General features: G+C 73.6%; 58 protein-coding genes, 1 pseudogene and 1 riboswitch (2 of these 60 running past the window's edge). Of the genes and pseudogenes, 28 read left to right on the top strand and 31 right to left on the bottom strand.

All coding sequences use genetic code 11. The features are described from left to right. The 4 genes in view from AB0C04_RS19230 to AB0C04_RS19215 are tightly spaced (at most 18 nt apart) and all read left to right on the top strand, a layout consistent with a single transcriptional unit that may run on beyond the window. On the top strand, positions 1-99 hold the end of the coding sequence (locus tag AB0C04_RS19230; protein ID WP_357056138.1) for an ABC transporter permease. 636 nt of this gene lie to the left of the window's left edge; 99 of the gene's 735 nt are visible here — the last part of the coding sequence; its start codon lies off the left edge, out of view; it ends in the stop codon at positions 97-99. A gap of 10 nt (positions 100-109) precedes the next feature. Beyond that, positions 110-1,381, top strand: coding sequence for a sensor histidine kinase (locus AB0C04_RS19225; protein WP_357056135.1), 1,272 nt, complete (start codon positions 110-112; stop codon positions 1,379-1,381). Then, on the top strand, positions 1,378-2,019 hold the full coding sequence (locus AB0C04_RS19220; protein ID WP_357056132.1) for a response regulator transcription factor: 642 nt from the start codon (positions 1,378-1,380) through the stop codon (positions 2,017-2,019). The genes AB0C04_RS19225 and AB0C04_RS19220 overlap by 4 nt, the downstream gene beginning before the upstream one ends. Positions 2,020-2,037: 18 nt before the next feature. Beyond that, positions 2,038-3,045 carry a YafY family protein gene (locus AB0C04_RS19215; RefSeq protein ID WP_357056129.1) on the top strand — a complete coding sequence of 336 codons (1,008 nt, stop codon included), beginning with the start codon at positions 2,038-2,040 and terminating at the stop codon, positions 3,043-3,045. On the opposite strand, the gene AB0C04_RS19210 is transcribed toward AB0C04_RS19215, so the two are convergent. After that, entirely contained in the window at positions 3,036-3,950 is a 915-nt protein-coding gene (locus AB0C04_RS19210; protein ID WP_357056126.1) for an SDR family oxidoreductase, read from the bottom strand. The two genes, AB0C04_RS19215 and AB0C04_RS19210, sit on opposite strands and share 10 nt — an antisense overlap. A gap of 77 nt (positions 3,951-4,027) precedes the next feature. Here AB0C04_RS19210 and AB0C04_RS19205 point away from each other — a divergent pair, with 77 nt between their 5' ends. After that, positions 4,028-4,723 (top strand): nucleotidyltransferase domain-containing protein, encoded by a 696-nt coding sequence (locus AB0C04_RS19205; protein WP_357056553.1) that lies wholly within the window; start codon positions 4,028-4,030, stop codon positions 4,721-4,723. Positions 4,724-4,775: 52 nt separating this feature from the next. Here AB0C04_RS19205 and AB0C04_RS19200 read toward each other — a convergent pair whose 3' ends face one another. From AB0C04_RS19200 to AB0C04_RS19180, 5 genes are all read right to left on the bottom strand, one after another. Further along, entirely contained in the window at positions 4,776-5,513 is a 738-nt protein-coding gene (locus AB0C04_RS19200; RefSeq protein ID WP_357056123.1) for an alanyl-tRNA editing protein, read from the bottom strand. 11 nt (positions 5,514-5,524) lie between these two features. Next, positions 5,525-6,412 (bottom strand): alpha/beta hydrolase, encoded by an 888-nt coding sequence (locus tag AB0C04_RS19195; protein ID WP_357056119.1) that lies wholly within the window; start codon positions 6,410-6,412, stop codon positions 5,525-5,527. Beyond that, on the bottom strand, positions 6,409-6,723 hold the full coding sequence (locus tag AB0C04_RS19190; protein WP_350875768.1) for a DUF2516 family protein: 315 nt from the start codon (positions 6,721-6,723) through the stop codon (positions 6,409-6,411). The genes AB0C04_RS19195 and AB0C04_RS19190 overlap by 4 nt, the downstream gene beginning before the upstream one ends. Positions 6,724-6,793: 70 nt before the next feature. Then, on the bottom strand, positions 6,794-7,474 hold the full coding sequence (locus tag AB0C04_RS19185) for a hypothetical protein (protein WP_357056114.1): 681 nt from the start codon (positions 7,472-7,474) through the stop codon (positions 6,794-6,796). After that, complete coding sequence (locus AB0C04_RS19180; RefSeq protein ID WP_357056111.1) at positions 7,471-8,028, bottom strand: helix-turn-helix transcriptional regulator; 558 nt, start codon at positions 8,026-8,028, stop codon at positions 7,471-7,473. The genes AB0C04_RS19185 and AB0C04_RS19180 overlap by 4 nt, the downstream gene beginning before the upstream one ends. A gap of 111 nt (positions 8,029-8,139) precedes the next feature. Here AB0C04_RS19180 and AB0C04_RS19175 point away from each other — a divergent pair, with 111 nt between their 5' ends. Beyond that, entirely contained in the window at positions 8,140-8,937 is a 798-nt protein-coding gene (locus tag AB0C04_RS19175) for an alpha/beta hydrolase (protein WP_357056108.1), read from the top strand. 118 nt (positions 8,938-9,055) lie between these two features. Here the strand turns inward: AB0C04_RS19175 and AB0C04_RS19170 are convergent, their stop codons facing one another. The 4 genes from AB0C04_RS19170 to AB0C04_RS19155 form a co-directional block, all read right to left on the bottom strand. Then, complete coding sequence (locus AB0C04_RS19170) at positions 9,056-10,015, bottom strand: asparaginase (RefSeq protein ID WP_357056105.1); 960 nt, start codon at positions 10,013-10,015, stop codon at positions 9,056-9,058. Between the two features lie 93 nt (positions 10,016-10,108). Further along, positions 10,109-10,936, bottom strand: coding sequence for a 3-keto-5-aminohexanoate cleavage protein (locus AB0C04_RS19165; RefSeq protein ID WP_357056102.1), 828 nt, complete (start codon positions 10,934-10,936; stop codon positions 10,109-10,111). Positions 10,937-10,958: 22 nt separating this feature from the next. Beyond that, complete coding sequence (locus tag AB0C04_RS19160) at positions 10,959-12,071, bottom strand: folate-binding protein (RefSeq protein ID WP_357056099.1); 1,113 nt, start codon at positions 12,069-12,071, stop codon at positions 10,959-10,961. Continuing rightward, positions 12,068-12,496 carry a Fur family transcriptional regulator gene (locus AB0C04_RS19155; protein ID WP_357056095.1) on the bottom strand — a complete coding sequence of 143 codons (429 nt, stop codon included), beginning with the start codon at positions 12,494-12,496 and terminating at the stop codon, positions 12,068-12,070. The genes AB0C04_RS19160 and AB0C04_RS19155 overlap by 4 nt, the downstream gene beginning before the upstream one ends. Positions 12,497-12,563: 67 nt before the next feature. Between AB0C04_RS19155 and AB0C04_RS19150 the strand changes: the two genes are divergently transcribed. After that, a complete protein-coding gene (locus AB0C04_RS19150) occupies positions 12,564-13,427 on the top strand; it encodes an aminotransferase class IV (protein ID WP_357056092.1) in 864 nt (287 codons plus the stop codon). 91 nt (positions 13,428-13,518) lie between these two features. Here AB0C04_RS19150 and AB0C04_RS19145 read toward each other — a convergent pair whose 3' ends face one another. Both AB0C04_RS19145 and mtfM read right to left on the bottom strand, forming a co-directional pair. Then, positions 13,519-14,124, bottom strand: coding sequence for an FABP family protein (locus tag AB0C04_RS19145; RefSeq protein ID WP_357056088.1), 606 nt, complete (start codon positions 14,122-14,124; stop codon positions 13,519-13,521). Positions 14,125-14,238: 114 nt separating this feature from the next. Beyond that, positions 14,239-14,343 (bottom strand): small membrane protein MtfM, encoded by a 105-nt coding sequence (gene mtfM, locus AB0C04_RS19140; RefSeq protein ID WP_067315095.1) that lies wholly within the window; start codon positions 14,341-14,343, stop codon positions 14,239-14,241. Between the two features lie 12 nt (positions 14,344-14,355). Between mtfM and AB0C04_RS19135 the strand changes: the two genes are divergently transcribed. The 3 genes from AB0C04_RS19135 (at position 14,356) to AB0C04_RS19125 (ending at position 17,250) form a co-directional block, all read left to right on the top strand. Then, entirely contained in the window at positions 14,356-14,730 is a 375-nt protein-coding gene (locus tag AB0C04_RS19135; protein WP_357056085.1) for a DsrE family protein, read from the top strand. Positions 14,731-14,821: 91 nt separating this feature from the next. After that, positions 14,822-15,202 carry an SCP2 sterol-binding domain-containing protein gene (locus AB0C04_RS19130; RefSeq protein ID WP_357056082.1) on the top strand — a complete coding sequence of 127 codons (381 nt, stop codon included), beginning with the start codon at positions 14,822-14,824 and terminating at the stop codon, positions 15,200-15,202. Continuing rightward, positions 15,199-17,250: a glycogen debranching N-terminal domain-containing protein gene (locus tag AB0C04_RS19125; protein WP_357056079.1), complete on the top strand. Its 2,052-nt coding sequence runs from the start codon at positions 15,199-15,201 to the stop codon at positions 17,248-17,250. The genes AB0C04_RS19130 and AB0C04_RS19125 overlap by 4 nt, the downstream gene beginning before the upstream one ends. A gap of 126 nt (positions 17,251-17,376) precedes the next feature. On the opposite strand, the gene AB0C04_RS19120 is transcribed toward AB0C04_RS19125, so the two are convergent. From AB0C04_RS19120 to AB0C04_RS19090, 7 genes are all read right to left on the bottom strand, one after another. Further along, positions 17,377-18,240 (bottom strand): hypothetical protein, encoded by an 864-nt coding sequence (locus AB0C04_RS19120; protein ID WP_357056076.1) that lies wholly within the window; start codon positions 18,238-18,240, stop codon positions 17,377-17,379. A 79-nt stretch (positions 18,241-18,319) separates the two neighbouring features. After that, positions 18,320-18,874, bottom strand: coding sequence for a winged helix-turn-helix domain-containing protein (locus AB0C04_RS19115; RefSeq protein WP_357056073.1), 555 nt, complete (start codon positions 18,872-18,874; stop codon positions 18,320-18,322). Between the two features lie 204 nt (positions 18,875-19,078). Beyond that, complete coding sequence (locus AB0C04_RS19110; RefSeq protein WP_357056070.1) at positions 19,079-19,411, bottom strand: DUF1416 domain-containing protein; 333 nt, start codon at positions 19,409-19,411, stop codon at positions 19,079-19,081. Between the two features lie 3 nt (positions 19,412-19,414). Continuing rightward, positions 19,415-20,263, bottom strand: coding sequence for a sulfurtransferase (locus AB0C04_RS19105; protein ID WP_357056067.1), 849 nt, complete (start codon positions 20,261-20,263; stop codon positions 19,415-19,417). Between the two features lie 204 nt (positions 20,264-20,467). After that, complete coding sequence (locus AB0C04_RS19100; protein WP_311202345.1) at positions 20,468-20,545, bottom strand: Ms5788A family Cys-rich leader peptide; 78 nt, start codon at positions 20,543-20,545, stop codon at positions 20,468-20,470. A gap of 88 nt (positions 20,546-20,633) precedes the next feature. Then, positions 20,634-21,422 carry a DUF2993 domain-containing protein gene (locus tag AB0C04_RS19095; protein WP_357056064.1) on the bottom strand — a complete coding sequence of 263 codons (789 nt, stop codon included), beginning with the start codon at positions 21,420-21,422 and terminating at the stop codon, positions 20,634-20,636. Positions 21,423-21,526: 104 nt separating this feature from the next. Then, positions 21,527-22,576, bottom strand: coding sequence for a hypothetical protein (locus tag AB0C04_RS19090; protein ID WP_357056061.1), 1,050 nt, complete (start codon positions 22,574-22,576; stop codon positions 21,527-21,529). A 246-nt stretch (positions 22,577-22,822) separates the two neighbouring features. On the opposite strand from AB0C04_RS19090, the gene AB0C04_RS19085 reads away from it, so the two are divergent. From AB0C04_RS19085 to pstB, 7 genes are all read left to right on the top strand, one after another. After that, positions 22,823-23,542, top strand: coding sequence for a response regulator transcription factor (locus tag AB0C04_RS19085; RefSeq protein ID WP_350875807.1), 720 nt, complete (start codon positions 22,823-22,825; stop codon positions 23,540-23,542). 105 nt (positions 23,543-23,647) lie between these two features. Next, positions 23,648-24,562: a polysaccharide deacetylase family protein gene (locus AB0C04_RS19080; RefSeq protein WP_357056058.1), complete on the top strand. Its 915-nt coding sequence runs from the start codon at positions 23,648-23,650 to the stop codon at positions 24,560-24,562. 67 nt (positions 24,563-24,629) lie between these two features. Beyond that, entirely contained in the window at positions 24,630-25,556 is a 927-nt protein-coding gene (mshD, locus tag AB0C04_RS19075; protein WP_357056055.1) for a mycothiol synthase, read from the top strand. Between the two features lie 344 nt (positions 25,557-25,900). After that, the gene (pstS, locus tag AB0C04_RS19070) at positions 25,901-27,007 is read left to right on the top strand and encodes a phosphate ABC transporter substrate-binding protein PstS (protein WP_357056052.1); all 1,107 of its coding nucleotides are present in this window, start codon (positions 25,901-25,903) and stop codon (positions 27,005-27,007) included. 38 nt (positions 27,008-27,045) lie between these two features. Then, positions 27,046-28,137: a phosphate ABC transporter permease subunit PstC gene (pstC, locus tag AB0C04_RS19065; RefSeq protein WP_350873393.1), complete on the top strand. Its 1,092-nt coding sequence runs from the start codon at positions 27,046-27,048 to the stop codon at positions 28,135-28,137. Next, entirely contained in the window at positions 28,134-29,222 is a 1,089-nt protein-coding gene (gene pstA / locus AB0C04_RS19060; RefSeq protein ID WP_357056047.1) for a phosphate ABC transporter permease PstA, read from the top strand. The genes pstC and pstA overlap by 4 nt, the downstream gene beginning before the upstream one ends. A gap of 20 nt (positions 29,223-29,242) precedes the next feature. Next, positions 29,243-30,019: a phosphate ABC transporter ATP-binding protein PstB gene (gene pstB / locus AB0C04_RS19055; protein ID WP_350873395.1), complete on the top strand. Its 777-nt coding sequence runs from the start codon at positions 29,243-29,245 to the stop codon at positions 30,017-30,019. A 137-nt stretch (positions 30,020-30,156) separates the two neighbouring features. Here the strand turns inward: pstB and AB0C04_RS19050 are convergent, their stop codons facing one another. After that, entirely contained in the window at positions 30,157-30,990 is an 834-nt protein-coding gene (locus AB0C04_RS19050) for an NUDIX hydrolase (protein WP_357056044.1), read from the bottom strand. 69 nt (positions 30,991-31,059) lie between these two features. On the opposite strand from AB0C04_RS19050, the gene AB0C04_RS19045 reads away from it, so the two are divergent. Next, positions 31,060-32,028, top strand: a complete 969-nt coding sequence (locus AB0C04_RS19045) for a Gfo/Idh/MocA family oxidoreductase (protein ID WP_357056041.1) — start codon at positions 31,060-31,062, stop codon at positions 32,026-32,028. Positions 32,029-32,123: 95 nt separating this feature from the next. Here the strand turns inward: AB0C04_RS19045 and AB0C04_RS19040 are convergent, their stop codons facing one another. From AB0C04_RS19040 to AB0C04_RS19030, 3 genes are all read right to left on the bottom strand, one after another. Then, positions 32,124-33,131, bottom strand: a complete 1,008-nt coding sequence (locus AB0C04_RS19040; RefSeq protein WP_357056038.1) for an inorganic phosphate transporter — start codon at positions 33,129-33,131, stop codon at positions 32,124-32,126. A 4-nt stretch (positions 33,132-33,135) separates the two neighbouring features. Beyond that, a complete protein-coding gene (locus AB0C04_RS19035) occupies positions 33,136-33,762 on the bottom strand; it encodes a DUF47 family protein (RefSeq protein WP_357056035.1) in 627 nt (208 codons plus the stop codon). A 129-nt stretch (positions 33,763-33,891) separates the two neighbouring features. Next, a complete protein-coding gene (locus AB0C04_RS19030; protein WP_357056032.1) occupies positions 33,892-34,851 on the bottom strand; it encodes a PPK2 family polyphosphate kinase in 960 nt (319 codons plus the stop codon). A gap of 179 nt (positions 34,852-35,030) precedes the next feature. On the opposite strand from AB0C04_RS19030, the gene sigJ reads away from it, so the two are divergent. Then, on the top strand, positions 35,031-36,002 hold the full coding sequence (sigJ, locus tag AB0C04_RS19025) for an RNA polymerase sigma factor SigJ (protein WP_357056550.1): 972 nt from the start codon (positions 35,031-35,033) through the stop codon (positions 36,000-36,002). A gap of 13 nt (positions 36,003-36,015) precedes the next feature. Here sigJ and AB0C04_RS19020 read toward each other — a convergent pair whose 3' ends face one another. After that, positions 36,016-36,522, bottom strand: a complete 507-nt coding sequence (locus AB0C04_RS19020) for a DUF402 domain-containing protein (protein ID WP_357056029.1) — start codon at positions 36,520-36,522, stop codon at positions 36,016-36,018. A gap of 138 nt (positions 36,523-36,660) precedes the next feature. Here AB0C04_RS19020 and AB0C04_RS19015 point away from each other — a divergent pair, with 138 nt between their 5' ends. Next, positions 36,661-38,841, top strand: coding sequence for an ATP-dependent DNA helicase (locus AB0C04_RS19015; RefSeq protein WP_357056026.1), 2,181 nt, complete (start codon positions 36,661-36,663; stop codon positions 38,839-38,841). Positions 38,842-38,890: 49 nt separating this feature from the next. Here the strand turns inward: AB0C04_RS19015 and AB0C04_RS19010 are convergent, their stop codons facing one another. Continuing rightward, positions 38,891-40,243, bottom strand: coding sequence for an AI-2E family transporter (locus tag AB0C04_RS19010; RefSeq protein ID WP_357056023.1), 1,353 nt, complete (start codon positions 40,241-40,243; stop codon positions 38,891-38,893). A gap of 106 nt (positions 40,244-40,349) precedes the next feature. Here AB0C04_RS19010 and AB0C04_RS19005 point away from each other — a divergent pair, with 106 nt between their 5' ends. Together AB0C04_RS19005 and AB0C04_RS19000 are read left to right on the top strand one after the other, a co-directional pair. After that, positions 40,350-40,688, top strand: coding sequence for a co-chaperone GroES (locus tag AB0C04_RS19005; protein WP_357056020.1), 339 nt, complete (start codon positions 40,350-40,352; stop codon positions 40,686-40,688). Positions 40,689-40,808: 120 nt separating this feature from the next. After that, positions 40,809-40,976 carry a hypothetical protein gene (locus AB0C04_RS19000; RefSeq protein WP_350873406.1) on the top strand — a complete coding sequence of 56 codons (168 nt, stop codon included), beginning with the start codon at positions 40,809-40,811 and terminating at the stop codon, positions 40,974-40,976. 151 nt (positions 40,977-41,127) lie between these two features. Here the strand turns inward: AB0C04_RS19000 and AB0C04_RS18995 are convergent, their stop codons facing one another. Then, positions 41,128-42,606 carry a PrsW family intramembrane metalloprotease gene (locus tag AB0C04_RS18995; RefSeq protein ID WP_357056016.1) on the bottom strand — a complete coding sequence of 493 codons (1,479 nt, stop codon included), beginning with the start codon at positions 42,604-42,606 and terminating at the stop codon, positions 41,128-41,130. A 23-nt stretch (positions 42,607-42,629) separates the two neighbouring features. Beyond that, positions 42,630-42,751: riboswitch (SAM riboswitch) on the top strand. A 44-nt stretch (positions 42,752-42,795) separates the two neighbouring features. On the opposite strand from AB0C04_RS18995, the gene AB0C04_RS18990 reads away from it, so the two are divergent. Beyond that, the gene (locus AB0C04_RS18990) at positions 42,796-44,061 is read left to right on the top strand and encodes an aminotransferase class V-fold PLP-dependent enzyme (RefSeq protein ID WP_357056013.1); all 1,266 of its coding nucleotides are present in this window, start codon (positions 42,796-42,798) and stop codon (positions 44,059-44,061) included. Between the two features lie 25 nt (positions 44,062-44,086). Here AB0C04_RS18990 and AB0C04_RS18985 read toward each other — a convergent pair whose 3' ends face one another. Then, positions 44,087-45,361 (bottom strand): FUSC family protein, encoded by a 1,275-nt coding sequence (locus tag AB0C04_RS18985; RefSeq protein ID WP_357056010.1) that lies wholly within the window; start codon positions 45,359-45,361, stop codon positions 44,087-44,089. A 73-nt stretch (positions 45,362-45,434) separates the two neighbouring features. Between AB0C04_RS18985 and AB0C04_RS18980 the strand changes: the two genes are divergently transcribed. After that, entirely contained in the window at positions 45,435-46,103 is a 669-nt protein-coding gene (locus AB0C04_RS18980) for a metal-dependent phosphohydrolase (protein WP_357056007.1), read from the top strand. Positions 46,104-46,212: 109 nt separating this feature from the next. Here the strand turns inward: AB0C04_RS18980 and AB0C04_RS18975 are convergent. Continuing rightward, positions 46,213-46,380, bottom strand: a pseudogene (locus AB0C04_RS18975) (DUF4031 domain-containing protein); the annotation flags it as partial. A gap of 71 nt (positions 46,381-46,451) precedes the next feature. Between AB0C04_RS18975 and AB0C04_RS18970 the strand changes: the two are divergent. Beyond that, on the top strand, positions 46,452-47,852 hold the full coding sequence (locus AB0C04_RS18970; protein ID WP_357056004.1) for an FAD-linked oxidase C-terminal domain-containing protein: 1,401 nt from the start codon (positions 46,452-46,454) through the stop codon (positions 47,850-47,852). A gap of 54 nt (positions 47,853-47,906) precedes the next feature. Here the strand turns inward: AB0C04_RS18970 and AB0C04_RS18965 are convergent, their stop codons facing one another. Then, on the bottom strand, positions 47,907-48,395 hold the full coding sequence (locus tag AB0C04_RS18965) for a hypothetical protein (RefSeq protein WP_357056001.1): 489 nt from the start codon (positions 48,393-48,395) through the stop codon (positions 47,907-47,909). 165 nt (positions 48,396-48,560) lie between these two features. After that, positions 48,561-50,372, bottom strand: a complete 1,812-nt coding sequence (locus AB0C04_RS18960; RefSeq protein WP_357056547.1) for a glycerol-3-phosphate dehydrogenase/oxidase — start codon at positions 50,370-50,372, stop codon at positions 48,561-48,563. Positions 50,373-50,506: 134 nt separating this feature from the next. Between AB0C04_RS18960 and AB0C04_RS18955 the strand changes: the two genes are divergently transcribed. The 3 genes from AB0C04_RS18955 (at position 50,507) to AB0C04_RS18945 (ending at position 54,289) form a co-directional block, all read left to right on the top strand. After that, a complete protein-coding gene (locus AB0C04_RS18955; RefSeq protein WP_357055998.1) occupies positions 50,507-52,969 on the top strand; it encodes a S8 family serine peptidase in 2,463 nt (820 codons plus the stop codon). 52 nt (positions 52,970-53,021) lie between these two features. Continuing rightward, complete coding sequence (locus AB0C04_RS18950) at positions 53,022-53,954, top strand: GNAT family N-acetyltransferase (protein WP_357055995.1); 933 nt, start codon at positions 53,022-53,024, stop codon at positions 53,952-53,954. A gap of 89 nt (positions 53,955-54,043) precedes the next feature. Next, positions 54,044-54,289 (top strand): hypothetical protein, encoded by a 246-nt coding sequence (locus AB0C04_RS18945; protein WP_357055992.1) that lies wholly within the window; start codon positions 54,044-54,046, stop codon positions 54,287-54,289. An 83-nt stretch (positions 54,290-54,372) separates the two neighbouring features. On the opposite strand, the gene groL is transcribed toward AB0C04_RS18945, so the two are convergent. Then, positions 54,373-55,084 carry the 3' end of a chaperonin GroEL gene (gene groL, locus AB0C04_RS18940; RefSeq protein WP_357055989.1) on the bottom strand. 911 nt of this gene lie beyond the right edge of the window, so 712 of the gene's 1,623 nt are visible here — the last part of the coding sequence; the start codon falls outside the window, past its right edge — the gene reads right to left on this strand; its stop codon occupies positions 54,373-54,375.

Raw genomic sequence — 55,084 nt, 5'->3', positions numbered from 1 at the left:
TGGACCGGCACCCCGCCGCGCCCGCTGCACCTGGCGATAATGGCGGTGGTCGCGGTGGTCGCCGGTGGGACCGCCGCGAAACTCTTCCGCTGGGAGTGAGCGAAGACCGATGACGAGCACCGCGGAACAGGTCGACCGGCTGGCCGTGTGGGAGGCGCGCGAGGCGAGCCTCTACCGGGTCGTGCCCTACCTCGGGTTGCTCGTCGGGACGGTGCTGGCACGCTTCGCGCCGGCCCCGGGCAGCCTGCCGTTCCCGCCGACCCTGGCCGTAGCCGTGGCGGCCGGCTGCTGGGTCGCCTGGTTCATCACCCTGCACCCGCAGTGGATCCACCGGCAGGCGCTGATGGCGGTCTACTACGTCGGACTGCTCATCTCCAGCGCCGTGCTGGTGGTGGCCAGCCCGTGGTACGGCTTCTTCGCCTGGGTCGGATTCGTGCACGCGTTCCTCCTGCTCCCCGGCCGGTGGCGGTTCGCCGGAGTGGCCGTGACCGGCGTGCTGGTCGCCACCGCGCAGAGCGCGGGTCCACCCACCTCGGCGTCGCACTGGCTGCTCTGGTCGGTGCTGGTGTTGTTCAACGCCGGGGCGGCCGGCGCGGTGAGCTGGTTCGGCACGGTCACCGAGCGGCAGAACGCCAACCGCAAGCTGCTGGTGGAGGAGTTGGCCGAGGCGAACCGGAGGCTCGCCGACACGGCCCGGGAGAACGTGGGGCTGCACGCCCAGCTGCTCACCCAGGCCCGGGAGGCGGGCGTGCTGGACGAGCGGCAGCGGATGGCGCGGGAGATCCACGACACCCTGGCCCAGGGCCTGACCGGCATCATCACCCAGCTCGAGGCGGCCGAGCAGACCCGGGACCGCTCGGACGACTGGCGTCGGCACATGGACAACGCGCTGGCCCTGGCCCGGGAGAGCCTCACCGAGGCCCGCCGTTCGGTACGGGCGGTCCGCCCGGAATCGCTGGAGACCGCCCGGCTGCCGGACGCCCTCGCCGAGCTGGGCGGACGCTGGTCGGCCCTGCACCAGGTGCCCGCCGAGGTCAGCACCACCGGCACGCCCCGCCCACTGCATCCGGAGGTCGAGGTCACCCTGCTGCGGGCCGCCCAGGAGGCGCTGGCCAACGTGGCCCGGCACGCCAAGGCCTCCCGGGTCGGGCTGACCCTGTCGTACATGACGGACGTGGTCACCCTCGACGTCCGCGACGACGGGACGGGCTTCGACGTCATCGACCGACCGACGTCCCGGGAACCGGACGGCGGCTACGGGCTGACCGCGATGCGGCAGCGGGTGACCCGGGTCGGCGGCGAGTTGGCCGTCGAGTCCGAGCCGGGTGGCGGCACCGCCGTCTCGGCGACCGTCCCCGCGCTCCCCGGAGGTGCCGGTTGACCGACCCCGTACGGCTGCTGATCGTCGACGACCATCCGGTGGTCCGGGACGGGCTGCGCGGCATGTTCACCGGCGACCCCGGGTTCGAGGTGGTCGGCGAGGCCGCGGACGGGGCCGAGGCGCTGGCCCTCGCCGCCACGCTGCGCCCGGACGTGGTGCTGATGGACCTGCGGATGCCCGGGATGGACGGGGTGACCGCCATCGGCCGGCTGGCCCGCTCCGGCAGCACCTCCCGGGTGCTGGTGCTGACCACCTACGACACCGACGCCGACGTGCTGCCGGCGATCGAGGCCGGCGCCACCGGTTACCTGCTCAAGGACGCGCCCCGCGAGGAGCTGGTCCGGGCGGTGCGGGCCGCCGCCCGGGGCGAGTCGGTGCTCTCGCCGAGCGTGGCCGGCCGGCTGATGGGGCGGCTGCGTTCACCGGCCGAGGAGCCGCTCAGCCAGCGCGAACTGGAGGTACTCACCCTGGTGGCCCGCGGCTCGTCGAACCGGGAGACCGCCGCCCGGCTCTTCATCAGCGAGGCCACCGTCAAGACGCACCTGCTGCACGTGTACGCCAAGCTCGGGGTCAACGACCGGGCCGCGGCGGTGGCCGCCGCGTACGACCGGGGCCTGCTCACCCCCGGCGGGCGGTGACCGGGGCAGGATGGACCGGTGCGGGCGTCCCGGTTGATCTCGTTGGTGCTGCTCCTTCAGTCTCGGGAGACGATGACCGCGGCCGAGCTGGCCCGGGAGCTGGAGGTCTCCGAGCGGACCGTCTACCGGGACGTGCTCGCGCTCTCCGCCGCCGGGGTGCCGGTCTACGCCGACCGGGGTCGGGCCGGCGGCTACCGGCTGCTCGGCGGCTACCGGACCCGGCTGACCGGGCTGACCAGGGACGAGGCGGAGGCGCTCTTCCTCGCCGGGCTGCCCGGGCCGGCCGGCGACATGGGGCTGACCGACGCGCTCGCCGCCGCCGAGCTGAAGGTGCTGGCCGCCCTGCCGCCCGCGCTGCGGGACGCACCGGCCCGCGCCGGTCAGCGGTTCCACCTGGACGTGCCGGGGTGGTTCCGGGAGGCCGGCCCCCCGCCGTGGCTCAGCGAGCTGGCCGGCGCGGTCTGGCGGGACCGGGTGGTCGAGCTGCGCTACCGGCGGGGCGACCGCGAGGTCGACCGCACGGTCCGGCCGTACGGGCTCGTGCTCAAGAGCGGGGTCTGGTATCTGGTCGGCCGGGTCGGCGCCGAGGCGCGCACCTACCGGGTGGACCGGGTGACCGGGGTCGAGGTGAGCACCGAGGGCTTCGACCGGGACGAGGGCTTCGACCTGGCCCGGTACTGGCGGGAGCAGGCCGGGGCGTTCCTGCGCACCATGCTGCGCGACCAGGTCACCGTCCGGCTCGGCCCCACCGGCCTGCGCCAGCTCCGGCACCTGGTGGACGCCCCCTTCGTGTACGAGGAGGCGGTGGCCGCCGCCGCGGGGCCCGACGGACAGGGCCGGCTGGTGCTGCGCCTGCCCGTCGAGTCCGTGCAGGTGGCGTACCACCAACTGCTCACGCTCGGACCGGAGGTGGAGGTGCTCGACCCGCCCGAGCTGCGGGAGCTGATGGCCGGGGCCGCCGAGCGGATGGGCCGGCTCTACGCCGACCCGGGCCCGGCCGACCCCGGCCCTCCGGATCAGCGGTAGCCGGTGTCGTCCGCCGCCTTACCGACCGCGACCACCTCGTCGTGATAGCGCGCCCACTCGGGTCGGGTGCCGTCGAGGTCGGTGAAGCCGTACACCCGGGACAGCCCGCCGCTGTCCACGGACTGGCCGTGCCAACGGGCCCGGTCCGGATCGGCGGCGAGGGCCGCGACCGCGCGACCGACGAAGGCCGGCGTCTCGGACATGACGAAGTGCGGTTCCTTCGCCGCGCCGGCACGCCAGTTCTCCTCGGTGACCCCGAAGTGCTCGAGCATCGCCTCGGATCGCAGCCAGCCAGGGGTGAGCGCGACCGACGTGCCACCGTGCGGCGCCAGCTCGTGAGCCCAGATGAACCCGAGCCGGTTGACCGAGACCTTGGCCAGGTCGTAGAAGACCGAGAGCCGGTAGGTCTGGTCGTTGTACGCCTTCGTGCCGTCGCCGATCTCCACCACCAGACCTCCGGGGCGGCGGATCAGCAGCGGCAGCGCGAAGTGGCTGGTGATGATGTGCGTGTCGATGGCCAGCCGCAGGGTCCGGAAGCCGGCATCCAGCGGTTGCTCCCAGACCGGCTTCTCCCAGGTGACCAGCGGATCGCCGCCCCAGATGTCGTTCACCAGCACGTCGAGGCGGCCCTGCTCGGCGTCGATCCGGGCGACCAGGTCCCGGACCTGCTCGGTGACCAGATGGTCGACCACGACGGCGATGCCCGTACCGCCGGCCGCGGTGACCAGCTCGGCGGTCTCCTCGATGGTCTCCGGCCGGTCCATCTCCGAGCGGCCGGCCCGGCTGCTGCGGCCGGTGGCGTAGACGGTGGCCCCGGCCGCGCCGAGCTGGACGGCGATCTGCCGGCCCGCGCCCCGGGTCGCCCCGGCGACCAGCGCGACCTTTCCTGTCAGCGGTTTCGTCATGGGTCCGAGGCTGTCACCGATACCTGACAGCCGAAGTCCAGTTTTCGGATCGGGTGTCGTCCGTCATGCTCGCCGGCATGCACCTGCTGCTCTCCGGCGTCGTCGGCTCGGTCGCGTACGGTCTGGCCGGCCCGGGCTCGGACACCGACCGGATCGGCGTCTTCGCCGTGCCGACGGTCGCCCTGCACGGCCTGCACCCACCCCGCGAATCGGTGGTCACCACCGACCCGGACGTGACGCTGCACGAGGCCGCGAAGTGGTGCCGCCTGGCGCTGAGCGGCAACCCGACCGCCACCGAGCTGGCCTGGCTGCCCGACGACTGCTACGACACCCGCACCGAGTTCGGCGAACGGCTGATCGGCATCCGGTCGGCCTTCCTCAGCGCGCCCCGGGTCCGCGACGCCTACCTCGGGTACGCGGCACAGCAGTTCCGCAAGCTGGAGTCGCGCGCCGACGGGAGCTTCTCCGCCGACACCCGACGGCGTACCGCGAAACACGCCCGACACCTGGCCCGACTGGTGCACCAGGGTCGGCTCCTCTACGCCACCGGCGTGCTGGAGATCCGGCTCGCCGAGCCGGAGTGGTTCCGGGGGTTCGGCGACCGGGTCGCCGGCGGCGAACTGGCCGAGGCGCGGGCCCTGCTGGCCGAGGCCGAGCAGGACTTCGACCGGATCCGCACTCCGCTGCCGGACCGACCGGACGAGGCGACGGTGGAGCGTTGGTTGCTCGCCGTCCGCGCCGCTCATCTCCCCACCGAGCTGACCCCCCGCTGACCTGCCCCATCCGGCGTCGCCGAGCCCGTGCTCAGCCTCGGCGAGGGTCGAATCAGTCCAGCAGTCGGACGCGGACCCGGCGGTTGGCCCGGCCCTTGCTCTCCACCTTGACCACCTGCACCTTGCCGATCTGGGCGGTGGAGGCGACGTGGGTGCCACCGTCGGCCTGCACGTCCAGCCCCACGATGTCGACGATCCGCACCTCCTGCTCCTCCGGTGGGATCAGGTTGGACTGGGTACGGATGATGTCCGGCAGCGCCAGCGCCTCCGACCGGGGCAGCACCCGGACCGCGACCGCCCGGTCGGCGGCCACCTCGACGTTGACCAGCTCTTCGATCCGGGTCTTGAAGTCGGGCGGCACCTCGGGAAGGTTGAAGTCCATCCGGGCCTCGCCGGGCTCCATGTTGCCGCCGGTGACCAGCGCGCCGAAGTCGCGGAACACCACGCCGCAGAGCACGTGCAGCCCGGAGTGGGTGCGCATCAACCGGGTACGGCGTTCGTCCTCGACCGCGCCGGTCACCGCGGTGCCGGCCGGTGGCACCGGGTCGCCCTCGGCGGGGATCAGCCAGAGGTCGTCGCCCTTGCGGGTGCCGACGATGCGGGTCTGCACGCCCTGCCAGAGCAGCACCCCGTGGTCGGGTGGCTGCCCGCCACCACCGGGGTAGAAGGCCGAGCGGTCCAGCACGATGCCCTGCTCCGGGTCGGCGTGCAGCACCGTGCACTCCCACTCGCGCAGGCTCGGATCGGCGAGGTCCAGCCGGTGCGTCCGGCCGTGGTGTGTGACGCCCATGTCAGGGCACGTTACTCGTTGAGGAAGCCGGATATCCGCGCCCGCAGATCGGCGCGTTCCGACCAGAGCACGCCGGGCCGGTCGTACACGTGCAGGGTGGCCGCCGGCAACGCGGCGGCGAGCTGCTCGGCGACCTCGACCGGGTGCAGGTCGTCGCCGGCGCAGCCGATCACCAGAGCCGGGGCGGTGACCGCGCCCAGCACGCCGACGTCCGGCAGCGCGACCTGCTCCGGCAGGCCGGCGAGCCCGGGGGCGAGCCCGTCGCGGAGCAACTGGTCCAGGCGCTGCCGCAGGTAGGCCCAGCCGGCCGGGGTGTTACGCACGGCGGCCGGCAGCTCGACGGAGACGACCTCCGCGACCGCCGACGCGTCGCCGCTCTCGACCGCCTCCAGCAACGTTGTCAACCGCTGCCGGGCCACCTCGCCACGCGGTCGGTCGAGCACCGCGGGCAGGAAGAAGACCATCCGCTCGAAGCGGTCCGGGCTCTCCGCCAGCAGCCGGCAGAGCGCGCCGGCGCCGAGGCTGGCGCCGAACGCCCGGGTGGCACCGCCCAGGTCGGCGATCGCCCGCAGGTCGCGGGCCAGGTCGGGGTAGCTCCACGGCCCGGGTGGCGCGTCGGAGCGGCCGTGCCCGCGGAACTGGAAGAAGAGCTTTCGACCGGCTACTCCGCCGCCGAACGGCCGGGTCGTGGCGATGCCGTTGCCCAGCCCGTGCGCGAAGACGGTGACCGGGTCACCGGCGCCGGTGACCAGCCGCTCCAGGCGTACCCCGTGCGGCGTGGTGACCAGCTCGGTCTCCGGTTCGGGCAGCGCCGGCCGGCCGGTGCGCGGCCCGCCCGGGCCGGGGCCCCAGGTGCGCGGCCCGCCGTCCGGCGGAGGCGGCCAGCGAAAACCTCTCACCAGAAGCCTTTGCCGTCGCTCAGGTCGCGCAGCCCGACCCGGACGTCGAGCAGGTAGATGAGAGCGGCGGCGATACCGATCAGTCCGAAGAGGCTGATCGGGCCGAAGCCGAGCAGGGTCAGCACCAGGCAGACCGCCAGGATGGCGATCCAGCCGCCCTTGGGCAGGGTGCCGATGGCGGCGAAGGCGTCGGATCGCTGGGTGATGGCGTGCACCAGCGCGACGCCTTGGATGATCAGCGCGAAGACGAGCAGAACCAGCTCGATCACGTAGCGGACTTCGAAGGCGAAGATCGGCGCGGCGTTGGCCATGACGGCAAGCTTATGTCGGCGACCCCGGATACGTCCGACAGGACGCCTCCGGGGTCGCCAGTGGAACTGTTTACTCGGCGGCCGGGCGGGTCCGCTTGGTGGCCCGGGGCAGCTTCGCCGACGGGGTGGCGGCCGGCTTGGTGGCCTTGACGGTCCGGGTGGTCTTCTTCGCGGCGGCCGGCTTGGCCTGCACCACCTCGGCAACCTCGGCCGGGGTCGGCACCTCGGCCTCGGCGGTCGGGGCCGGGGCCGGCTTCGCGACCGGGTCGGCCTCGGTCGCCTCGATGTCGGCGTTCACGGTGTCGGCGGCCTCCAGAACGCCGGCGCCGACGACCCGCTCTCCTCGGGCGACGAGCGCGCCGTACGCGGCCAGTGCCCGCTCCTGAGCGACCTGGGCACCGGCGAACACCACGGCGGCGTTGCGGGTGGCCGCGGCGCGCAGCCGGTCGAGGTCGGCGGCCTCGCGGAGCTTGGCCAGGTCGGCCGCCTCGCGGAGCTTGGCCAGGTCGGTCGGGACACCGCGCTCCCGCAGGCTGTCGGCCGTCTCGTTGGCGGTACGCAGCGTCGCGGTGGCCTTCTCGCGCAGCTCGACACCGGTGACCACGGCCTTGCCGCCGAGCTCGGCGACGACCCTGGTGCCGAGGTCGCTGACCACGGTGGGCAGCTTGCGCAGCTGCTGGAACGCCAGCTCGCCGGCGCCGGCGGCGGCGTAGATGGGGGCCGGGATGCGGTTGGTCTTCGGCTGGGTCATGACGTCTCCTCCTCGGCCGCGTCGGCGGCCTTCGGGGCCGCCGGACCGGCGGCCTTCTTCACGGGGGTGGTGGTGCTCGGCGGGGCGGGCGCCGGACCGGCCTCGGTGACGGCGACCGATTCGAGGACCGCCTCGGTCGGCGTGCCGTCCGGTGTGGTCGGTCCGGTGGCGGCCGGGTTCACCAGGCCTGCCGACTCGTCCGGGGTGTCGAGCCGGGCGTTCTCCCGGCGGAAGGTCTCGTAGATCTGGCTCAGGGACTGCTTCTGCGCCATGGTCAGGTCGGGGTCCACGGCGATCGCCGCGAGCACCCCCTGACCCTCCTTGTCGTCCAGCAGCCCGGCCCGCAGGTACATGGCCGGCGTGGAGACCCGCAGCGCGCTGGCGAGCTGTTGGAGCACCTCGGCGCTCGGCTTGCGCAGGCCGCGCTCGATCTGGCTGAGGTACGGGTTGCTGACCCCGGCCTGCTCGGCGAGCTGGCGCAGCGAAATCTTCGCGCTCCGCCGCAGGTCGCGAATGAACCCGCCGATGTCGGGAAGGTCCTTACCAGTGGCCATGCGACCGACGGTAGCCCGCCCTGCTAGCTGTTGCAAGCGTTTTGCTAGCCAGAGTTAGCAACGTCTCATCCAAGCGCTTGCATGAGCATCGCCCGCTGGTACCTTCCTCCGATGACCAAGATCGAGGTGAACGGCGCGGTGCTGGCGTACGACGAGGTCGGCGAGGGTAGCCCGGTGGTGCTGCTGCACGCCGGCATCGCCGACCGGCGGATGTGGCGGGAACAGGTCGACGCGTTGGCCACCCGGCACCGCGTGATCGTTCCCGACCTGCGCGGCTACGGCGAATCGGAGCTGCCGCCGGCCCCGTTCACCCACCATGACGACGTGGTCGGGCTGCTGGACGCACTCGACCTGCCCCGGGCCGCCCTGGTCGGCTGCTCCTTCGGTGGCCGGGTCGCGGTGGACACCGCGCTGGCTCACCCGGAGCGGGTCTCCGCGCTCGCCCTCATCGGCGCGGCGATCTCCGGCCACGAGTGGTCCGAGGAGACCGAGCAGCTCTGGGACAACCTGGTCGGCGAGGTCGATCCGGAGGACTTCGTGGCCAGCGCCGCCGGCGAGGTGCGGTTCTGGGTGGTGGGCACGTCCCGGCAGCCGGCGGACGTCGACCCGGAGCTGATCCGCTTCGCCGAGGAGATGGACCAGCGCGCGCTCGCCGCCGAGTTGGCGCTCAGCGCCGTCGAGATCGGCGAACTCGACCCGCCGGCGATCGAGCGGCTCGGCGAACTGAGGATGCCGGTACTGGTCGGGGCCGGCGCCGACGACCTCGCGGACATCCGCCGCCTCGCCGACCGCATCGCGGCCGAGGCGCCTCAGGCGGTGCGCCTACCGGACGTACCCGACGCCGCCCACCTGGCGCCTCTGGAGCAGCCCCACCCGATCAACGCCGCCCTGCTCGACTTCCTCCCCTGACCCCCGCCCCTCACCCCCGCCCTCGACCCCGTTGATCAAGAGGTTCGCGTCAGTCCGGAGATCGAACCTGACGGGAACCTCTTGATCAACGCCAGTCCCGGGGCCGGCGGGTTGGGGGTTACCAGAGCGGGCGGATGGCGCCTACGGGGACGCCGCCGCCCAGGAGGGGGAGTTCGGCGTACTCGGTGAGCACCGGAGCCTCGACGCCGAGGCGGCGTAGCGCGGAGACCAGCACCGGCATCCGGGCCCGGGCGGCGCCGTCGTCGATCTTCAGGGCCACCGCGCCCACCCCGGGCAGCGCAGCGGCGATCACGCCCTCCGCGCCGACCTTGGCGAGCAGGCCCGGGATGCCGCGCATCAGGCGGGTGTCGTCGGCCTCGGTGCCGCCGACGAGCTCGGGGTACGCCCGCATGGCGTCGGCCACCGTCCGGGGCAACGAGCCGACCTCGGCCGCGACCAACTGGAGGAACGCCCCGGCCAGCCCGGTCAGCGAGACCGCGAGCACCGGCGCGCCGCAGCCGTCCACGCCCACGGCTGCCGCCTCCTCGCCGGTGAAGTCCTCGATCGCCGCCCGCAGGCGCTGTTGCAGCGGGTGCTCCGGACGCCAGTAGCCGTCCAGCGGCCAGCCGGCGGCCCGGCAGGTGAGCAGCATGCCGCTGTGCTTGCCGGAGCAGTTCATCTGCGTCCGGGTCGGCCCGCCCCCGGCCCGCAGCACCGCGGCGCGGGCCGCCTCGCCCACCGGCAGGTCCGGCGGACAGTGCAGCGCCGACTCGTCCAGCCCGGCGCGGGCGAGCAGCGCACCGACCCGGGCGAGATGGAACTCCTCACCGGCGTGGCTGGCGGAGACCAGCGCCAGGTCGGCCGGATCAGCCAGCGACAGGCCGGCGCGGAGCATCCCGATCGCCTGCATCGGCTTGCTCGCCGAGCGGGGGAAGATCGCGGATGTCACGTCGCCGGTGGCGGCCACCGTCGCCCCGGACGCGTCGAGCACCACCACCGAGCCGCGGTGCATCCCCTCCACGAACCCGGACCGGACCACTTCGGCGAGCGGCGCGCCGCCCTCGTACGTCTTTCCCACGGTGTGGACGGTACCGACGGGTGGGCGGCGGGCGACGCCCGGGTGACCAGGTCTTCCCGGAATCAGTGACAGGAGTGCCGGACGGGGCTGCCCTTACAGGCCGAGCAGCTCGCGGGCCTGCGCGGTGGTCAGCGGCGGGCGCTGCGCGAGCTGGGCGAAACCGACCGCGCGGGCGACCAGCTGCATGTTGGACTCCACCGGCCGCCCCTTGGCGTAGGTCACGGTGTCCTCCATGCCGACCCGCAGGTGCCCGCCGGCGGAGAGCGACGCCAGCAGCACCGAGATGCTGCTGCGACCGATGCCGGTGGCGGAGAAGGTGGTCCCCTCCGGCAGGTCGCGCAGCATCTGCCGGGCCGCCACCAGCGTCTCGGTGGTGCCCGGCATGCCGCCCGGCACGCCCATCACGAAGTCGACGTGCACGTGCCCGCCGTGCGGGAGGCCGTACTTGCCGAGCAGCCGCTGCAACGCGGTCAGGTGGCCGAGGTCGAAGATCTCGTACTCGGGCACGACGCCCCGCTCCTGCATCCGGGTGTGCAGGTCGACGATGAACTCCCAGCGGTTGAGGAAGACGTCGTCGCCGAAGTTGACCGTGCCCATGGTGCAGGAGGCCATGTCCGGGCCGGCGTCGAGCACCGCGAGCCGGTCGGCCTCCGGGTCGGTGACCGCCCCACCGGAGGAGAGCTGGACGATCAGGTCGGTGCTCTCCCGCAGCGCCGCCACGGTCTCGCGCAGCCGACCCTGGTCGAGGGTGGGCTTCGCCTCGTCGTCCCGGATGTGGACGTGGATCACGGCGGCGCCCAGCGCCTCGCACTCCTTCGCGGTGAGAAGCAGCTCGTCGAGGGTCACCGGCAGCGCCGGAACCTCCGCCTTGGCCGACTCCGCGCCGGTGGGGGCAACCGTGATCAACGTCCCTGTCGTCATGCCGGGATCCTAGACGCCGGGCTCAGACCGGGTCGATCGCCGCCGCGGTCTCGTTGATCAGGAGGCGGGCATCCTCCGGGACGTTCCGCTTGATCACCGCCAGCGCGATCTGGCCCAGCTCGTAGTGGTGCACCGCGGTGCCGACGAAGCCGACCGCCCGGCCGTCGAGGGTGACCGGGGTGCCGGCGACCGGCGGTTGGTCGGTGGTCACACCGTCCAGGTGCAGCAGGACGAGGCGGCGCGGCGGACGGCCCATGTTGTGCACCCGGGCCACCGTCTCCTGACCCCGGTAGCAGCCCTTCTCCAGGTGCACCGCCGGCTCGATCAGGTCCACCTCGGCGGGGATGGTCCGGTGGTCGGTGTCCACCCCGACCCGGGGCCGGCGGGCGGCCACCCGGATCGCCTCGTACGCCCAGAGACCGGCGACCGGCACCCCGGCGCCGCGCAACTCCGCGACCACCTGCTCCATCGACTCCCGGGGCACCAGCAGGTCCACGCCGAGCGGAACCCGGCGGGCCCAGCCACCGACCGGCAGCGGCTTGACCGCGTACCGCACGGACGGCCGGGGTGGCACCGCGCCCTGCCGGAACTTCGGGCCCGGCACCGCGATCGCGTCGGGAGCGGCCAGCCCGCTCACCCCGAGCGTCTCGAGCGCCGCGGTCGCCTCCGGCCCGACCAGCGAGAGCAGGGCGTGGTCGGCGGTCGCGTCGCGCGGCTCGACCTTGCTGAAGAACCGCATCTTCTCCAGGTACGTCAGCAGGCCGCCGGTCGCGCCCGGCTCGGTGTCCAGCCAGGTGGTGAGGCCGTCCTCGGCCACCATGGCGTGCTGCTCGACGTGCCCGTGCGGGGAGAGGACCAGCAGCTCGGTGCCCTCACCGGCGGTCAGGTCGGCGAGGTGCTGTGAGGTGAGCGTGTGCAGCCAACTGGCCCGCTCCTCGCCGGGCACCGCCACGACACCCCGGTGGGACCGGTCGACCAGGCCGACCGCGGTGTCGAGGACGCGTTGCTCGCGCATCGGATCGCCGTAGTGGGCGGCGACCCCGCGTACCCCGGCCGCGGCGTGCGCCGGCTCGGGCTGGTCGCGGGTGGCCTCGTCGATGCTCTCGACGGCCACCGCGCCCGCGATGTCGATCATTCCGAGTCCCCGTTCTCACAGCGGCCGCAGAGGCCGAAGAGCGACACGTGCCCGATGTCGACCCGGAACCCCCGCTGCTCGGCCAGCTGGTCGGCGAGCGGCCGGAGCAGGTCGGGATCGATCTCGTCGATCGCCCCGCACTGCCGGCAGACCAGGTGGACGTGCTGGTGCTCCCCGGCGGCGTGGTACGTCGGCGAGCCGTGGGAGAGATGGGTGTGGGTCACCAGGCCGAGCCGTTCCAGCAGCTCCAGCGTCCGGTAGATGGTGGTGATGTTCACGCCCGCGGCCACCTCACGGACGGCCGTGTGCACCTGCTCAGGGGTGGCGTGACCGAGGTCCAGCACCGCCTGGAGGACGAGCTGTCGCTGCGCCGTCAGCCGCAGGCCACGGGAGCGGAGCATTTCCGCGAGGGAGGATTCGGACACCGTCCGATCATAGTTCGGCCGCGACGGCGCTCCCGGGCCGCCGCGTCCGCCGCTACGCTCGGCGGTCATGGTGACATCGAGGATCGCCGTGCTCGGCCGCGGCGCCGTGTCCGCCGGGGAGCCGGTGTTACGCGGGGACGACCTGGGTGTGCTGCGTGGCGACGGGCTCTTCGAGACCATGCACCTGCGCGACGGGCGGCCGTGGCTGCGCGACGCCCACCTGGGCCGGCTGGCCCGGGCCGCGGCGGCCGTGGAGCTGACCCTGCCGCCCCGGGCGGTGCTGGTCGGGCTGCTCGACGCGGTCCGCGCCGGATGGCCGGCCGAGGTGGAGGGCGCGCTGCGGCTGGTCTGCACCCGGGGGCCGGAGGGCGGGGGGCCGCCGACCGTCTACGCCACCCTCGCCGAGGTCCCGGCGGCGTCCCGGCGCGCCCGGGCCACCGGGATCACCGTGGCGACCCTGCCGCTCGGCGTGCCGGCCGAATCCCGGACCGCCCTGGACTGGCTGCCCGCCGGGATCAAGTCCACGTCGTACGCGGTGAGCACCGCGGCCCGCCGCTGGGCGCAGCGGGCCGGCGTCGACGACGTGCTCTGGGTCTCCTCCGACGGGTACGCGCTGGAGGGGCCGACCGCGAACCTGGTCTGGCTGGCCGGCGGCACCCTCTGCACCGTGCCCGCGGCCAGCACCGGCATCCTGCCCGGCACCACCGCCGCCTGGCTGCTCGGGCACGCCGGCGAGCTGGGCTTCGAAGCCGCCGAACGGATGGTCACCCCGACCGAGCTGCGCGCCGCCGACGGGGTCTGGTTCAGCTCGTCGGTACGCGGCCTCACCGAGGTCACCGCGCTCGACGGCGAGGCGCTCCCCCGCTCCCCGCACACCCCACCGCTGCAGAAGCTCGTCGCCTTCCCCGTGCCGGACGTCGAACAGACGTGATCATGAGGCTGACGGCACTTTCCGCGCACGGCGGAGCCGTCAACCTCATGATCGGCGCGATTGGCAGGCGGGAAGGTTGGGGACCGCGCGGTCAGCCGGCCACGCGGGTGAGGCGGGCGGAGAGGTGCGGGCTGAGGCCGTGGCCGACCGCTGCCATCTCCTGCGCGTAGAGCAGGGCGCCCTCGACGATGCCGAAGAGCCGGTGCCCCGCGGTGACCTCCTTGGCCGTCGCCGTGCGCACCACGGCGTCGGTGACCAGCTCGACCTGGGTGCCGTTGCGCCGGCCGAGGTAGAGCTCCATCACCCCGGTCGGCGTGGTCAGCAACGCCTCCAGCTCGTTGGTGGCCCGGTCACCGTCGAACACCGGGCGCCACCAGCCGACCTCGCGGCCGGCCGGGCGTACCGGGCGGCTCTGCTCGTCGAGGATCCAGGCCCGCGACTCGTAGGAGAGGAACGGCCGTCCGTCGTGGCTGATCCGGATCTCCTGGGCGAAGTCGAAGTCCTCGATCGTGGGGAACCCGCCCCGGCCACGGCCGCGCCACACGCCGATGTACGGCAGCAGGCCGTCCAGGGCAGGGTGCAGTTTCGGGCCGACCCGCAGGTCGTGGCTCTCCTCGTAGGGGTACGGCTCGACCGGCGGCGCGTTCAGCCACGGCGGCGGCTGCAGGGGGTTGTCGTCCGACGGATTCGCGCTCACCACTTACCCTTCGTTCGCGACTGCGGGGCTCGCAAACCCGGCTCACTCCTCGCGCTCACGATTGCTCCTTCGTTCGCGACTGCGGGGCTCGCAAACCCGGCTCACTCCTCGCGCTCACCATTTACCTCTCGACAGGCGTACAGCCAGATAGACCAGGCCACCGGCGAGCGCGCCCAGGCCGGCGACCAGCAGGCTGACGAACCCGATCTCGGTGACCATCCCGACCATCCTATGCTGGGCCTCATGGCCCGCACTCTCGTCGTCAAGGCCACCGCCGGTGCGGACGCCCCGGAGCGGTGCGCCCAGGCGTTCACGGTGGCCGCGACGGCCGCCGCAGCCGGCGTGCACGTCTCTCTCTGGCTCACCGGGGAGTCCACCTGGTTCGCGTTGCCCGGGCGCGCCCAGGAGTTCGAGTTGCCGCACTCGGCCCCGCTGGCCGAGCTGCTGCACGTGGTGCTGACCAGTGGCACGGTCACGGCCTGCACCCAGTGCGCCGCCCGCCGGGAGATCGGCCCGGACGACGTGTTGCCCGGCGTACGGATCGCCGGTGCCGCGGTCTTCGTCGAAGAGGCGATGACCGAAGGCGCGCAGGCGCTGGTCTACTGATCGGCGGCCCGCGAACCCGGTCCGGTATGTCTGGTAAGGGCGGACTGCCGATACTGACCCGGTATGTCTGACCGCTGCCTACGATTCGGATGTGAGCGAGACGGCGGAGCGGTTCTTCGAATCACTGCCGGCGCGCGCCCCCGACGTCCTGCGCGGTCTGGTCAGCGGAACCCTCCAGATCGAGCTCGCCACCGATGACGAGACCGACCACTGGCTGGTCGTGATGCGCCCCGGAACGGTCGAGGTGAGCCGTCATCGCGGGCCGGCCGACGCCCTCTGGTACAGCAGCGCGGACCTCTTCGACCGGCTGGTCTGCGGCGAGGCGCAGGGCGTCGCCGCGGTCCTGCGCAACGAGAGCACGTTCAGCGGAAACGTGGTGCTCTTCCTGGCCTTCCGGAGGTTCTTCCCAGACCCACCGGGCACCCGTGACCCGCGCGAGGTGGCTCGGGAGCAGACCGGGCGGCTGGCGTGAAGGACCTGGTCAGCATCCTGGACGGCAACACCTTCCTGGTGACCGACCGGCGCGGTGACATCGAGCCCTCGTTCGACTTCCCCACCGGCCTCTTCTCCTTCGACACCCGCTTCCTCTCCACCTGGCTGCTGACCCTGGACGGGGAACGGCTGCACGCCCTCTCCATCGACGAGGCGGAGTCTTACCGCACCCGCTTCTTCCTGGCGCCCGGTGAGCCGACGCACTACCTGGACGCCCGGGTCTCGGTGATCCGCAGCCGGGCGATCGGCGGCAGCTTCGAGGAGGAGCTGACCGTGCTGAACCACTCGCGTGATCCGGTCGAGTTCACCCTGCGACTCGACATCGGCGCCGACTTCGCCGACCTCTTCGAGATCAAACACGCCCGGCAGAAGAAGGGCCGGACCACCGCCACGGTGAGCGGCAAAGAACTGCGGCTGACCTACCGCCGGGAGGCCTTCCACCGGGAGGCGGTGGTCACCACCAGCGAGCCGGCGCAGATCGACGTGTCGGGCATGACGTTCCGCATCGGCATCGACGGGCACGGCGAGTGGACCACGCGGCTGCACGTGGCGACGGTGGTCTACGGCGCCCGCGGCGAGGACATCCGCGCCACCCTGCCGTACGGCGGCAGCCGGAACGTGGCCGCCATCCAGGCCGAGCAGACCGAGCTGATCGAACGGGCGCCGAAGCTCGGCTGCGACTGCCAGCCGCTGGCCGGCGCGTACCGGAGCAGCCTGAACGACCTCGCGGCGCTGCGCTACGAGTCGATCGCCCTCGGGGTCCGGCTGCTCGCCGCCGGCCTGCCCTGGTTCATGACCCTCTTCGGCCGGGACAGCATCTTCACCTCGCTGCAGGTGCTGCCGTTCCTGCCGGAGCTGATCCCACCGACCATCCAGATCCTCGGCGGTCTCCAGGGGCACCGGGTGGACGACTTCCGGGACGAGGAACCGGGGAAGATCCTGCACGAGCTGCGGTACGGCGAGACGGCCGGCTTCGAGGAACAGCCGCACTCGCCCTACTACGGCTCGGCGGACTCCACCCCGCTCTTCGTCATCCTGCTCGACGAGTACGAGCGGTGGACCGGGGACAGCCAGCTGGTGCTCCTGCTGGAGTCGCAGATCCGGGCCGCGCTGGACTGGATCGACACCTACGGCGACCTGCTCGGCACCGGTTACATCTGGTACCAGACCCGCAACCATGAGACCGGGCTGCAGAACCAGTGCTGGAAGGACTCCTGGGACGCCATCTCCTTCGCCGACGGCCGGCTGCCCGGCTTTCCCCGAGCCACCTGCGAGCTGCAGGGGTACGCCTACGACGCGAAGATCCGCGGTGCCCGGCTGGCCCGGAAGTTCTGGAACGACCCGGCGTACGCCGACCGGCTGGAACGGGAGGCCGCCGAGCTGAAGCAGCGGTTCAACCGGGATTTCTGGATTCCGGATCGGGAGTACTACGCGCTCGCCCTGGACGCCGACGGCCGGCAGGTGGACGCGCTCGCCTCGAACATCGGCCACCTGCTCTGGAGCGGCATCGTGGACGAGTCCCGGGCCGGCCGGATCGCCGAGCACCTGCTCGGGCCACGGCTCTTCTCCGGTTGGGGCGTCCGGACCCTCGCCGACGACCAGGGTCGGTACAACCCGATCGGCTACCACGTCGGCACGGTCTGGCCGTTCGACAACTCGATCATCGCCTGGGGGCTCTGGCGGTACGGCTACCGGGAGGAGGCCGGACGGATCTGCGATGCGATCCTGGCCGCGTCCCGGTTCTTCGACGGGCGGCTGCCGGAGGCGTTCGCGGGGTACGAGCGGAACCTCACCGACTACCCGGTGCGGTATCCGACCGCGTGCAGCCCGCAGGCCTGGTCGACCGGGACGCCGTTGCTGCTGCTCCGGGTCATGCTCGGCCTGGAGCCGCAGGGCCAGCACCTGATCATCGACCCGGCCGTGCCGGAGGGCATGGGGCGCATCGAGCTGCTCGACATCCCCGGCCGGTGGGGCAAGGTCGACGCCCTGGGCCGCAGCCGCACCCCCACCGACCACTCCCAACCCTGACCCCGGCCCCCGGCCCCCGGCCCGGCGGCCGGGGCGGGCACGCGGGCCGGGCGGGCGCGGGGGCCGGGGCGGGCGCGGGGCCGGGTTGGGCGCGGGGCCGGGTTGGGCGCGGGGGCCGGGGTGGGGTCAGGGGGTGGGGCAGGGGTGGGTGGCGGTCAGGCGGGAGTGGTCGGCTCGGGCGTCGGCCAGGACGGTCACCGGGCCGGTGCGATAGGCGTACACGTCGGGGGTGTCCAGGACCGGGCCGCCGGTGGCGAGCGTGGCGAGGGCGGCGGCCGGGTCGGTCGAGCCGGCGGCAACCTCGGCGGCGCGGGCGGTCCGGGCGACGCCGCCGCCGGGGCAGGGCGCGCTCACCAGTTCGGGCGTCGCCGGGCCCGGCTGGCCGAGGGCCCGCAGCGCGTCAGCCAGGGCGACGGTCTCCGCGCCGGCCGGGCCGGTCGTCGGGGCGTAGCCGGCACCCACGAGCCGGCAACCGGTGCGGACGATGATCCGGACCCACCCGTCGTCGCCGGGGCGTCCGTCCACGGCGACGAACTCGCCGACATCGGCGCGCAGCCGCAGGCCGTCCGGCGTCGTCCGTACGCCGGCCCGCCAACCCGCCGGCAGCCGGTCCGCGATCCGCTCGAGCAGCTCCCGCTCACCGCCCTCGGGCACGGCCACGTCGACGCCCCGGGTCAGGGTCGCCCCGTCGGCGAACGGGGTGATCCGGCAGCCCCGGTCGACGCGCGCGGGGGTCAGCTCCCACACCGCCGTCCCGCCGGCGGCTGCGGCCAGCTCACCGATTGCCCGGTCCACCACCGGCCCCGCCTCACCGAGGCTGCGCTGTTCGCGCACGCTGGGCGGGTCGTCGCGAACGGAGATCCAGGCCAGCACCCCGAGCAGCAGCGCCCAGGCGACGCTGGCGGCGAGCAGCCAACGCCGACGCCGGGTGGGGGCCGGCGCGTCAGGCCCGGTCGGCGGGGCGTACCCCGCCTGCACAGCACCGCTCACCCGGTCATCGTGTCACGCGGCTGCCGCCCGGCCGGCGGCGCGTTCGGGGCCGGGGGCGGCCGGGCCGGCGCGGGAGTGGTCAGCCGCTGGTGGCTCGGGGCGCGGCGTCCAGCCGGTAGCCGACGCCCCGCACCGTACGTACCCGGGGCCCACCTGGCAGCGGACGCAGCTTGCGCCGGAGCCGTTTGACGGCCGAGTGCAGGATCGCCGCGTCGCCCAGGTAGGCACCGCCCCAGACGGCGCCGAAGAGCCGCTCGTAGCTCCAGACCGAGATCGGCGGACTGACCAGCCGGGCGAGCAGCTCCCGCTCGGTACGGGTCAGCGGAAGCGGATCGCCGCGCCAGGTCACCAGATGCCCGGCCCGGTCGACGAGCAACTCGCCCCAGCCGACCGGACGCTCCGACGCCTCACCCGTACCGTCGCCAGGCGCTCCGGAGGGCTCCGCCGGCTCGACCGGCCGCGGCGCGGGTGGGGGTGACGCCGTCGCCGTCGGCGCGAACAGCACCGCCCGCAACTCGGCGAGGTCGGCGCAGCTCACCACCGGCGCGACCCCGTCGAGGCGGCGTAACACCCGCTGGCGGACCGCGACGTCGGCGCTGACGCAGACGACGATAGGGACCTCTGCACCGGACACGCTGCCTCCTGGGCGGACGTGCTGACGTGAGAAGCTCCCACCCATCGGCAGTGACGACCACCGATGGGGCTCGGGCCAAGCCTAGCGGTAAGACTCGGGCTCGTCACTGCCCGGAACCTGATCGACGGCTCGGTGCCGTCGGTGCGCACGACCGGGGCCGGCCACCCGCGAGGGTGACCGGCCCCGGTCGATCAGAGCAGTGGGTCAGGAGGCGACGGTGACGCCCACCTCGTTGATGCCCCGGCCGGCGGTCACGGCGGTGTCGCCGTTGCCGTGCCGGGAGAGCGCCCGCAGGGTCCAGGCGCCGGGCGCGGCGAAGAACCGGAACTGGCCGGCCGCGGAGGTGACCACCTCGGCGGTGAACTCACCGGTCGAGTCGAGCAACCGGACGTAGGCGCCCGGCACGGCCTCGCCGTCGGCGGAGCGGACGACGCCGGTGATGACGGTCTCCCTCTCCAGATCCAGGCTGGCCGGCAACGGCGCGGCCTGGTCGGGAGCGGCGCAACCCGCAGCGGTGGGAGCAGCAGGAGCAGTCATGGCTCAGGCCTCCCCCGGCTCGTCGCCGAGCGCGACCGGCACGCCGACCAGCGAGCCGTACTCGGTCCAGGAACCGTCGTAGTTCTTCACGCTGCGGTGCCCGAGCAGCTCCTGCAGGACGAACCAGGTGTGCGAGGAGCGCTCGCCGATCCGGCAGTAGGCGATGGTCTCCTTGCCGTCGTCCAGCCCGGCGTCGGCGTAGATCCTGCGCAGCTCGTCGTCGGACTTGAAGGTGCCGTCCTCGTTGGCCGCCTTCGACCACGGCACGCTGATCGCGGTCGGGATGTGCCCGGCCCGCTGCGCCTGCTCCTGCGGCAGGTGCGCGGGGGCGAGCAACCGGCCGGCGAACTCGTCGGGGGAACGCACGTCGACCAGGTTCTTGTTGCCGATCGCGGCCACCACCTCGTCGCGGAAGGCCCGGATCGAGGTGTCCGGCTCCTGCGCGACGTAGCTGGTGGCCGGGCGGGCCACCGCGTCCTTGACCAGCGGCCGGGCGTCCAGCTCCCACTTCTTGCGACCGCCGTCGAGCAGCTTCACGTCGCGGTGGCCGTAGAGCTTGAAGTACCAGTAGGCGTACGCGGCGAACCAGTTGTTGTTGCCGCCGTACAGGACCACCGTGTCGTCGTTGCTGATCCCGCGCTCGGAGAGGAGCGCCTCGAACTGGGTCTTATTGACGAAGTCCCGGCGCACCGGGTCCTGCAGGTCGGTCTTCCAGTCCAGCTTGATGGCCCCGGCGATGTGGCCGGTGTCGTAGGCCGAGGTGTCCTCGTCGACCTCGACGAAGACGACGCCCGGGGCGTCGAGGTTCTTCTCGGCCCAGTCGGCCGAGACGAGTGCGGTGTCGCGACTCATCAGATCACTCCCTGGTCAGGATGGATGGTGAGCCAGCGCGCGGAGATCGAAGTGTGTAGGTGTCGCACCACGCGCGGGACCCCTTGGGAAGGACGGATCACGGGTTCGTGCGACGGCGCCGCTGCCGGGCGATGGGGGAAAGCACTGGGGTTTGCGAACCCTGCGTGCCGGTGGTCGCTCAGGCGACCGAGGACAGCCCCGCCGTCAGATGACGGGGCGACACAGGCAGGTGGCCACGCGGCACAGGTCGACCGCGCGCCGTTTGGTGAGGAGCGTCCCCATGGTCAGGGAGCCTACCAGCCACCACCGGGGGTGCCACCGGCCCGACCAGCATCCGGGACGCCGGCCGCGACCGGGGGCCGCCCTCGACTCAGCCGGCCGAGTTGATGGGTACGTCCTTCGCGTCCGCGGTGACCGTCAGCCCCTCGGGCGTCGGCCGGACCTCGCGGACGGCGAGCTGGAAGGGCAGGTCGGGCAGGGGCACGTCGACCGAGATGCCCTTGGCGTAGTTGTTCAGCAGCGTGCGGGCCAGCGGCAGGTTCGGCAGCCCCTCGGCGTCCAGGTTGTTGAAGCGCAGGCTGACCTGCCCCTGCTTGCTGACCGTCACGTCGGCCGTGCCGGTGACGGTCAGCTTCGCGCCGAGGATGTCCACCGGGGCGGTGACCGCGAGTTTGCCGCCCTGCTCGCCCAGGGTGAGGCCGGGCCGGTCGAGCAGGGCCGCCAGGCTCTGGTAGCTGATCGTGCCGGTGCCGTTGACGGTCTCGGCGACCACGTCACCCTGGCCGGAGCGGATGGTGTCGAGCGAGGCCCGGACGTTGCGGGCGTCCACGTCGAGCTCCGGAAGGCTGATCGCGTCGCCCTGCACCGAGCCGCGCACCTCCCGCAGCACAATGGAGATGCGCTCGTAGCGGCCCTCGAGCACCTGGTTCAGGAACGGGAAGCCGCCCACCTCGACCTCCGGCGGGGCGGACTGCGCGTTCTGCTTGGCCACCTCCTGGCGGACCTGGTCGGCGATGGCCCGCTCGGCCACGCCGACGGCCACCCGGTCGGCGATCACCAGGATCCCGCCAAGTACGAGCAGCAGGACGACGAGCACGACGAGCGCCTTGCGTCCGCGTCGCCGTGGACGTTCCTCGTACGCCGCTTGGGCCTGCGCCACACCGTCTCCTGTCTCCGCTCGCCGCGCTGCGGCGCATGGTCACTGCCGGTGCCGCCGGGCGGCGCACCGTTGGTACCCGGCCGGCGTCGCGCTCAACCGTACGTTCAGAGGAAGAGCATGCACATGGCGTACGCCGCCGGCGCGGCCAGGGCGAACCCGCCGAGCGGGCCCTGCATGTGCCGGGCGACCCACATGGTCGGTGGCTCGCCGGCCATCAGCCGGCCCGCCTCGGCGTAACCCACGGCGAGGTCGGCCAGCACGGCGGTGACCGCCGCCACCAGCCCGATGATGGCCGCCCGGGTCGGGGTGAACGGGGTGACCAGGTAGCTGCCCAGCGCCGCGCTGGCCAGGGTGCCGACCATCGCGCCGCCGACCACGCCGGCCGCACCTCGGGGCACCTGGGGGGCGAGCCGGGGCCACGGCGCGACCGCGTCGGTCAACCGGGCCACGGTGAGCGCGACGCCGCTGGCGGTCAGGCAGACGGTGATCGCCTGGGTGCCGGCCGGGATCCGGCTCAGCACGATCAGCGTGCCGAAGGCGACCACGCCGACCACGATCAGCAACGTGGTGCCGAGCGAGTCGGTCACCCGCACCCGGTCGACCCGGCGGACCAGCTGACCGAGCACGCCGAGGACGAAGCCGCCGGCGGCGACGTAGCCCAGCGGCGCCAGGCCGGCGATGTCCGATTGCACCGCCGCCGTGTCGGCCGCCACGGCCGCGCCCACGCTGACCAGTGCGACCAGCAGCACCGCGGGCGGGCGCATGGCCATCGTCCAGGCCAGCACGAAGAGCAGTTGGACGCCGAAGATGACGATCGCGAAGGGCAGCCGGTGCCCCGGCCCGGAGGTCTGCGCCGCGAGCACCAGGCCGACGCCGAGCAGGGCGGCGAAGCCGGCGGTGGCCACCGAGAGCGGCCGGCGTACCTCGACGGGCGGCACGACCTCCTCGTCCGGCTCGACCGCCGCGTCGTCGTCCGTACGACGGGCCGGCTCACCACCGCGCCGGGCCCGGCGGGGTCCGCTGCGCTCCCGGCGATCATCGTCGTCGGGACCCGGGCCGCTGCGCGGCGCCGGCGGTTGGCCGTGGCCAGGGCCCGGACGGGGCCCGTCGGACCATGGGTCCCGGCCGGTCTCGGGCGAGGTGGAGGGAAACACGCCCCGATCGTGCCAGACCGACCCCCCGGAGCGGAGGTCACGGGTTTCGACAACGTTAAAAGATGCCCCGCGATCAAGGGCAAAGCGAACAAAGTGGAAGTGCTCCCACGGCGCTGCCGGAGCGATCGGTTACGCTCAACCCGTTACCCCGCCCGTCAGCGACGCCGGGACCCACGCTAGTTCTCAGCGCACCCCCACCACGGAGTGCAGCTGGTCGCGTGCGGCCGAGAGGCCGCCGGGACGGAGGTGATCGTGGAGATCCTGCTGCTGGTGAGCGCACGTGCAGGCGAACCGTCCGCAGTGCTGCCGGCACTCGACCTGCTGCCCCACTCGGTTCGCACCGCGCCGCGCGACGTCCGCACGCTGGTCGCCGGCCCGAGTCCCGACGCGGTCATGGTCGACGCCCGCTCCGAGCTCAGCGAGGCCCGGGCGACCTGCCGGATGCTGCACGCCACCGGCCTGGGCGTCCCGCTGGTCGCGGTGGTCACCGAGGCCGGGCTGATCGCCCTGAACGCCGACTGGGGCGTCGACGACGTCATCCTCGCCTCGGCCGGGCCGGCCGAGGTCGAGGCCCGGCTGCGACTCGCGGTGGGCCGGCTGACCAACGCGGTCGCCGGCGCCGGCGGCTCGATCCGGGCTGGCGAGCTGACCATCGACCCGGACACCTACGCCGCCAAGCTCAAGGGCCGGCCGCTCGATCTCACCTACAAGGAGTTCGAGCTGCTGAAGTTCCTCGCCCAGCACCCGGGCCGGGTCTTCACCCGCGACCAGCTCCTGCGCGAGGTCTGGGGCTACGACTACTTCGGCGGCACCCGGACGGTGGACGTGCACGTCCGACGGCTACGGGCCAAGCTCGGCTCGGAGTACGAGTCGATGATCGGCACCGTCCGGCAGGTGGGCTACAAGTTCGTCGTGCCGCCGTCGCGGTCGCTGCCCGAGGCGGAGCACGCGCCGCTGCCGGTCTGACCCTCCCCCCTCCCGGGGAACTATTTCCCATATGCCCTTTTTGCGCCGACAGTCGGACCTATTCTGACTGCCGAGTTGTCAGCGGAAAGGGCGATGGTGCGTGCGATGACCACGGTGGGCGGCGGGAGCCGGTGGACGGACCGGCTACGAGCGCTGCTGCGGCCGGGTTCCACCGGCCGCGCGGTCGCTACCGTCACCGTGGTGGTGGCCGTGCTGCTCGGCTCGGCGTACGCCCTGGGCCGGAGCCTGGTCCCGGACCGGCCGCAACACAACGCCACCGGGGTCGCCGGCGATCTGGACCCGGACTCCGCCGACCAGCCGGCCGCACCGGAAACCTCGACCCCGCATCCGGACGGCCGCAGTGCCGGCCCGACCGAGGCGGGGCAGGACGGCTCCGCCCGGGACGCCACGGGTGACAGCCTGTTCGGCGCGCACTCCACCACCGGCAACGAGAAGGTCGCGCTGACCTTCGACGACGGACCGGATCCGCAGTACACGCCGCAGGTTCTCACGGCGCTCCGCGAGTTCGGCGTCAAAGCGACCTTCTGCGTGGTCGGGGAGAACGCGCAGAACCATCCCGACCTGATCCGGGCGATCGTTGCCGACGGGCACACCCTCTGCAACCACTCCTGGAACCACGACGTCACCCTGGGCAAGCGAGCGCCGGCCGCGATCCGGACCGACCTGCTGCGGACGAACGAGGCGATCCGGGCGGCGGTGCCCGACGCGCCGATCGTCTGGTACCGCCAGCCCGGCGGCGCGTGGACCTATCCCGTGGTCTCGACGGCGCACTCCCTGGGCATGACGCCGGTGCACTGGACGGTGGATCCGTCGGACTGGGACACACCCGGCGCGGGCCGGATCACCGCGACGGTGCTCACCGCGGTCGAACCGGGATCGGTCGTGCTGCTGCACGACGCCGGCGGCAACCGGCAGGGCACGGTGGACTCGCTGTACCGCATCCTGCCGGACCTGACCTCGCGGTTCGAGCTGGAGGCGCTGCCGACCGACCCGACGTGACCCGGCCGACGGCCCGGGACGCCGGGACGCCGGCGGCACGCCGAGGCGGTCCGGCTACGGTGACGGAATGAGCAGCGCCGAGCCCACGATCGACCAGGTGACCCGCAACGACCGACTCGCTTCCGCGGAGATCGCCGACGTGCTGGCCCTGGCCCGTTCCGCGGGCGACACGGACGGTGCGGACCCGCTCGACGAACACGTCCTGCTCCGGCTGCGCGACCCGGCGGCCGCGGCCGTGCACCTGACCGCGCGGGCCGACGACGGGACGCTGACCGGGTACGCCCACCTGGACACCACCGACCCGGCCGACGGGATCGGCGTGGAGCTGGTGGTGCACCCCGCGTACCGGCGGCGTGGCACCGGCCGGGCGCTGGCCCGCGGAGTGCTGGCCTCGGCCACCGGTCCGCTGCGGGCCTGGGCGCACGGCGACCACCCGTCGGCCGCCGCACTCGCGGTCGACCTGGGCTTCACCCGGGCCCGGGTGCTCTGGCAGCTGCGCCGGTCGCTGACCGCCCCGCTGGGCGAACCCCAGCTGCCCGACGGCGTGACGCTGCGCGCGTTCCAGCCGGGTACGGACGACGCGGCCTGGCTCGCGGTCAACGCCCGGGCCTTCGCCGACCACCCCGAGCAGGGTCGGTGGACCGCCGACGACCTGCGGGTACGGCTGGCCGAGCCGTGGTTCGACCCGGCCGGTTTCCTGCTCGCGGTGGAGGACTCCACCGGGCGGCTGCTCGGCTTCCACTGGACCAAGGTGCACGAGCGCCCAGGCTCGGCCCGGATCGGCGAGGTCTACGTGCTGGGAGTGGATCCGACGGTGCACCGCGGCGGGCTGGGCCGTGCGCTGAGCACCGCGGGGCTGGCGTACCTGCGGGACCGGCGCGGCCTGGACCGGGTGATGCTCTACGTCGACGAGACGAACGCCGGCGCGATGGCCCTCTACGAGCGGCTCGGCTTCCTGCGTTGGTCGGCGCACGTCAACTACCAGTTGGGCTGACCCCACCGGAGGAAGCGCACCCGCCCGGGATGCGCTGCGCACCCACCCGGGGTGCGCGATGACGCCGGGCGCCACCGGTCACCGGCAGATAACGGGGGCGCCTCGGCGCGGTAACACCGTACCGGAAATATACGGATACTTCCGACAGGGGCACGCGAGTTCACTTAACGGACAACCCACCCTCAGCGAGCGGTCATCACCAGGGCCGCACGTGTTCACCTTCCGTTCATTTATGACCGGCGCTCCGGCTACCTGGCCCTCCTAACTTGTGGAATCAGCCGGTCACTGCCGGTCCCCGGGCCCCGATCGGGGCGCCAGGTCAGACGTGAAGGGAAACCCCTCAGGTGAAGCTCCAGCGGCACGGCATGCTCGCCTGCCTCGCTCTTACCGCGACGCTCGCTCTCAGCGCATGCGGCTCGGACAACAACGAGCCCGCCACCGGTGCCAGCGCCTCCGGCTCGGCGTCCGCGGTCGACTGCGCCACCGGCACGCTGAACGCCCAGGGCTCGTCCGCGCAGAAGAACGCCATGGACGAGTGGATCAAGGCGTACCAGCAGGAGTGCTCCGGCGCCAAGATTAACTACGAGCCCTCCGGCTCCGGCGCCGGCATCCAGGCGTTCATCGCCGGCACCGCCGACTTCGCCGGCTCCGACTCGGCGCTCAAGCCCGAGGAGCAGCCGCAGGCTGACGCCAAGTGCCCGAGCGGCGCGGCCATCCACCTGCCGATGGTGATCGGCCCGGTGGCCATCGCCTACAACCTCGACGGCGTGGACAACCTCCAGCTCAAGCCGGCCACCCTGGCGAAGATCTTCGCCGGCAAGGTGACCAAGTGGGACGACGCGACGATCAAGGCCGACAACCCGGACGCCAAGCTGCCGTCGACCGCGATCAACGCCGTGCACCGCTCGGACTCCTCCGGCACCACGGACAACTTCACCAACTACCTGGCCGAGACCGCCGAGGCCGACTGGAGCTTCGGTAAGGCCAAGGAGTGGAAGGCCCCGGGTGGTACCGGTGCCGCCAAGTCCGACGGTGTGGCCAGCGCCATCAAGGGTCAGGCCGGCACCATCGGCTACGTCGAGTGGTCGTACGCCGAGAACGGTGGCCTGAAGATGGCCAAGGTCGCCAACGGTGCGGGTGAGTTCACCGCGCTGACCGCCGAGTCCGCCGGTAAGACCATCGCCGGTGCCAAGGTCGAGGGCCAGGGCGACGACCTGAAGATGTCGATCGACTACAACACCAAGGAGGCCGGGGCCTACCCGATCGTCCTGGTGACCTACGAGATCGTCTGCGGCAAGGGTCTCGCCGCCGACAAGCTGCCGCTGGTGAAGGGCTTCCTGACCCACGCCGCCAGCACCGAGGGCCAGGCTGCCCTGACCGAGCTGGGCTACGCCCCGCTGCCGGAGACCGTCCGCACCAAGGTCGAGGCCGCGGTCAAGAACATCTCCTGACCCGAACACACCACTCCGCAATCGAATCGAGCGAGCAGATGGGTGAAAACCCCCACCGCTCGGCCGACGCCGGCACCGGCGGGACCCGCGTGACCCAGAGTCACGAGTGGCCCGCCGGTGCCTCGGCGCGTGTGGCCGAGGCACCAGTCAGCACCCGCACCCCGGGCGGCACCGGGCTGGGCGGCGGCGGCGCGCTGCCCCGATCCCGCAAGTTCGGCGCCGAGCGAGCCTTCCGCGGTCTCACCCTGGCCGCCGGCACCGCCGTCCTGGTCATCATCGCGGCGATCGCGGTCTTCCTGATCGCCAAGGCGACACCGGCCCTGCGCGCCAACACCGAGAACTTCTGGACCTTCGAGGGGTGGTTCCCCAACGACGCCGAGCCGAAGTTCGGCATCGGCGCGCTCGCCTTCGGCACCGTGCTCACCGCGGCCCTGGCGCTGGTGGTGGCGGTGCCGGTCGCCCTGGGCATCGCGCTCTACCTCTCCCACTACGCGCCGCGGCGGGTGGGCACCACGCTCGGCTTCCTGATCGACCTGCTCGCCGCCGTGCCCAGCGTGGTCTTCGGTCTGTGGGGCCGGGAGGTCTTCCTGAAGCCGGTACAGGACCTGTCCGTCTGGTTGAACAAGTACTTCAGCTGGATCCCGATCTTCGGCGGCGACGGGCCGTTCGGGAAGTCGATCCTGCTCGGCTCCCTGGTTCTGGCGATCATGGTGCTGCCCATCATCACCTCGCTCTCCCGCGAGGTGTTCCTGCAGACCCCGACCGCCAACGAGGAGGCCGCCCTCGCCCTCGGCGCCACCCGGTGGGAGACGATCCGCACCGCGGTGCTGCCCTACGGCCGGCCCGGCATCATCGCCGCGGTCATGCTCGGCCTGGGCCGGGCGCTCGGCGAGACCATCGCGCTGGCGATGACCCTCGGCATCACCTTCGGCATCTCGTTCAACCTGATCGAGAACGGCGGCAACAGCATCGCCGCGAACATCGCCAACACGTTCGGCGAGGCGAACGAGACCGGACGGGGCGCGCTGATCGCCTCCGGCCTGGTGCTCTTCGCGATCACGCTGATCGTCAACATCACGGCGCGCGTGATCATCTACCGCCGCCGGGAGTTCACGGAGTCGGCCGCATGAGCACCAGCGTCACCACCCACCGTCCCCAACCGGCGGCCCAGCCCGCCACGCTGCGGGCGAAGCGGCTGCCCCGGTACGCCGCACCGGTCATCGCACTGGCGGCCGTGCTGGTCGCCGCCGCCGTGGTGTACGGCGCCGGCATCGGCGGCCCGGCGCTCGTCGTGGTGCTCGGCGCGCTGTTCTACCTGGCCGGGCTCTTCGCCGCGGCGAACGCGGTCGAGGGGCGCCGCTCGGCCCGTAACCGCACCTGGAGCGCGCTGATCCACTCGGCGTTCGTGCTGGCCGTGCTGCCGCTCGCCTCGGTGGTGTGGACGCTGGTCAGCAACGGCGTCGAGCGCCTCGACGGCAACTTCTTCCTCACCTCGATGAACAACATCGGGGCCCGCGACCCGAACGGCGGCGCGTACCACGCGATCGTGGGCACGCTGGAGCAGGTCGGCATCGCCGCCCTGATCACCGTCCCGCTGGGCATCCTCTGCGCCATCTACGTGGTCGAGTACGGCCGAGGCAAGTTCGCCTTCGCGATCCGGTTCTTCGTCGACGTGATGACCGGCATCCCGTCGATCGTCTCGGGTCTCTTCGTCCTGGCGTTCTGGGTGCTGATCGTGTCGCCGTGGTTCAACGACGGCCGGCCGAGCTTCTCCGGCTTCGCCGCGGCGCTCGCGCTCAGCGTGCTGATGCTGCCCACCGTGGTCCGCTCCACCGAGGAGATGCTGCGCCTCGTCCCGGCGCCGCTGCGCGAGGGCGCGTACGCCCTCGGCGTGCCGAAGTGGAAGACGATCGTGCGGATCGTGCTGCCGACCGCGCTGCCGGGCATCGTGACCGGCGTCATGCTCTCCATCGCCCGTGCCGCGGGCGAGACGGCGCCGGTGCTGCTCGTCGCCGGCGGCGGCGCCGGGATCAACTTCAACGCGTTCGAGAACAACCAGTCGTCGCTGGCGCTCTTCGTCTACCAGCAGGCCGGCGACGCCTCCCGGTACGCGCCCGCGCGGGCGTGGACCGCCGCCCTCACCCTGGTCGCCCTCGTGCTGATCCTGACGATCGCGGCGAAGCTGCTGGCCCGTCGCAACCGGCTCGGCCGATGAACCCCGGAGGTACCACCACCATGGCCAAGCGCATCGAAGCCTCGAACGTCACCGCCTACTACGGCGGCTTCAAGGCGATCGAGAACATCAGCCTGACCGTCGAGCCCAAGACGGTGACCGCCCTGATCGGCCCGTCCGGCTGCGGCAAGTCCACCTTCCTCCGCTCGATCAACCGGATGCACGAGGTGCTCCCCGGAGCCCGGGTCGAGGGCAGCCTCACCATCGACGACCAGGACATCTACGACCGGGACGTGGACGTCACCGCGGTCCGGCGCATGATCGGCATGGTCTTCCAGCGGCCGAACCCGTTCCCCACCATGAGCATCTACGAGAACGTGGTGGCCGGGCTGCGGCTCAACGGCGTACGGAAGAAGTCGATCCTGGACGAGGCCGCGGAGAAGGCGCTCCGCTCGGCGAACCTCTGGGACGAGGTCAAGGACCGGCTCGGCAAGCCCGGCGCCGGCCTCTCCGGCGGTCAGCAGCAGCGGCTCTGCATCGCCCGGACGATCGCGGTCGAGCCGCAGGTCGTGCTCATGGACGAGCCCTGCTCGGCGCTCGACCCGATCTCCACGCTGGCCATCGAGGACCTGATGTTCCAGCTCAAGGACAAGTTCACGATCATCATCGTCACGCACAACATGCAGCAGGCCGCCCGCGTCTCGGACCGCACGGCGTTCTTCTCGATCGAGAAGACCGGCGACCCGGGTCGGCTGATCGAGTACGACAACACCCAGCGGATCTTCAGCAACCCGAGCGTGAAGAAGACCGAGGACTACATCACCGGCCGCTTCGGCTGAGCCGTCCCCGGTACGCGTTCCACGGCAGAGTGGCCATTCAAAGGGGGATGGCCACTCTCTCCGTTCCCGGGCACGGCGGCCGCCGGGCCGCGCTGACCAGCGGGTCCGGTCGGCCGGCCGGCGACGGGGCGACGGGGTCAGGGCAGCAGGAAGCGCGGCTCGCCGTCCGGGGACAGCTCCAGGCGTGGGGTGACCGGGGTGGCCGCGTCCCGGGTCGCCGCCGCGCGCACCACGCCGGCCAGGTCACCGGCGGCCGCCACCTGGGCCAGGGTGACCAGGGTCGGTGGCAGCATCGTCAGCTCGCCCGCCTCGGCCCGGTCCCGGGCCTGCGCCGGGCGGATCCAGAGCGCGTGGTCGGCCTCGCCGGAGACGTTGCGGGTCCGCTGCCCCTCGGGCAGCAGAGCGACGAAGAAGTACGTGTCGAACCGGCGGGGCTCGAACTCCGGGGTGATCCACCGGCTCCACGGCAGCAGCAGGTCGGAGCGGAGGGTGAGCCCGCGAGCGGCGAGCAGGTCGGCGAAGCCGCCCCGGTGCTGCTCCAGCGCGACCCGGGCGGCCTCCCAGTCGTCGCCGCTCACGTCGCCGACCACGCTGGCCGCGTCGGCGCCGGCGAGCAGCACCCCGGCCTCCTCGAAGACCTCCCGCCCGGCGGCGCAGACCACCGCCTGCGCGGCGTCCGGCGCGAGCCCGAGCCGGCCGCCCCAGTCCGCCGGGGTCGGGCCGGCCCAGCCGAGGTGCGCCTGGGAGTCCGACCGATCCACGCCGCCGCCCGGAAAGGCGTACATCCCGCCGAAGGCCATCGCGGCGACCCGGCGGATCAGGTACACCTCGAAGTCTCCGTCGGCCGGACGGAGCAGCAGCACCGTCGCCGCCACCCGGGGCACGGCCGGCACGCCGCCCTCGGCCCGGAACCGCCGGGCGTGCTCCACCAGGGCCGGCGGCGCGGCGAAGCCGTCGCGGTCGATCGTCATGCCGCGAGCCTAGTTCCCGATGGTGGATCATCCGATCGGCCGCCCGTCGCTCTTCGCTAGCGTTGCGGCATGACTCGTTGGGGAATCCTGGCCACCGGCCACATCGCCGGTCGGTTCGCCGAAGACCTCCGGCACGTACCGGGCGCCGAGCTGGTCGCGGTCGGTTCCCGCACCGCCGAGAGCGCGAAGCTCTTCGCCGACCGGCACGGCGCCCCACGGGCGTACGGCTCCTGGGCGGAGCTGGCCGCGGACCCGGAGCTGGACGCGGTGTACGTGGCGACGCCGCACGCCGCCCACCACGAGGCCGCCATGACGCTGCTGGCCGCCGGACGAGCGGTGCTGCTGGAGAAGCCGTTCACCCTCGACCTGGCGACCAGCGCCGAGCTGGTCGAGACCGCCCGCGCCGCCGGGGTCTTCCTGATGGAGGCCATGTGGATGCGGACCAACCCGCTGATCCTGCGCATGGTCGAGCTGATCGCGCAGGGGGCGATCGGCACGGTGACCGCCGTGCAGGCCGACTTCGGGGTGGCCGGGCCGTTCCCACCCGAGCACCGGATGCGGGCCCGGGTGCTGGGCGGTGGCGCCCTGCTCGACCTGGGCGTCTACCCGCTGAGCCTGGCGCACCTGCTGCTCGGGGTGCCCCAGCACGTCCGGTCCTGGGCGAAGCTGAGCCCGGAGGGGGTGGACGAGAACACCGGCGTCGTCCTCGGCTACGACTCGGGTGCGGTCGCCACCCTGAGCTGCGGCATCGTCGGCGCCAGCCCGCTGGTCGCCTCGATCACCGGCACCGCCGGCCGGATCGAGCTGCCGTCGCCGTTCTTCCGACCGGCCTCGATGACCCTGCACCGCGCCGACGCCGAGCCGGAGACGATCGCCGCCGACCTGACCGGGGGCGGCTACCAGTACGAGGCGATCGAGGTGCAGCGCTGCCTGGCGGCGGGGCTCACCGAGAGCCCGCTGGTGCCGCACGCCACCACCCTCGAGGTGATGGCCCTGCTCGACACCATCCGTGGCCAGATCGGCGTGGATTACGCGTGACATCGGTCCCCGCCGCCGATCCGGCGGCGGCTGGTCATGCCACGGGCCCCCGGTCGCCGTTCGAGCGGCGACCAGGGGCCCGGTGTCGTTGGCGGTCAGCCGAAGAGCGGGCGGACCAGCAGGTAGGTGAGGCAGGCGATCAGCGCGGCCGCCGGGAACGTGATGATCCAGGCGAGCACGATGTTGCCGGCGACGTTCCAGCGCACGGCGGAGAGCCGCTTGGTCGCGCCCACACCCATGATCGCCGAGGTGATCGTGTGGGTGGTGGAGATCGGCGCCTTCAGCACCAGGGCGTTGAAGTAGAGCACCGCGCTGGCCACCGTCTCGGCGGCGAAGCCCTCCGGCGGGCCCAGGTCGATGATCTTCCGACCCAGGGTCCGGATGATCCGCCAGCCGCCGGCGTACGTGCCGAGCGCCAGCATCGTCGCCGAGGTCCAGAAGACCCAGCCCGGGATGTGCGTCTTGTCGTCCTGGAAGCCACCGGTGTAGAGAGCGAGGACCACGATGCCCATGGTCTTCGCCGCGTCCTGCATGCCGTGGCCGACCGACATGGCCGCCGCCGAGGCGGTCTGCGCCCAGCGGAAGCCCCGGTTGAGCCGGCCCGGCTGCCCCTTCCGGAACAGCCAGAGGATGGCCAGCATCACCACGTAGCCGAGGGTGAGGCCGACGATCGGCGAGAGCACCATCGGCAGGAGGACCTTCTCCCCGATGTTGACCCACTGCACGATGCCGCCGGTGGAGAGCAGGGTCGCGCCGACCAGGCCGCCGAAGAGCGCGTGCGAGGAGGACGACGGCAGGCCGAAGTACCAGGTGATCAGGTTCCAGGCGATCGCCCCGAGCACGCCGGCGAAGACCACCCCCAGGCTGGACACCCCGGTGGGCAGGGACACCAGGCCGTCGCCGACCGTCTTGGCCACCCCGGCGCCGAAGTGGGCGCCGACGAAGTTGCCGACGGCGGCCAGCAGCAGGGCGATCCTGGGGGTCAAGGCGCGGGTCGAGACACTTGTCGCGATCGCGTTGGCGGCGTCGTGGAAGCCGTTGGTGTAGTCGAACGCCAGGGCCACCGCGATCACCGCCAGCACGGCGATGAGTTCGGGTGTCACAGGATCAGGACTCCTTGACCGCGATGGTCTCGACGGTGTTGGCCACGTGCTCGAAGGCGTCGCAGGCGGCCTCCAGCTCGTCGGCGACCTCCTTCATCTTGAGCACGGTCAACGCGTCGTACTCGCCGGAGAAGAGTCGGACCAGCAGCATCCGGTACGCCTGGTCGCCTTCGTTCTCCAGCCGGTTGCACTCGATCCAGTAGTCCTCGAGATCCTTCATCGACTTCAGCCGGGGCATCGCCTCGGCGGTCAGCTTCGCCTGCAGGTCGAGCACGTTGACCAGCTCGTGCATCTCCCGGGGCAGCGACGGCAGCTTGGTCAGGCCGTAGAGGTAGAGCAGGTTGCCGACCGCCTCCAGGTGGTCCATCACGTCGTCGAGCAGCGAGCCGAGCCGGTAGATGTCCTCCCGGTCGAACGGCGTGATGAAGGTGGAGTTGATCTTCTTGTACAGCTCGTGGGTGATCTGGTCGCTGTCGTGCTCCACCTCGGTGAGCCGCTCGCTCACCGACTGCACCTCGACGCCCGGCAGGGACAGCTCGTTGAGCAGCTCGGTGCCCCGGACCAGGTTCTGTGCGGCCCTGGTGAAGAGCTCGTAGAAGGCGCCCTCGGTGGGGCGGAAGGAAAACTTCACTGCACGGACCTCGTCGTGTCGGTGGAAGGGTGGCGGAGCCCGCGCGAGCGCCCGCCCTGGGAATGCTAGGGAACGCTGATGGCGGGCATTCGGCGGCCCACCCCTGGTAGGACCGCATTCACCGCTCGTTCACCTTCCGTTCACCTCGGTCGTCCCTTCCGCCTCCACTCCCCCAGACCGCAGCCGCTCGCGCTCCCGCGCCAGGTCAAAACCGGCTGGCGGATACCCCAGGTCGAGAGTGTCGAACGTCTCCCGCAGCAGGTGGGCCACCGCCCAGTCCCGGTACCACTTCCGGTCGGCCGGCACCACGAACCAGGGCGCGGAGTCCGGGCCGCACCGGCTCAGCGCGTCGGCGTACGCGGCCTGGTAGTCGTCCCACCGGGCCCGGGCGTCGACGTCCGAGGGGTTGTACTTCCAGTGCTTGCGCGGGTCGTCGAGCCGAGCCAGCAGGCGCGCGCCCTGCTCGGCGTAGGAGATGTGCAGCATCACCTTGATCAGGGTCACCCCGGCGTCGGTCAGCTCCCGCTCGAAGGTGTTTATCTCGTCGTACCTGGCCCGCCAGACGGCCGCCGGCACCAGCGACCCGACCCGGGCCGCCAGCACGTCCTCGTAGTGCGAGCGGTTGAAGACGCCCACGTACCCGGGCGGCGGCAACGCCCGCCGGATCCGCCACAGGAAGTCGTGCCCCAGCTCCTCCGGCGTGGGCGGGCCGAAGGAGCGGATGTGCAGGCCGAGCGGGTTCATCGCGCCGGCGACCCGCTTGATCGTGCCGTCCTTGCCGCCGCTGTCCATCGCCTGGAGCACGAGCAGCACCCGGGGCGGCGCGGAGCCGGCCGGATCGGGCGCGGACTCGGCGGCCTTGGCGGTGGCGTAGAGCATCTCCTGCTGGCGGCCGAGCCCGGCGCCGAGCAGCTCGACCTGCTCCCGGGCCCAGCCCTTGCGGTGCTCGCCGGTCACCGCCGCGTCGGGCAGCCCCGGCGTGGACCGCGGGTCGATCGAGCCGAGGTGGACCGGCGCGGTCACCCGCAGCAGCTCCCGCACCGGCCCGCCGACCGGCGGCACGACCACTCTCTCCCGAGGTGCGCTCATCCCCGGATCATCACCCACCCGCCCCGGATCCGCCCGTCGAGCGGCCTCTCCCAGCCCGGCCGTTCCGCCCCCCCCCCCCGAGCGGAGCTCTCGTGGCCCGGCTGTCACGTTCGGGGCGGCGGCGGTGTCCCAGGGGCGGGAGGATGTGCGCCGGGACTCGGCGGCGGGAGGGGCACGTGGTGCGGGATCTGGCGACGGAGTTCGAGGCCGAGCGGGGGCGGCTGCTGGCGGTGGCCCACCGGATGCTGGGCAGCCGCAGCGAGGCCGAGGACGCCGTGCAGGAGACCTGGCTGCGCTACGCCAACGCGCTCGCCGACCCGGCCGCGCGCGCCGAGATCCGCGAGCTGTCCGCCTGGCTGACCACCACCTGCGCCCGGATCTGCCTGGACGTGCTCCGCTCCGCCCGGGTACGCCGGGAGGCGTACGTCGGCCAGTGGCTGCCGGAGCCGGTGGTGACCCCGGTGGAGTCCTCCGGCCGGGGCGACGGTTTCGCCCCCGATCCGGCCGAACGGGCGGTCCGTACCGACCAGCTCGGCACCGCCCTGCTGGTGGTGCTGGAGCGGCTCGCGCCGGAGCAGCGGGTCGCCTTCGTCCTGCACGATGTGTTTGCGGTGCCGTTCGCCCGGATCGCCGAGGCGCTCGGCACCACCGAGGTCGCCGCCCGGCAGCTCGCCTCCCGGGCCCGCCGCGCGGTCAGCGCGCCGGACCTGCCCCGGCACACCGCCGACCCGGCCGAGCAGCGGCGGGTGGTCGCCGCGTTCGTCGCCGCCGCCGAGTCCGGCGAGCTGGACCGGCTCCTGCACCTGCTCGCCCCGGACGTGGTCCTCATCGGCGACAGCGGCGGGCACTTCCCCACGGCCCGCCGCCCGGTCGTCGGCGCGGACGCGGTCGGCCGCTTCACCGTCGGCCTCTTCGGCCGGGCCGGCCGCTACCACCAGCAGCTGTTGGCGCGGCCGGTGCTGATCGACGGCGTGTTCGGCCTCCAGCTCGAGACGGTGCACACCGACGGCCGGCCGATCCGGCTGGTCACCGCGTTCGCGGTGCACGACGGCCGGATCACCGCGATCTTCAACCAGCTCAACCCGGCGAAGCTCACCGACCTGCCGCCGCTCGACCCGGCCGAGGCGCAGGTGTGGCCGCCCCGCTGGTGAGCCGGAGGCCCGCTCAGACCACCAGGGCCAGCCACTTCCGGTAGGAGGTGGCGAACGGCTCGGTGCCGTCGCCGAGCGCGTCGAAGAGCCACCGGGCCGCCGCCTCCGCCTGGGCCACCAGCTCGTCCGGATAGCCGAACCGGACCCGGTGCTCGGCGAACTCGTCCTCGTCACGCAGCTCGACCGCGCCGGTGGCCCGGCGGCGGACCACGTCCAGGTCGAGGTCGAAGAGGTGGACGGTGTCGTCGGATTCCCACCGGGCCGGGCTGGCGATGTCGCAGTAGACCTCGCTGGTCCGCGGCGGCGGGTTGAACATGCCGGTCCACCAGGCGGAATGCGGGACCAGGAGGACGAACGGGATCTGCTCCACCGACGGTCGACCGTGGTAGACCGACTTGGTGCCGGCGGGCACACCGAGCCAGACGCCGAGGTCGTCCTCGGCGAGCCGACGGGCCGGGTAGTCGCGGTGGGCGCTGCCGTCGTACTTGCGGTAGATCACGCGGACCACGTCGCTCGGCATGAGTCGCACCCTAACCGATCCCACCCACTCGTCGTAGCGCCGCCGTAACCGGACGGGCAGGCTGGAATTCCGCACCGGGAGCACGCCACGCGGCGGAGCGGCGCGGCCGGTGTCGGCGACGACGGGTACCGTCGCACGGTGACTCCGCCCCGCGCCGCCACCGGATCCAGCACCCCGTCGGCCCGCTCCGGCCGGCGCCGGGGCGCCCGGTCCAGCGGCGCGGAACTGCTCGCGGCCGCCGTGGGCGCGGTGCCGGGCGGCGCCGCCCGCCCCGGCCAGCAGGAGATGGCGACGGCGATCGAGGAGTGCGTGTCGTCCCGCGAGCACCTGTTGGTCCAGGCCGGCACGGGCACCGGCAAGTCGCTGGCCTACCTCGCCCCGGCCCTGACCGTCGACGGGCCGGTGGTGGTCTCCACCGCCACCCTGGCCCTGCAGTCCCAGCTGGTCGAGCACGATCTGCCTCGGCTCGCCGACGCGGTCGAGCCGCTGCTGGGCCGCCGGCCAACCTTCGCCGTGCTCAAGGGTCGGCACCACTACCTGTGCCTGGCCCGGCTGGACAACTCGACCGAGGATGAGCCGGAGGACACGCTCTTCGACGCGCCGGCGGCCCGCCCGGCCGCCGGCAAGTGGCTCGGTGAGGCGGGCCGGCTCGGCAAGCAGGTCGAGCGGTTGCGCGACTGGGCGGCGGAGACCGAGACCGGCGACCGGGACGAGCTGGATCCGGGCGTCGACGACCAGGCCTGGCGGCTGGTCTCGATGCCGGCCCGGGAGTGCGTCGGCGCGGGGCGCTGCCCGTTCGGCGCCGAGTGTTTCGCCGAGGCGTCCCGGGCCCGGGCCCGCGAGGCCGACATCGTGGTGACCAACCACAGCCTGCTCGCGGTCGACATGCTGGCCGGGCGGCAGATCGTCCCACCGCACAAGCTGCTCATCGTCGACGAGGCGCACGAGCTCGCCGACCGCGTCTCCTCGGCGGCGCAGGCCGAGCTGGTGCCGGAGCTGATCGACCGGTCCACCCGCCGGGCCCGGCCGCTGCTGCGACCGGAGACCGCCGACGCGCTCACCGCCGCCGGCGACGCCCTCGCCGTCGGCCTGGCGGAGGCGCCGGCCGGGCGGATCACCGCCGGGCTGCCCGCGCCGCTGCGCGAGGCGTGCACCCTGCTCGACGCGGCCACCCGCGCCGCGCTCGACGGGATCGGCGACATCAAGGCGGACGACCCCGATCCGGTACGCAAGCAGCAGGCCAAGGCGGTGCTCGACGAGCTCTCCACCACGGCGCAGCGGTTGCTCGAGGAGAGCGAGCACGACGTGGCCTGGGTGGAGAAGCCCGACAACGGCTCGCGTCGGGCGCTGGTGGTGGCGCCGCTCTCGGTCGCCGGGACCCTCGCCACCCACCTCTACGACGAGCGCACCGTGGTCGCCACCTCCGCCACCCTGACCCTGGGCGGCCGGTTCGACACGGTGGCCCGGGCGCTCGGGCTGGACGCGCCGACCCCGGCTCCGCCCTCGCCGGCCGCCGCCGCGCTGGCCGCCTCCACCGGCCGCCCCGCCGCGGGCACGCCGGGCACGGGCGTGAACGGCGCACCGACGGGCGCGAGCCGTGCCGAGCCGGGCGGACGACCGGGTGCGCTGATCCCCGCCAGCAGCGGGCCGGGCTGGCGCTCGCTCGACGTCGGCTCGCCGTTCGACTACGCGCGGCAGGGCATCCTCTACGTCGCCGCGCACCTGCCCCGCCCGAGTGTCTCCGGTCTGCCCGACCCGGCCGGTGAGGAGCTGCTCTCGCTGGTCGAGGCGCTCGGTGGCCGTACTCTCGGGCTCTTCTCCTCCCGGCGGGCCGCGCAGCAGGCGGCGGAGCTGGTCCGCGCGCGGACCGACCTGCCCGTGCTGCTCCAGGGCGAGGAGGCCCTGCCGCTGCTGGTCCGCCGGTTCCGCGAGGAGCGGTCCAGCTGCCTGTTCGGAGTGATGTCGCTCTGGCAGGGCGTCGACGTGCCGGGCGACGCCTGCCAGCTGGTGGTGATCGACCGGCTGCCCTTCCCCCGCCCCGACGAGCCGCTGGCGGCGGCCCGGTCCGCCGCGGTGGACGCCGGCGGCGGGTCGGGCTTCGCCGCGGTCAGCGTGCCGATCGCGGCGATCAGGCTCGCTCAGGGGGTGGGGCGGCTGATCCGGGCGACCGGCGACCGGGGCGTGGTCGCGGTGCTCGACTCGCGGCTGGAGACGGCCCGCGGTTACGGGCCGTTCCTGCGCCGCTCGCTGCCCCCGTTCTGGTACACCACCCGCCCCGACGTCGCCCGGGGCGCCCTGGAGCGCCTCGCCAAGGCCTGAAACTCTCCGACGCCGGGCACGAAGGCCCGGCGCCGGGTAGAGCGTCGGCTCAGGGCGCCTGGGAGGCGACCACCACGGCGTCCGGCGGGGTGTCCGGCACCGTGCGGGCGGCGAGCCGGCGGACCGCCGTGTTGAGCACCGCGATCAGCGGTACGGAGACCAGCGCGCCGGTGATGCCCGCGAGCACCACGCCGGCGGCGATGCCGATGATCACCGCGAGCGGGTGGATGGCCACCGCCCGGCCCATGATCAGCGGCTGGAGCACGTGTCCCTCCAGCTGCTGCACCCCGACCACCGCGCCGAGGATGATCAGCGCGGTCACCGGGCCGCTGTCGACCAGCGCGATCAGCACCGCCACGCCGCCGGAGAGCGCCGCGCCGACGATCGGGATGAACGCGCCGAGGAAGACCAGCGCGGCTAGCGGGAAGGCGAACGGGACGTCGAAGATGACCAGGAAGATGCCGATGCCGACCGCGTCGATGAAGGCCACCAGCACGGTCGCCCGGACGTACGCCCCGAGCGTCGCCCAGGAGGCCCGGCCGGCGTCGTCGACCTTCCACCGGGCGGCCACCGGCAGCAGCCGGACCAGGAAGCGCCAGATCCGGTTGCCGTCGCGGAGGAAGAAGAACGTCGCGAAGAGCACCAGGATGGTGCCGGTCAGCACCTCGGCCAGGGTGGCGGCCGTGCTGAGCGCCCCGCTGGTGAACCGCTGGGTGTTGCCGTTGATCCAGTGCTGCGCCTCGTCGATGTAACGGTCGAGCTGGGTGTCGGAGAGGTGCAGTGGGCCCGTCTTCAGCCAGTTCTGGATCTGCCGGACGCCCTCCGAGGACTTCTCGCTCAGCTCCGGCACCCCCTGGATGAACTCGTTCACCACCAGGGTCAGCGTGCCGATCACCGCCGCCAGGCCACCGACCAGCACCACCGCGGTCGCCAACGAGCGGGGGAAGCGGGCCCGCAGCAGCCAGCCGACCGCCGGCGCCAGCAGGGCCGAGAGCAGCAACGCGATGGCCAGCGGGATGATCACGATCTTGATGGTGCTGACGATCGTCAGCAGCGCCCAGGCCACCGCGCCGACCACGATCAACCGCCAGGACCACGCGGCGGCGATCCGCAGCGCGTGCGGCACGTCGGCGTCGTCCCGGCTGGTGGTCGAGGTGTGCATCGCCGCGGGAGCGGGGGCGCCGACCACCGTCGCCGTCGGCGGCGCCACCGGCCCCGGCGAGGTCGGTGAGGCCACTCCAGCCACCTCCGGTGGGCCGTCGGTCCGGTCCCGGCCGGACCGTACGGAGTCCCGTCCCGACTGGTACGCGCGGCCGAGCCGCTCGCGTATCCGCTCGAAGCGGCTCAAGCGCACCTCCTGGCAAGACGACCGGTCCGCCCACGGCGACAGGTCGGACAGCATACGCCGGACCGCACCACAGTAGGGCAGTTCCGCCATCCATTGCCCCGGTCACCACCTCGGTAACCACCGGCGGGAGTCGACCGGGCGACACGGTAGCGTCTGCGGCGTGACCGCCCACGACAATCTCGACTCCGGCCTGCCGATCCGCATGCTGCACGACCGGGTGCTGGTCCGGATGGAGGGCAGCGAGGGCGAGCGGCGTTCGACCGCCGGCATCGTGATCCCGGCGACCGCGGCCGTGGGCAAGCGGCTGGCGTGGGCGACCGCCGTCGGGGTGGGTCCGAACGTCCGCTCCATCGTCTCCGGCGACCGGGTGCTCTTCGACCCCGACGACCGCTCCGAGGTCGAGCTGCACGGCCGGGGCTACGTCCTGCTCCGCGAGCGGGACGTGCACGCCGTCGCCGCCGAACGGGTCGAGAACGACTCCACCGGGCTCTACCTCTAGGTCCGCACCCCAGGCGCACCCGCCTCGCCGGCGGCGAAGATTCCGCCGTTGCCGTCGCGGGCGTCGTTTGCACCGCCCCCGGCCGGGAAGCCAGCCGCACCACCGCCCTGGGGAGGGACGATGCCCGAGTGGATTAGGAAGCTGCTTTTCTGGGGCTTCATCGGATTCCTGATCTACTTCATGGCGTTCCGGCCGGACGGCGCGGCGGCGACGTTCAAGGCGATCGGCGCGGGCCTCATGGCGATGTTCCAGGGTCTCGGTGACTTCCTCACCGGCCTGATGGCCTGACCGGCCGGCCGGCCCGCACCGATCCCGCGACGCCGAGCGGCCGCGTACGGCCGCCACGCCGAACCGGCCGCGCGCGCGGAGCACCGGGCACGCCGCCCGGTCGGCGCTGGCTCCGCACCCCGGCGCCGCCCGGGGACCAGCGCCCGTCCGGTCAGGAACGCCCCGGCCAGCCCGGGTGCGGGCCGTACCAGCCCGGCGGCGGATAACCGGCCGGATGCGCGGGCGGCGGCGCGGCGAGCACCACCGGGATCGGCACCACCGGCTCCTCCGGCGGGTCCACCGCCCGCTGCGAGCCGTCCGGGAACCGCAGGTGGTAGCGGTTCCCGTCCCACACCCCGGCGGGGGCCTGCGGATCGCGACCGGCGAAGAACGACCGGTACGCGGTGATCGCGTCCAGCAACTCCCGTTCCTCCCGCGCGGTCCGCTCCCGGTCTACCGGCCGGCGGTCCAGGCCCCGCAGCGAGCCGTCGCGCAGCAGCGCCAGCCGGGTGGCGGCGAACTGGTAACCACGCATCGCCTTAACCCCGCCGTCGCCGGCCACCCGGCGCGCCCAGGCCCGCGCCGCGTGCCGGCGGCCCAGGCTGCTCAGCGCCGCCACCTCGGGCGGGCTCAGCCAGCCGGCACGGACGTAGTCCGGCAGGGTCCGCTCGGTGAGCCGCCCCTCCCAGGCGCGCAGCCAGACCGCCAGCCCGACCATGCCGAAGAAGATCGGCACCATCACCCCGATGAAGCCGTACAGCATGATCAACGCCTGGCCGGTGGCCTGGGTCAGCGTCGGCAGCAGGTTCCAGGTGCCGTGCAGCATCATGGCCAGCAACAGGCCGGCGATCGGGGCCAGCACCCGGACCCGGCGGTCGGCGGTACGCGCGGCGATGCCCAGCCCCACCCCGGTCATCGAGGTGAAGAGCGGATGGGCGAACCCGAAGAGCAGGATCCGGACGATGAAGATGGCGATGACCTGCTGGGCGCCGGTCGCCGGCCCGAACTGCTCCACGCCGGTCCGGAAGCCGTAGCCGCCGAGGTAGAGGATGTTCTCCACCATGGCGAAACCGACCGCGGAGAGCCCGCAGTAGACCAGGCCGTCGGTGATCCCCGACCACTCCCGGCGCCGGAAGATCAGCAGCAGGATCGGCCCGAGCGCCTTGGTCAACTCCTCGACGAACGGCGCGACCAGCACGCTGGTGAGGGCGGACGGCAGCCCCCAGTCGTCGAACCGGCGGGCGGCGAACTCGTTCACGGTGAGCGCGGCGGCGGTGGAGACGAACGCGCCCCAGGTGAAGCAGAAGACCAGGTACTTCAGCGGTTCCGGTTCGTACCGGTCGAGCCAGAGGAAGCACCCGACCAGCACCGGCACCGGCAGGATGGCGGCCACCAGGCCGATCAGCAGCGCCTGGGCGCCGAGGCTCTCGCCCAGGGTGAAGGCCATGAAGGTCGCGCAGGCGGCGATGAAGAGCACCACCGCGGCGAGCACCAGGAACCGTCGCCAGCCGAGCCGGCGCAGCGGCATCCGGGGCGCGGCACCGGGCGCGGGCGGGGCGGGAGGCGCGGTCGGCGACGGCAGGGCTCCGCCGGGCGGGGTGTCGGCCATGCGGTCAGCGTAGCCATCCCCGGCCGGCTGGTTCGGCCGCATCGGCGGCCGCTATGCTGCCGGCAGGTCACGAGCGCCAGCGTCAAGCCCCGGCTTGCTGGCCGGCAACCCTCGTCGAGTTCGCGGTGGGGTGCCCCGGGTGATGACCGGGCCCGGCCCCGATTCGTGAGCCGGGCAAGCGCGGACCCCGTCCCGACGTGCACCCGGGGTCCCGGCCCGGGAGGTTCTGGCATGTCCGTCACCCTCGTACCCGCACTGCCCGCTCCGGCGACCGTTCCCGCCGCCGTCGGGCCGCTCGACGTGCTCGGCGTGCCGGGCGAGATCAACCTCGACTACGCGGCCACCGCGCCGTGCGCGCGGGTCGCCGCCGACGCGGTGGCCGAGCTGCTTCCCTGGTACGCCAGCGTGCACCGCGGCGCCGGCGCGCTCTCCCGTCGCTGCACGCTCGCCTACGAGCGGTCCCGGCAAACGGTGGGCGACTTCTTCGGCGCCCGCAGCGACGATCACGTGATCTTCACCCGGAACACCACCGACGCGCTCAACCTGCTGGGTCGCGCGTTGCCGCCCGGCACGACCGTGGTCACCTTCGCCGGCGAGCACCACGCGAACCTGCTGCCCTGGCCGCGCGGCTCGGTCCGGCTGCCGGTGCCGGCCGACCCCGGCGAGGCGGTCCGCGCCCTGGACGCGGCCCTCGCCGAACTGCGGCGGGACGCCAACCCGGGGCTTCCGGTGCTGGTCGCGGTGACCGGGGCCAGCAACGTGACCGGAGAGCGCTGGCCGGTCGCCGAGCTGGCCCGGGTGGCGCGGCGGCACCGGGCCCGGATAGCGCTGGACGCCGCGCAGCTCGCCCCGCACGCCCCGGTCGACCTGCTCGAGTTGGACGTCGACTACCTGGCCGTCTCCGGCCACAAGCTCTACGCCCCGTTCGGCGCCGGTGTGCTGATCGGGCGGGCCGACTGGTTGGACGCGGCGCCGCCGTACCTCTTTGGTGGCGGCGCCACCAGCCGGGTCGGGGCGGCCACCCACGACGTGAGCTGGGCGCTCGGTCCGGCGCGGCACGAGGCGGGCACGCCCAACCTGCTCGGCGCGGTCGCACTGGCCGCGGTCTGCACCGCCCTCGCCGACGCCGACCGGGCCGCGCTGCACCGCCGGGAGCAGCGGCTGCTGACCCGGCTGCGGGACGGGCTCGCCGCCCTGCCGCACGTGGTGGAGCTGCGCACCTTCGGCCCGGACGCGCCGCGGGTCGGCATCGTCTCGTTCGTGGTCGCCGGCCGGGATTCCGCCGAGGTCGCCGCCGAGCTGGCCCGGGGGCACGCGATCGGGGTGCGCGACGGGCTCTTCTGCGCCCACCCGCTGGCCCGGCGGCTGCTGACCGAGGCGGCGGCCAGGACCGGGCGCCGGGATCTGCCGCCGACCGCGCTGCGGGCCAGCATCGGGCTGGGCAGCACGACGGCGGACGTCGACCGGCTCCTGGCGGCGCTGGCAACTCTCAGTTGACCCCGGCGGACGCCACCCGGGCCGGTCAGCCGACCGGGGGTGCGGTGGGCTGCTTCGGGCCGCTCTCGTCCGGCTCGGGCCCACCGCCCCGGGGTGCCTCCTGTTCGCCGAAGGACTTCCGGATCAACCGGTTCGCCTCGTCCTGCTCGATGCCGGAGGCGACCAGGAGATCGCTCGCCGTGGTACGTACCTGGGCGATCACCACGCTGCCGGAGAAGCCGACCCCCTCGGCGTACGCCCGGCCGGCCTCGCTGACCGCGCGCAGCGACCGTTCCCGGGACTGCTCCGGCTCGTCACCGACGGCGAACTCGTGCTTGAGCAGGCGGACCGACTCGGCCAGGTGCGAGATGGCGTCCGGCATGGGTCCGGGGACCGGTTCCTCGTCCTCGATCAGGGTGACCGAGCGGCGGATGAGCGTGCCGCTGTTGCGCATCGCCCGGTCGATCGGGTCGGCCGCCTCGGCGTAGTGGGTCAACTCGTCGCGCCGGTGCCAGCGGGCCGGGGAGAGGGTGGCCGTCTCCTTCGCCCCCTCGATCGCCTCGGCGAAGTTGGCCAGCTCCTCCTTGTTGTTGCGCAGCCGGTCCAGGGCCCGCTGCACGCCGCCCCGGTCCAGGTTGCGCAGTCCCTCGGCGGTCGCGTCGAGCTGCGCGGCGAGCAGGTCCAGCGCCGGCCGGGCGGCGCGATTGATCACCCGGAGCGGGTTGAGCGGCAGCAGGATCGCCGTCACCAGCAGCGCGATTCCGCCGCCGACGAAGGCGTCGATGAACCGGGGGATCTCGAGATCCTCGGTGGAGGGGCTCAACGTCACGATCAGCACGGCGGTGGCGGCGGCCTGGATCACGATCGCGACGCTCGCCCCGGCGAAGATGGTCAGCAGGATGGCCGCCGTGACCACCGCCCCGAGCTGCCACGCGCCGGTGCCGAGCAGGTGGATGAGGAGATCGCCGATGCCCACCCCGATCGCCACGCCGACGATCAGCTCCACGGTCCGCCGGAAGCGCTGGCCGACCGAGGCGGCCAGGGTGCCGACGGCGGAGATCGGCGCGAAGACCGGCTGCGGGTTGCCCAGCAGCCGGTGCGAGACAAGATAGGCCAGCGCGGCCGCCAGCCCGGCCTGCACCGCCAGCCCCGCGGCCATCCGGACCCGGTGCAGCCGATCGTGCAGAGTCGCCTTGCTCCGGTCCCGCACCTGGTCCATCGCCTCGGCGATGCGGGCGCTGTCGATGTCGGCCAGCCGGCCGTTCCGCAGCCCGGCACGGCGTAGAAAAGACGGACGTCTGCTCCCCCGGGCCACGGCCATGGCGGGTACTACCCGCGCCGGGCCGGGTGAATCCTCGGCGCTCCGGCGGAGCGCGGTGCGGCACACTCGACGGGTGGCTGACCTTCTCGACCGGTGGCGGGCGGCGGCGCGGGACGCCGGAGCAACCGACCCTGCCGGGCTGACCGACACCGGGCAGCAGCTGCTGCGCCGGTGGCGGGAGCCGCACCGGCACTACCACACCGTCGACCACCTGACCGCCGTGCTCGACGTCGTCGACGCGTACGCCGGGCTGGCCGGGCGTCCGGACCTGGTCCGGCTCGCGGCCTGGTGCCACGACGCGATCTACGACCCGCGCGCCTCCGGCGACGCCAACGAGCGGGACAGCGCCGAGTTGGCCGACCGGTTGCTGGTCGGGCTCGGGCTGCCGGCCGGCGCGGTGACCGAGGTCCACCGGCTGGTGCTGCTCACCGCCGGGCACGCGGTGGCCACCGACGACGGCGACGGCGCGCTGCTCTGCGACGCCGACCTGGCCGTGCTGGCCACATCCCCGCCGGTGTACGACCGCTATGCCGCCGCGATCCGTCGGGAGTACGCCCACGTGCCCGATCCGGATTTCCGGGTCGGCCGCGCCCGGGTGCTCAGCGGGCTGCTCGCCCTGCCGGCGCTGTTCCGCCTGCCGCCGCTGGCCGGGCGGTGGGAGCGGCCGGCTCGGGCGAACCTGCACCGGGAGCTGACCGCGCTGACCGGTCCGGCACCCCGGCCGACGTCCGGTCCGGCGTAGCCGAGCGGGCCTCGGCGCGGACGAGGTGCTTGGGGCGGCGCAGCCCGGCCGCGCGGAGCAGCCGGACCAGCTCCCGGCTGGGCACCACCCGCGCCCCCAACCAGACCGCCATCGCGAAGCGGTCGGCCGGAATGTCGTAGTGGTCCCGGTCGAAGCCGCGCCGGGGAGCGCCGAGCGCCTCGGCGAAGGCGTGCAACTCGGCGTAGGAGACGTCGCTGATCAGGTGGGACCAGAGCCGGCCGCGGGACGGCCAGCCGGGCCGGTCCAGGTAGAGCATGCCCACCAACCTAGCCCCCGCCCTTGTCGATCATGTTGATGATCGACGGTCGGCGACCTAGCCTCTCCAGCATGGCCGGAAACCCACTCCTCGACGACCTGCGCGCCGCCCTCGGCGAGAGCGCCGTGCTGACCGACCCGGACCTGCTCCGAATGCACGAACGCGACGAGGCCGACCTCTGCTCGGCGGGCACCCCGCTGGTGGTCACCCGCCCGCGCAGCACCGAGGAGGTGGTCGCCGTGGTCCGGGCGGCCGCCCGACACGGCGTACCGGTGGTGCCGCAGGGCGCGCGGACCGGCCTGGCGGGCGCGGCGAACGCGGTGGACGGCGCCGTGGTGCTGAGCACCGTCGCGATGGACGCGATCCGCGAGATCGACCCGGTGAGCCGGATCGCGGTGGTGCAGCCGGGCGTGGTGAACGCGACGCTGGCCGCGGCGGTGGCGAAGCAGGGGCTCTGGTACCCGCCGGACCCCGGCTCCTGGGAGTCCTCCACCATCGGCGGCAACGTGGCCACCAACGCCGGCGGCATGTGCTGCGTCAAGTACGGCGTCACCACCGAGTACGTGCTCGGCCTGGAGGTCGTGCTCGCCTCCGGCGAGGTGCTGCGCACCGGCCGGCGGACCGCCAAGGGGGTGGCCGGCTACGACCTCACCCGGCTCTTCGTCGGCTCGGAAGGCACCCTCGGGGTGATCACCGAGGTGACCGTGGCGTTGCGTCCCGCCCCGGCGGAGTCGCTCACCCTGGTCGCGGTCTTCCCGTCCACCGCGGCGGCCGGCGCGGCGGTGGCCGAGATCGCCGCCCGCGGGCTCAGCCCGAGCCTGCTGGAACTGCTCGACCAGACCCACCTGCGGGCCATCGAGGCCTACCAGCCGATGGGGCTGCGGACCGACGCGCAGGCCCTGCTGCTGGCTGCCGCCGACACCGGCACCCGGGCGGCCGACGACCTGGCCGCCCTGGCCGAGGTCTGCGAGTCCGCCGGTGCCGACGAGGTCTACGCGGCCACCGACGCCGTCGAGGCCGCGGCGCTGCTGCAGGCACGACGGCTGGCCCATCCGGCGATGGAGAGGTTCGCCGCGGAGGCCTACCCGGGTGGCAACGGCGGCCTGGTCATCGACGACGTGGCGGTGCCCCGGGCGGCGCTGGCCGCGCTGCTCGACGGGGTGTCCCGGATCGCGGCGGAGTGCGACGTGCCGATCGGCGTGGTGGGGCACGCCGGGGACGGCAACATGCACCCGAACATCGTGGTCGACCGGGCCGACCCGGCCAGCCTCGATCGGGGCCGGCGCGCGTTCGACGAGATCATGCGGTTGGGCCTGGCGCTCGGCGGCACCTGCACCGGTGAGCACGGGGTGGGGTTGCTCAAGCGGGAGTGGCTGGCCCAGGAGATCGGGCCGGTCGGCGTACGGGTGCACCAGGCGATCAAGGCGGCGCTGGACCCGACGGGCCTGCTCAACCCCGGCAAGGTGCTCTGACCTCCGGACATCGGAGTCAGCGCCGAGTGACCGACCCGGGCGGGTCGACCGGGCTCAGCCGGTCAGCTCGGCCGGGGTGGCCTGGGTGAGCAGCAACAGGATCTCGCCCGCGACGGACGGCCGCTCCTCGCCCGGGCAGTCCTGGGAGGTGACCAGGCCCGCCGCGGTGAACAGGCTGGAGGTCAGCGAGTCGATGCAGGTGGCCCGGTATCGCCGGGCCTCATCCGTCTCGCTGGCAAGCCCCGGGTCGGCGAGCATCTGCTGCAACCGGCTCGCCTGCTCCGGGTCGAGCGACCCGCTGGAGTTGACCCCGTCGCCGGCGCAGTCGATGCACTGCCAGGTGCCGTCCGGCTCGACCCGCAAGGTGCGGAGCGGACCGTCGGCACCCAGCTTCTGCACGAGGCTGACCTGACCGTCGCCGACCGTAGTCGGCACCTCGGGGGCCGGCAGGCCGGCGGCAGCACCGCCGGGCGTGGGTTTGGGATCCTCGGCCGACTCCGCGCGGACCAGGGAACACCCGGTCAACGCGGCGGCCAGCAGCACGCCGAGGAAAGGGACGAGTAGCCGTGTACGGGAAGGGCGCACCACTCGCCGCAACCTACAGGACCGTAGGTTGCGGTCGGTAGCCCTACACCTCGGTAGCTTACGGCGGGCAGGCGGCGGCCGGAACCGCCCCGGCAGGCCGTCGCCGGGGATCTGCTGAGCCGGTCAACGGGACGGCAGCTCGACCGGGTCGCCGTCGCCGCCCCGGTCGGAGGCGTAGCCGCGGACGTCCGGCGCGCCCAGCCGGGCCGCGTCGGCCGCGACGTCGTCCGGCATCAGCTGGGACTGCCGCTCCGCCTCGACCCGGGCCCGGTAGTGCTCCACCTCGCGGCCCCGCCGGGCGGCGTCCCAGCCGAGCACCGCCCCCATCAGCTCGGCCGTGTGCTCCGCCGACTCCAGGCCGCGATGGCTGGTCTCGAAGGAGATCCGGGTACGCCGGGTGAGCACGTCCTCCAGGTGCAGCGCGCCCTCCGCGCGGGCCGCGTAGGCGACCTCGGCGGCCAGGTACTCCGGCGCCCCGGCCAGCGGGGAGGCGAGCAGCGGGTCGGCGTCGACCAGCGCGAGCACGTCCAGCGTGAGGGTGCCGTACCGCTCCAGCAGGTGCTCCACCACACCGACCGGCACGCCGTGCCGGCGGGCCAGGTCGGCCCGGTCGCGCCACATCGCGGGGTAGCCGTCCGCGCCCAGCAGCGGCAGGTCGGCGGTCCGCGACGGGCGTACGCCGCCCAACCGGCGCGCCGCCCGGTCCACCACGTCGGTGGCCATCACCCGGTACGTCGTGTACTTGCCACCGGCCACCAGCAGCAGCCCGAGCATCGGCTCGAAGACCGCGTGCTCCCGGGAGAGCTTCGAGGTGGAGTCGGCCTCGCCGGCCAGCAGCGGGCGCAGCCCGGCGTAGACCCCCTCGATGTCGGCCGTGGTGAGCGGCCGGTCCAGCACCTCGTTGACCTGCTTGAGCAGGTAGTCGATGTCGCGCGCCGAAGCGGCCGGATGGGAACGGTCGAGCCGCCAGTCGGTGTCGGTGGTGCCGATGATCCAGTGCCCGCCCCACGGGATGACGAAGAGCACCGAGGTGGCGGTACGCAGGATCAGGCCGGTCTCACCGGTGATCGCCGACCGGGGCACCACCAGGTGCACGCCCTTGGAGGCCCGGACCCGGATCCCGGGGCGCAGCCCCACGTCGTTGAGCATCCGGGACATGTCGTCGCTCCACACACCGGTGGCGGCGATGACCGTCCGGGCCTGCACCTCGAACTCGGCGTCCGGTGAGCCGGCCGGCGCCTCCAGGTCACGGACCCGGACACCGGTCACCTCACGGGCCTGCCGGATCAGCCCGACGGCCCGGGCGCTGCTCACCACCGTCGCGCCGAGGCTCGCCGCGGTGCGGGCCAGGGTGACCACCAGCCGGGCGTCGTCGACCTGCCCGTCGTAGTAGCGGATCGCCCCGGCCAGCGCGTCCGCCCGCAGGCTGGGGAAGATCCGGCGGGCGCCCTCCCGGGTCAGGTGCCGGTGCAGCGGCATGCCCCGGCCGTTGCCGAAGAGACCGGCGAAGACGTCGTACGCCGCCACGCCGGCGCCGTAGTAGGAGCGCCGGAAGATCCGGGCGGGCAGGTCACGCACCCCCCGGCCGGCCGGGAGCGGCACCAGGAACGGCACCGGCCGAACCAGGTGCGGCGCCAGCCGGGTGGCCAGCAGCCCGCGCTCGGTGAGCGCCTCGTGGACCAGGTGGAACTCCAACTGCTCCAGGTAACGCAGCCCGCCGTGGATCAGCTTGCTGGACCGGCTGGAGGTGCCGGCGGCGAGATCGCGCGCCTCGACCAGGGCCACCTTGAGCCCTCGGGAGGCGGCGTCCAGCGCGGCACCCGCCCCGGTCACCCCACCCCCGATGACCAGCACGTCGAAGCGTTCCGCGCGGAGTCTGCGCAGGTCGGCGGCGCGGCGTTCGGGCGACAGCCGGCCGGCGGTGGATCGGGACACGTTGGGGTCGCGCACCCGTCCACGGTAACCGCCAAGACCATCCGGCGGCACGCGCGGCGCTCCACGCCGCCCCGCGCACCGGCCGGCCGGGCTGCCGGGCGGCTCGTGGGAACGGCGCGTCGTACTGTTTCTCAATGCAGGCCGAACCCCCCGTCTGGGCCGACGCCCGCCCGCCGACCGCTCCCCCGCCCGGACCGTGGCCGGTGGTGGCGGCCGTGCTGGCCGGTTGCTGGACCGTGGCGGTCACCGTCGCGATCCAGGCCTGTGGCTGGCTCACCGATCAGGTGCTGCTCGGCTTCGGGCGGGAGCGGGTCGGCTGGCTCTGGCCGGCGGCGGGCCTGCTGACGGTGCTGCTGGTCGGCACGCCCGCGCTGCTGCTGGCGCTGCTGCCCCGGTCGGCGGCGGTCCGGGCCACCGGGCGTGCCTGGCTGGCCGCAGTGTTGGCGCTCGGGGCGTTCGGGCTGCTCCGGGCAGTCCCGCCGGTGCACCACGAGGCGTACCTCGCCGGGCTGGCCGCGACGGCCGCGGCTGCTGCGGCGGTGCTGAGCCGCCTCACCCGCCGCCGGACGGCCGACGCGGCGCCCGCGCCGCTGGCCGGGGCGGAGGTCGAGGCACCCGGTCGGCGCTGGCCGGGTGCGGTCACCCTGCTGGCTGTCGCCGGTGGTCTGGCGCTGCTGCTGCCGTGGGCCTGGCTGGGCGCGCTCGGCGGGCTGCTGGAGACGCTCCTCGCGGCGCTGGCCGCCGCCGCGCTGGGCGCGCTGGCCGGCGCGCTGCTCGACGCCAGGTTCTGGTCCCGCTTCGCGCCCGGCGACCCGCCCCGGCCGGCCCGGCTGGTGCTGGTCGGCGGACTCGTCGCCGGGGTGGCCCTGCTGCTGCTCGCCGCCGGGGCCGGCCAGTCCGCCGCCCAGCTGCCCGCCCTGCTCACCCTCCCACCGACCGGCTTCGCGCTGGCCGCCCTGTACGCGGCCGCCCGCCGCCGGCACCCCGCCGTCGCGGTCCCGGCCGGCCCGACCCGGTGGCTGGTCGGGCTCGCCGCGTTCGGCCCGCTGGCGTTCGCCGATCCGGAGGAGATCACCCTGCTGCTGGCGACCACCCGGGACGTGCCGTTCTGGGTGGCGGCCGCCGCCGGCGCCGGGCTCGCGGTCGGGCTGCTGCTCGCCGCCGGGTACGGGCTGCTGCTCGCCCGGCCGCGCGGTCGTGTCCCGCGCCGGCGGACGGCGGCGGTCACCGCCGCCGTGCTTCTGGTCGCGCTCGGCGCGGTGGACCTGGGCCCGGGCCAGCCGGGGTTGCACGGCGAGCGGCTCTTCGTGGTGCTGCGCGAGCAGGCCGACCTGTCCGGCCTGCCGGCCGCCGCGCCGGGCCGGACCGGCCGGGACGCCCGGGCCGGTGAGGTCTACCGCCGACTGGTCGCCACCGCCGAGCGGAGCCAGGCCGATCTGCGGCGGGAGCTGACCCGGCTGCGCCTGCGGCCCACGCCGTACTACCTGGTGAACGGGATCGAGGTGGATGGCGGCCCGGCGGTGCGGGCCTGGCTGGCCCGCCGCCCGGAGGTCGCTCGGGTGCTGGTCAGCCAGCGGTTGCGCCCCCTGCCCGCGCCGGCCGGCACCACGCGGGGCACCGATCCCGCCCCGACCGGGCCGGAGTGGAACATCCGCCGGATCGGCGCCGACCGGGTCTGGAGCCAACTCGGGGTGACCGGCGCGGGCGTGGTGGTGGGCAGCTCGGACTCCGGGGTGGACGGCCGCCACCCGGCGTTGGCCGGCGGCTTCCGCGGCGGCGACGACTCCTGGTACGACCCGTGGGACGGCACCCGCGCCCCCACCGACGAGGGCGGGCACGGCACCCACACGACGGGCAGCGCGGTCGGACGCGACGGTATCGGGGTGGCACCGGGAGCGCAGTGGGTGGGCTGCGTCAACCTGGACCGCAACCTCGGCAGCCCGGCGCACTACCTGGACTGCCTCCAGTTCATGCTGGCGCCGTTCCCGTCCGGCGGCGACGCGTTCACCGACGGGCGTCCGGAGCGCGCGCCGGAGATCCTGACCAACTCCTGGGGCTGCCCCGGGATCGAGGGCTGCGACGCCGGGGTGCTCCGGCCGGCGACCGCCGCGCTGGACGCCGCCGGCATCTTCGTGGTCGCCGCCGCCGGGAACACCGGCCCCTGGTGCGCCTCGATCGACGACCCGCCCGCGCCCTACCCCGACGTGCTGACCGTGGGGGCGGTGGACGACCGGGGCCGGGTGGCGCAGTTCTCCGCCCGAGGCCCCGTGCCGGGCGGGCCCGCCAAGCCGGACGTGCTGGCCCCCGGCGTCGGGGTCCGCTCCGCGATGCCCGGTGGCGGGTACGCCACGCTCGACGGCACCTCGATGGCGACGCCGCAGGTGGCCGGGGTGGTGGCGCTGATGTGGTCGGCCAACCCGGCGCTGATCGGCGACCTGCCCCGCACCCGCGAGCTGCTGCGGGAGACCGCGACGCCCGCCGAGCCGACCTATCGCTCCCGCAATCCGGCGGACGCCTGCGGTGGGCCCGCGAACATCACCGGCGCCGGCCTGGTCGACGCGTACGCGGCCGTGCGGGCGGCCCGGGCCGCGGGCTGACGGTGGTCGGGTCTTGCGCGAACGGGTACCCGGTGATCTAGGGTCGGCGACCATGGACGCGGAGATCACCGTCAGCGAACTCACCCCCGATCTGGCGCCCGCCGTGGTGCGGCTCTGCGACGGAGCGCTCGACCTGCCCGAGGACGCGACCGAGGCGGACGCCCTGGTGGACGCGCTCTGGACCCGGGCCGCCGCCGACCGGCCGGTGTTCGCGCTCGGCGCGTACCGGGGGGCGGAGCTGGTCGGGGTGCTGATCGGCTCGATGTCGGCGGCTGACCCCCGGCTCGGGCACGTCGACCTGGTCGCGGTCGCGCCGGAGCACCGCCGCCGGGGCGCCGGGCGGGCGCTGCTGGCCGGGGCGGAACGGCAGCTCGCCGACCGGGGTGCGGCCGAGGTGCTGCTCGCCGGCAACCCGCCTTACTACGCCTGGCCCGGGATCGACGTCCGGTACACCCCGGCGGTCTGCGCCGCGCTGGCGCTGGGCTACCAGCAGGACCGGACCGCCTGGAACATGACCGCCGACCTGTCGTACGACGAGTCGCCGGCGCTGCGCTCGACGCAGGCCGCGGAGCGACGGTTGGCCGGCCAGGGGGTGACGGTGCGCCGCGCGGAGCCGGCGGACCTGCCGGCGCTGGCCGCGTTCGCCCGGTCCACCTTCGGCGGGGCCTGGGACGGCGAGCTGGCCGGATCGGTGGGCCGGCCGGGGGCGGGCTGCCACCTGGCGGAACGCGACGGCGAGGTGATCGGCTTCGCGGCGTACGGGTCGTCCCGGCCGAGCTGGTTCGGGCCGATGGGCACCGCCCCGGCGGCCGAGGGCTCGGGGATCGGCGGGGTTCTGCTGCGGCGCTGTCTGCGGGACCAGCACGACATGGGGCTGGAATCGGCCCAGATCGGCTGGGTGGGGCCGGTGCCGTTCTACTCGGGCAGCTCGGGTGCGCGGATCGAGCGGGTCTTCTTCCTGTACCGGCGGACGATCGAGAATTGATCCGGGGCGAATGGGATATAGACCCGTATAGTGCCATTCGCCCTCGTCCGTGATCGACGCCCCCTACCGTTTCGGTAGAGGAGGCAGCAATGACCACGGACGACGAACACACCGAGGACGTCGCACCCGTCACCTGGACCCCGGTCGGCGATCTGCCCGGCCATCTGCCGATCGACCGGCTCGACTACGGGGACGCCGAACAACTGGCCGAGATGAGCGTCGCCGACGATCCCGCAACCGAGGAGCCGGTCGAGATGGTGGACGCGCCGATCCAGCTCCGCGCGCCGTACGACCGGACGCACAAGCGGCGCAACCAACGCCCGCTGCCGACCTGACCGCGCCTGCCGACCTGACCACCTGACGACGAAACGGGGCGGACCGCTGACGCGGCCCGCCCCGTTTCCGGTCGGAACTGGACTCAGAAGTCCATGTCCCCGCCACCCGGACCAGCCGGGGCGGCCGGGGTCTTCTCCGGCTTGTCCGCCACGACGGCCTCGGTGGTGAGGAAGAGCGCCGCGATCGACGACGCGTTCTGCAGCGCCGAGCGGGTCACCTTGGCCGGGTCGATGATGCCCGCGGCCAGCAGGTCCACGTACTCGCCGTTGGCGGCGTTGAGGCCGTGGCCCGCCTCCAGGTTGCGCACGCGCTCGACGACCACGCCGCCCTCGAGGCCGGCGTTGACGGCGATCTGCCGCAGCGGGGCGTCCAGCGCGATCTTGACGATCTGCGCGCCGGTCGCCTCGTCACCGGTCAGGTCCAGCTTGTCGAAGGCGGTCTTGCCGGCCTGCACCAGCGCGACGCCACCACCCGGGACGATGCCCTCCTCGACGGCGGCCTTCGCGTTGCGAACGGCGTCCTCGATGCGGTGCTTGCGCTCCTTCAGCTCGACCTCGGTGGCCGCGCCGACCTTGATCACCGCAACACCGCCGGCCAGCTTGGCCAGACGCTCCTGCAGCTTCTCCCGGTCGTAGTCGGAGTCGCTCTTGTCGATCTCGGCCCGGATCTGGTTCACCCGGCCCTGGATCTGCTCGGCGTCACCGGCACCGTCGACGATGGTGGTCTCGTCCTTGGTCACCACGACCTTGCGGGCGTGGCCCAGCATGTCGACGTCGGCCGCGTCGAGCTTGAGG

This window comes from Micromonospora sp. NPDC048909, assembly GCF_040649635.1.
Classification (GTDB): Bacteria; Actinomycetota; Actinomycetes; order Mycobacteriales; family Micromonosporaceae; genus Micromonospora.
Note: the sequence above shows the minus strand (reverse complement) of the source record. Positions and strands in the feature narration are given on the sequence as shown.

Bases quoted from the DNA above. Each gene is read 5' to 3' on its own strand.
- AB0C04_RS19225 (WP_357056135.1), top strand. From the start codon at position 110: ATGACGAGCACCGCGGAACAGGTCGACCGGCTGGCCGTGTGGGAGGCG.
- AB0C04_RS19210 (WP_357056126.1), bottom strand. From the start codon at position 3,950: ATGACGAAACCGCTGACAGGAAAGGTCGCGCTGGTCGCCGGGGCGACC.
- AB0C04_RS19205 (WP_357056553.1), top strand. From the start codon at position 4,028: ATGCACCTGCTGCTCTCCGGCGTCGTCGGCTCGGTCGCGTACGGTCTG.
- AB0C04_RS19200 (WP_357056123.1), bottom strand. From the start codon at position 5,513: ATGGGCGTCACACACCACGGCCGGACGCACCGGCTGGACCTCGCCGAT.
- AB0C04_RS19190 (WP_350875768.1), bottom strand. From the start codon at position 6,723: ATGGCCAACGCCGCGCCGATCTTCGCCTTCGAAGTCCGCTACGTGATC.
- AB0C04_RS19185 (WP_357056114.1), bottom strand. From the start codon at position 7,474: ATGACCCAGCCGAAGACCAACCGCATCCCGGCCCCCATCTACGCCGCC.
- AB0C04_RS19180 (WP_357056111.1), bottom strand. From the start codon at position 8,028: ATGGCCACTGGTAAGGACCTTCCCGACATCGGCGGGTTCATTCGCGAC.
- AB0C04_RS19175 (WP_357056108.1), top strand. From the start codon at position 8,140: ATGACCAAGATCGAGGTGAACGGCGCGGTGCTGGCGTACGACGAGGTC.
- AB0C04_RS19165 (WP_357056102.1), bottom strand. From the start codon at position 10,936: ATGACGACAGGGACGTTGATCACGGTTGCCCCCACCGGCGCGGAGTCG.
- AB0C04_RS19160 (WP_357056099.1), bottom strand. From the start codon at position 12,071: ATGATCGACATCGCGGGCGCGGTGGCCGTCGAGAGCATCGACGAGGCC.
- AB0C04_RS19150 (WP_357056092.1), top strand. From the start codon at position 12,564: ATGGTGACATCGAGGATCGCCGTGCTCGGCCGCGGCGCCGTGTCCGCC.
- mtfM (WP_067315095.1), bottom strand. From the start codon at position 14,343: ATGGTCACCGAGATCGGGTTCGTCAGCCTGCTGGTCGCCGGCCTGGGC.
- AB0C04_RS19135 (WP_357056085.1), top strand. From the start codon at position 14,356: ATGCTGGGCCTCATGGCCCGCACTCTCGTCGTCAAGGCCACCGCCGGT.
- AB0C04_RS19110 (WP_357056070.1), bottom strand. From the start codon at position 19,411: ATGACTGCTCCTGCTGCTCCCACCGCTGCGGGTTGCGCCGCTCCCGAC.
- AB0C04_RS19105 (WP_357056067.1), bottom strand. From the start codon at position 20,263: ATGAGTCGCGACACCGCACTCGTCTCGGCCGACTGGGCCGAGAAGAAC.
- AB0C04_RS19100 (WP_311202345.1), bottom strand. From the start codon at position 20,545: ATGGGGACGCTCCTCACCAAACGGCGCGCGGTCGACCTGTGCCGCGTG.
- AB0C04_RS19080 (WP_357056058.1), top strand. From the start codon at position 23,648: ATGACCACGGTGGGCGGCGGGAGCCGGTGGACGGACCGGCTACGAGCG.
- mshD (WP_357056055.1), top strand. From the start codon at position 24,630: ATGAGCAGCGCCGAGCCCACGATCGACCAGGTGACCCGCAACGACCGA.
- pstC (WP_350873393.1), top strand. From the start codon at position 27,046: ATGGGTGAAAACCCCCACCGCTCGGCCGACGCCGGCACCGGCGGGACC.
- pstA (WP_357056047.1), top strand. From the start codon at position 28,134: ATGAGCACCAGCGTCACCACCCACCGTCCCCAACCGGCGGCCCAGCCC.
- pstB (WP_350873395.1), top strand. From the start codon at position 29,243: ATGGCCAAGCGCATCGAAGCCTCGAACGTCACCGCCTACTACGGCGGC.
- AB0C04_RS19050 (WP_357056044.1), bottom strand. From the start codon at position 30,990: ATGACGATCGACCGCGACGGCTTCGCCGCGCCGCCGGCCCTGGTGGAG.
- AB0C04_RS19045 (WP_357056041.1), top strand. From the start codon at position 31,060: ATGACTCGTTGGGGAATCCTGGCCACCGGCCACATCGCCGGTCGGTTC.
- AB0C04_RS19030 (WP_357056032.1), bottom strand. From the start codon at position 34,851: ATGAGCGCACCTCGGGAGAGAGTGGTCGTGCCGCCGGTCGGCGGGCCG.
- AB0C04_RS19020 (WP_357056029.1), bottom strand. From the start codon at position 36,522: ATGCCGAGCGACGTGGTCCGCGTGATCTACCGCAAGTACGACGGCAGC.
- AB0C04_RS19010 (WP_357056023.1), bottom strand. From the start codon at position 40,243: ATGCTGTCCGACCTGTCGCCGTGGGCGGACCGGTCGTCTTGCCAGGAG.
- AB0C04_RS19000 (WP_350873406.1), top strand. From the start codon at position 40,809: ATGCCCGAGTGGATTAGGAAGCTGCTTTTCTGGGGCTTCATCGGATTC.
- AB0C04_RS18995 (WP_357056016.1), bottom strand. From the start codon at position 42,606: ATGCGGCCGAACCAGCCGGCCGGGGATGGCTACGCTGACCGCATGGCC.
- AB0C04_RS18990 (WP_357056013.1), top strand. From the start codon at position 42,796: ATGTCCGTCACCCTCGTACCCGCACTGCCCGCTCCGGCGACCGTTCCC.
- AB0C04_RS18985 (WP_357056010.1), bottom strand. From the start codon at position 45,361: ATGGCCGTGGCCCGGGGGAGCAGACGTCCGTCTTTTCTACGCCGTGCC.
- AB0C04_RS18970 (WP_357056004.1), top strand. From the start codon at position 46,452: ATGGCCGGAAACCCACTCCTCGACGACCTGCGCGCCGCCCTCGGCGAG.
- AB0C04_RS18955 (WP_357055998.1), top strand. From the start codon at position 50,507: ATGCAGGCCGAACCCCCCGTCTGGGCCGACGCCCGCCCGCCGACCGCT.
- AB0C04_RS18950 (WP_357055995.1), top strand. From the start codon at position 53,022: ATGGACGCGGAGATCACCGTCAGCGAACTCACCCCCGATCTGGCGCCC.
- AB0C04_RS18945 (WP_357055992.1), top strand. From the start codon at position 54,044: ATGACCACGGACGACGAACACACCGAGGACGTCGCACCCGTCACCTGG.